The 51,314-nt window shown below is 58.3% G+C and carries 44 protein-coding genes and 2 pseudogenes; 12 read left to right on the top strand and 34 right to left on the bottom strand.

Translation table 11 applies throughout. From position 1 onward, the window contains the following. Together NH344_RS13690 and NH344_RS13685 are read right to left on the bottom strand one after the other, a co-directional pair. A pseudogene (locus NH344_RS13690) lies at positions 1-319 on the bottom strand (DNA recombination/repair protein RecA); the annotation flags it as partial. An 89-nt stretch (positions 320-408) separates the two neighbouring features. Next, positions 409-933, bottom strand: coding sequence for a CinA family protein (locus tag NH344_RS13685; RefSeq protein ID WP_044628864.1), 525 nt, complete (start codon positions 931-933; stop codon positions 409-411). A 121-nt stretch (positions 934-1,054) separates the two neighbouring features. Here NH344_RS13685 and mutS point away from each other — a divergent pair, with 121 nt between their 5' ends. After that, positions 1,055-3,622, top strand: a complete 2,568-nt coding sequence (gene mutS, locus NH344_RS13680) for a DNA mismatch repair protein MutS (protein WP_172415925.1) — start codon at positions 1,055-1,057, stop codon at positions 3,620-3,622. A gap of 182 nt (positions 3,623-3,804) precedes the next feature. After that, positions 3,805-4,128, top strand: a complete 324-nt coding sequence (gene fdxA / locus NH344_RS13675; RefSeq protein WP_044628866.1) for a ferredoxin FdxA — start codon at positions 3,805-3,807, stop codon at positions 4,126-4,128. A 498-nt stretch (positions 4,129-4,626) separates the two neighbouring features. On the opposite strand, the gene eno is transcribed toward fdxA, so the two are convergent. The 12 genes from eno to pilM form a co-directional block, all read right to left on the bottom strand. Then, entirely contained in the window at positions 4,627-5,916 is a 1,290-nt protein-coding gene (gene eno, locus NH344_RS13670; protein WP_172415924.1) for a phosphopyruvate hydratase, read from the bottom strand. A 68-nt stretch (positions 5,917-5,984) separates the two neighbouring features. Then, on the bottom strand, positions 5,985-6,848 hold the full coding sequence (gene kdsA, locus NH344_RS13665) for a 3-deoxy-8-phosphooctulonate synthase (protein ID WP_062372343.1): 864 nt from the start codon (positions 6,846-6,848) through the stop codon (positions 5,985-5,987). Between the two features lie 10 nt (positions 6,849-6,858). Continuing rightward, complete coding sequence (locus NH344_RS13660; RefSeq protein ID WP_044628869.1) at positions 6,859-8,514, bottom strand: CTP synthase; 1,656 nt, start codon at positions 8,512-8,514, stop codon at positions 6,859-6,861. 355 nt (positions 8,515-8,869) lie between these two features. Continuing rightward, entirely contained in the window at positions 8,870-10,288 is a 1,419-nt protein-coding gene (locus NH344_RS13655) for an FAD-dependent oxidoreductase (RefSeq protein WP_253028016.1), read from the bottom strand. Between the two features lie 32 nt (positions 10,289-10,320). Next, complete coding sequence (gene gltB, locus NH344_RS13650; protein WP_253028015.1) at positions 10,321-14,763, bottom strand: glutamate synthase large subunit; 4,443 nt, start codon at positions 14,761-14,763, stop codon at positions 10,321-10,323. Positions 14,764-15,218: 455 nt separating this feature from the next. Then, positions 15,219-16,322, bottom strand: a complete 1,104-nt coding sequence (gene aroB, locus NH344_RS13645) for a 3-dehydroquinate synthase (RefSeq protein ID WP_054641412.1) — start codon at positions 16,320-16,322, stop codon at positions 15,219-15,221. Then, entirely contained in the window at positions 16,319-16,885 is a 567-nt protein-coding gene (aroK, locus tag NH344_RS13640; RefSeq protein WP_062372331.1) for a shikimate kinase AroK, read from the bottom strand. Before aroK ends, aroB begins: the two co-directional genes overlap by 4 nt. Beyond that, the gene (pilQ, locus tag NH344_RS13635) at positions 16,885-18,930 is read right to left on the bottom strand and encodes a type IV pilus secretin family protein (RefSeq protein ID WP_089675483.1); all 2,046 of its coding nucleotides are present in this window, start codon (positions 18,928-18,930) and stop codon (positions 16,885-16,887) included. Before pilQ ends, aroK begins: the two co-directional genes overlap by 1 nt. A 60-nt stretch (positions 18,931-18,990) precedes the next feature. Further along, positions 18,991-19,509, bottom strand: coding sequence for a pilus assembly protein PilP (locus tag NH344_RS13630; protein ID WP_089675482.1), 519 nt, complete (start codon positions 19,507-19,509; stop codon positions 18,991-18,993). Next, positions 19,506-20,153 (bottom strand): type 4a pilus biogenesis protein PilO, encoded by a 648-nt coding sequence (locus tag NH344_RS13625; protein ID WP_089675481.1) that lies wholly within the window; start codon positions 20,151-20,153, stop codon positions 19,506-19,508. The genes NH344_RS13630 and NH344_RS13625 overlap by 4 nt, the downstream gene beginning before the upstream one ends. Further along, complete coding sequence (locus NH344_RS13620) at positions 20,150-20,719, bottom strand: PilN domain-containing protein (protein ID WP_253028014.1); 570 nt, start codon at positions 20,717-20,719, stop codon at positions 20,150-20,152. The genes NH344_RS13625 and NH344_RS13620 overlap by 4 nt, the downstream gene beginning before the upstream one ends. Then, complete coding sequence (pilM, locus tag NH344_RS13615) at positions 20,716-21,777, bottom strand: type IV pilus assembly protein PilM (protein ID WP_044628878.1); 1,062 nt, start codon at positions 21,775-21,777, stop codon at positions 20,716-20,718. The genes NH344_RS13620 and pilM overlap by 4 nt, the downstream gene beginning before the upstream one ends. A gap of 193 nt (positions 21,778-21,970) precedes the next feature. On the opposite strand from pilM, the gene NH344_RS13610 reads away from it, so the two are divergent. Further along, positions 21,971-24,499, top strand: coding sequence for a penicillin-binding protein 1A (locus NH344_RS13610; protein WP_044628879.1), 2,529 nt, complete (start codon positions 21,971-21,973; stop codon positions 24,497-24,499). Between the two features lie 81 nt (positions 24,500-24,580). On the opposite strand, the gene NH344_RS13605 is transcribed toward NH344_RS13610, so the two are convergent. The 4 genes from NH344_RS13605 to lhgO all read right to left on the bottom strand — a co-directional run bounded on the left by NH344_RS13605 (position 24,581) and on the right by lhgO (position 29,495). Then, positions 24,581-26,593, bottom strand: a complete 2,013-nt coding sequence (locus NH344_RS13605) for a TRAP transporter permease (protein WP_044628880.1) — start codon at positions 26,591-26,593, stop codon at positions 24,581-24,583. 104 nt (positions 26,594-26,697) lie between these two features. Then, positions 26,698-27,192: a DUF1850 domain-containing protein gene (locus NH344_RS13600; RefSeq protein ID WP_044628881.1), complete on the bottom strand. Its 495-nt coding sequence runs from the start codon at positions 27,190-27,192 to the stop codon at positions 26,698-26,700. Positions 27,193-27,210: 18 nt separating this feature from the next. Continuing rightward, positions 27,211-28,170 (bottom strand): TAXI family TRAP transporter solute-binding subunit, encoded by a 960-nt coding sequence (locus tag NH344_RS13595; RefSeq protein ID WP_044628882.1) that lies wholly within the window; start codon positions 28,168-28,170, stop codon positions 27,211-27,213. A 131-nt stretch (positions 28,171-28,301) separates the two neighbouring features. After that, positions 28,302-29,495 (bottom strand): L-2-hydroxyglutarate oxidase, encoded by a 1,194-nt coding sequence (gene lhgO / locus NH344_RS13590; RefSeq protein ID WP_253028013.1) that lies wholly within the window; start codon positions 29,493-29,495, stop codon positions 28,302-28,304. 111 nt (positions 29,496-29,606) lie between these two features. Here lhgO and csiR point away from each other — a divergent pair, with 111 nt between their 5' ends. From csiR to gabT, 4 genes are all read left to right on the top strand, one after another. Then, positions 29,607-30,296 carry a DNA-binding transcriptional regulator CsiR gene (gene csiR, locus NH344_RS13585; protein ID WP_044628884.1) on the top strand — a complete coding sequence of 230 codons (690 nt, stop codon included), beginning with the start codon at positions 29,607-29,609 and terminating at the stop codon, positions 30,294-30,296. Between the two features lie 99 nt (positions 30,297-30,395). After that, complete coding sequence (locus NH344_RS13580) at positions 30,396-31,574, top strand: acyl-CoA dehydrogenase (RefSeq protein ID WP_230834496.1); 1,179 nt, start codon at positions 30,396-30,398, stop codon at positions 31,572-31,574. 27 nt (positions 31,575-31,601) lie between these two features. Beyond that, a complete protein-coding gene (locus tag NH344_RS13575) occupies positions 31,602-32,816 on the top strand; it encodes a CaiB/BaiF CoA-transferase family protein (protein ID WP_230834495.1) in 1,215 nt (404 codons plus the stop codon). A gap of 263 nt (positions 32,817-33,079) precedes the next feature. Next, positions 33,080-34,354 carry a 4-aminobutyrate--2-oxoglutarate transaminase gene (gene gabT, locus NH344_RS13570; protein ID WP_253028012.1) on the top strand — a complete coding sequence of 425 codons (1,275 nt, stop codon included), beginning with the start codon at positions 33,080-33,082 and terminating at the stop codon, positions 34,352-34,354. Positions 34,355-34,417: 63 nt separating this feature from the next. Here the strand turns inward: gabT and NH344_RS13565 are convergent, their stop codons facing one another. Next, entirely contained in the window at positions 34,418-35,065 is a 648-nt protein-coding gene (locus NH344_RS13565; protein WP_058578267.1) for a hypothetical protein, read from the bottom strand. A gap of 80 nt (positions 35,066-35,145) precedes the next feature. Next, positions 35,146-36,576 (bottom strand): cytochrome c oxidase accessory protein CcoG, encoded by a 1,431-nt coding sequence (gene ccoG, locus NH344_RS13560; RefSeq protein WP_044628890.1) that lies wholly within the window; start codon positions 36,574-36,576, stop codon positions 35,146-35,148. A 206-nt stretch (positions 36,577-36,782) separates the two neighbouring features. On the opposite strand from ccoG, the gene mapR reads away from it, so the two are divergent. Continuing rightward, complete coding sequence (gene mapR / locus NH344_RS13555) at positions 36,783-38,192, top strand: GntR family transcriptional regulator MpaR (RefSeq protein ID WP_044628891.1); 1,410 nt, start codon at positions 36,783-36,785, stop codon at positions 38,190-38,192. 35 nt (positions 38,193-38,227) lie between these two features. On the opposite strand, the gene NH344_RS13550 is transcribed toward mapR, so the two are convergent. The 5 genes from NH344_RS13550 to NH344_RS13530 all read right to left on the bottom strand — a co-directional run bounded on the left by NH344_RS13550 (position 38,228) and on the right by NH344_RS13530 (position 43,129). Next, positions 38,228-38,476 carry a YkoF family thiamine/hydroxymethylpyrimidine-binding protein gene (locus NH344_RS13550; protein ID WP_008958845.1) on the bottom strand — a complete coding sequence of 83 codons (249 nt, stop codon included), beginning with the start codon at positions 38,474-38,476 and terminating at the stop codon, positions 38,228-38,230. Positions 38,477-38,495: 19 nt separating this feature from the next. Then, complete coding sequence (locus NH344_RS13545) at positions 38,496-39,308, bottom strand: alpha/beta hydrolase (protein WP_044628892.1); 813 nt, start codon at positions 39,306-39,308, stop codon at positions 38,496-38,498. A 104-nt stretch (positions 39,309-39,412) separates the two neighbouring features. Then, entirely contained in the window at positions 39,413-40,459 is a 1,047-nt protein-coding gene (gene dinB, locus NH344_RS13540; RefSeq protein WP_044628893.1) for a DNA polymerase IV, read from the bottom strand. 183 nt (positions 40,460-40,642) lie between these two features. Further along, a complete protein-coding gene (locus NH344_RS13535) occupies positions 40,643-42,121 on the bottom strand; it encodes a protein adenylyltransferase SelO (protein WP_044628894.1) in 1,479 nt (492 codons plus the stop codon). A gap of 141 nt (positions 42,122-42,262) precedes the next feature. Beyond that, positions 42,263-43,129, bottom strand: a complete 867-nt coding sequence (locus NH344_RS13530) for an NAD-dependent protein deacetylase (RefSeq protein WP_044628895.1) — start codon at positions 43,127-43,129, stop codon at positions 42,263-42,265. A 96-nt stretch (positions 43,130-43,225) separates the two neighbouring features. Between NH344_RS13530 and NH344_RS13525 the strand changes: the two genes are divergently transcribed. Next, a complete protein-coding gene (locus NH344_RS13525) occupies positions 43,226-44,398 on the top strand; it encodes a UbiH/UbiF/VisC/COQ6 family ubiquinone biosynthesis hydroxylase (RefSeq protein WP_058578263.1) in 1,173 nt (390 codons plus the stop codon). 5 nt (positions 44,399-44,403) lie between these two features. Continuing rightward, entirely contained in the window at positions 44,404-44,841 is a 438-nt protein-coding gene (locus NH344_RS13520; protein WP_230834494.1) for a hypothetical protein, read from the top strand. 32 nt (positions 44,842-44,873) lie between these two features. Here the strand turns inward: NH344_RS13520 and NH344_RS13515 are convergent, their stop codons facing one another. The 8 genes from NH344_RS13515 to ftrA form a co-directional block, all read right to left on the bottom strand. Then, positions 44,874-45,143 carry a CopG family transcriptional regulator gene (locus NH344_RS13515; RefSeq protein WP_137094295.1) on the bottom strand — a complete coding sequence of 90 codons (270 nt, stop codon included), beginning with the start codon at positions 45,141-45,143 and terminating at the stop codon, positions 44,874-44,876. Beyond that, entirely contained in the window at positions 45,133-45,396 is a 264-nt protein-coding gene (locus tag NH344_RS13510) for a BrnT family toxin (protein ID WP_058578261.1), read from the bottom strand. The genes NH344_RS13515 and NH344_RS13510 overlap by 11 nt, the downstream gene beginning before the upstream one ends. A gap of 75 nt (positions 45,397-45,471) precedes the next feature. Then, positions 45,472-46,173, bottom strand: a complete 702-nt coding sequence (locus NH344_RS13505) for an aspartate/glutamate racemase family protein (protein ID WP_137094293.1) — start codon at positions 46,171-46,173, stop codon at positions 45,472-45,474. An 89-nt stretch (positions 46,174-46,262) separates the two neighbouring features. Beyond that, complete coding sequence (locus NH344_RS13500) at positions 46,263-46,751, bottom strand: hypothetical protein (protein WP_213262741.1); 489 nt, start codon at positions 46,749-46,751, stop codon at positions 46,263-46,265. 150 nt (positions 46,752-46,901) lie between these two features. Next, positions 46,902-47,555 (bottom strand): DsbA family oxidoreductase, encoded by a 654-nt coding sequence (locus NH344_RS13495; protein ID WP_213262742.1) that lies wholly within the window; start codon positions 47,553-47,555, stop codon positions 46,902-46,904. 144 nt (positions 47,556-47,699) lie between these two features. After that, a complete protein-coding gene (locus NH344_RS18370) occupies positions 47,700-48,041 on the bottom strand; it encodes a zinc ribbon domain-containing protein (protein ID WP_353956116.1) in 342 nt (113 codons plus the stop codon). Next, positions 48,007-48,978 carry a ribonuclease Z gene (locus NH344_RS13490; RefSeq protein WP_044628901.1) on the bottom strand — a complete coding sequence of 324 codons (972 nt, stop codon included), beginning with the start codon at positions 48,976-48,978 and terminating at the stop codon, positions 48,007-48,009. The genes NH344_RS18370 and NH344_RS13490 overlap by 35 nt, the downstream gene beginning before the upstream one ends. Positions 48,979-49,058: 80 nt before the next feature. Then, positions 49,059-50,081 (bottom strand): transcriptional regulator FtrA, encoded by a 1,023-nt coding sequence (ftrA, locus tag NH344_RS13485; RefSeq protein ID WP_082051421.1) that lies wholly within the window; start codon positions 50,079-50,081, stop codon positions 49,059-49,061. On the opposite strand from ftrA, the gene NH344_RS13480 reads away from it, so the two are divergent. Then, entirely contained in the window at positions 50,066-50,557 is a 492-nt protein-coding gene (locus tag NH344_RS13480; protein WP_230844934.1) for a rhodanese-like domain-containing protein, read from the top strand. The genes ftrA and NH344_RS13480 overlap by 16 nt on opposite strands. Further along, positions 50,554-51,042 carry a GNAT family N-acetyltransferase gene (locus NH344_RS13475; protein WP_044628902.1) on the top strand — a complete coding sequence of 163 codons (489 nt, stop codon included), beginning with the start codon at positions 50,554-50,556 and terminating at the stop codon, positions 51,040-51,042. Before NH344_RS13480 ends, NH344_RS13475 begins: the two co-directional genes overlap by 4 nt. Positions 51,043-51,144: 102 nt before the next feature. Here NH344_RS13475 and NH344_RS13470 read toward each other — a convergent pair. After that, positions 51,145-51,314 (bottom strand): annotated as a pseudogene (locus tag NH344_RS13470) (IS256 family transposase); the annotation flags it as partial.

Genomic DNA, 51,314 nt, shown 5'->3' with positions numbered 1-51,314 from the left:
TCTCAGCGTAGCTGGGGTCGAGCGCGTGCTCGGCATCAACGAAGGCACACACTTTGCCCTGCTTTTGCGCTTGGGCAATGACCGAAAGCGTCAGGGTAGTTTTACCCGATGACTCTGGGCCAAAGATTTCGACGACACGACCAAACGGTAAACCACCAATGCCGAGTGCAATATCCAGCCCCAGCGAACCGGTGGAGACAGACGGCATCACGACGCGTGGCGCATCGCCAAGGCGCATAACGGTCCCTTTACCAAACTGGCGATCAATCTGGCTGAGTGCAGCATTAAGCGCTTTTGTGCGGTTGTCTTCCTGAGCCATGCGGAAATTCCTCATAACAAGCTGTATAATTAGCCAGTAGTATGCCAAAGATTAGCGGCTAAACAAATCCTCAGCGGCAACTTTAACGATTATTTCTTCTGCGCCTGAGCGCTCAGCCTCGACACTAAACCCGCCAGCGCTTCGCGCACCGCCTGCTCCCGCACCGCTTGGCGGTCGCCGGGGAAGTGGAAGCACTCTGCCTGCTGCTGTCCAGCACTGCCCCAGGCAATCCATACGGTACCTACCGGTTTTTCGTCGCTGCCGCCCTCCGGGCCGGCCACACCGCTCACCGCAACGGCTAAATCAGCCCCGCTTTCACGGCAGGCTCCCGCCACCATCGCCTTCACCACGGCCTCGCTAACGGCTCCATGGGCTTCAAGCGTGGCAGGCTCCACACCCAGCAGGCGGGTTTTCGCGGCGTTTGAGTAGGTCACATAGCCCGCTGTAAAGTACGCCGAACTGCCTGCCGCCGAGGTAATCGCACTGGCAATGCCTCCTCCGGTGCAAGACTCTGCGGCGGTCACTTCAACGCCAAGCTGAAGGCAAAGCCGCCCCAGCCGCTGGGCAAGCAGCGATAAATCGAGGTTCTTGAGGCTAGAAACGCTGGGGGGCATGGTGACTCCTTCATGTAAGACCTTAGGGTAGCGTAGAATACTGCGTTTAGCTTTCTCAATGAAATTGCTCAACGAACATGCCGCAGGCCAACCGCTTGCGCCACGCTCAATCAGGACGCCCATGTCACAGGCCAGCCCCGCCCATACGCCAATGATGGCGCAATACCTTAACATCAAGCGCGAGCACCCCGAGGTACTGCTGTTTTACCGCATGGGGGATTTTTACGAGCTGTTTTTCGATGACGCTAAACGCGCCGCTGCGCTGCTGGATATCACCCTGACCCAGCGCGGCCAGTCGGGGGGTAAACCCATCCCCATGGCCGGGGTGCCCTACCATAGCGCGGAAGGTTATTTAGCCCGCTTAGTAGCAGGCGGTGAGTCGGTGGCGATTTGCGAGCAAATCGGCGACCCAGCCACTAGTAAAGGCCCGGTGGAGCGTCAGGTGGTGCGCATCGTCACCCCCGGCACACTGCACGATGAAGCCCTGCTAGATGCTCGGCGAGATAACGTTCTGGTGGCCGTTGCCCCCGGAAAAGCGGGCTGGGGATTGGCATGGCTGGAGCTCTCCAGCGGTCGTTTTAACGTACTGGAAGTCGAGAGCGAAGCGGAAATGCTCGCCGAGTTGACCCGCCTCTCCCCTGCGGAGCTGCTGGTGCCGGAGAGCCTGACCCTGCCCGATGCGTGGTCGCAAAAGCGCAGCCTACGCCGCCAGGGGGAGTGGCTATTCGATCTGGAAAGCGCCACCCGCAGCCTGTGCGACCAATTTGAAGTTAGCGACCTGCGTGGCTTTGGCTGCGCGCATCTCTCCACGGCGCTGATCGCGGCCGGTGTCTTGATCGACTACGCGCGCGATACCCAGCGCTCGCGCCTGCCCCACGTGACCGCCATCAGCGTAGAGAACCGCGACGATGCCGTGGTGATCGACGCCGCCAGCCGCCGCAATCTGGAAATCGACATCAACCTCGGCGGCACCGACGATAACACCCTGGCCAGCGTGCTTGATACCTGCACCACGGCCATGGGTTCGCGGCTTTTAAAGCGCTGGCTGAATCGCCCGCTACGCCAGCGGGAGATCGTCGAGGGCCGCCAAGCCGGCGTGGCCCTACTCTCTATCGATGCCAACTATATGAGCCTGCGGGATACGCTGAGCGACGTGGGGGACGTGGAACGCATACTCGCCCGCGTCGCTCTTTACAGCGCACGCCCACGCGATCTCGCGCGACTGAGAGATGCGCTCGCCACGCTGCCCACGCTGGAAGCGCTGCTGACCGATATCGACAGCGGCAGCGCCCTGGATAGCCTCAAGCCGCATATCCGCCCCTACCCCGAGCTGGCCGATACGCTAGCGCGAGCGCTGGTCGACAACCCGCCTGTAGTGATTCGGGATGGCGGCGTGATTGCCGATGGCTTCGATGCCGAGCTAGATGAGCATCGCGGCATGGCCGAAAACGCAGGCGACTATCTCGTTCAGTTAGAACTGAGAGAGCGCGAACGCACGGGACTTGCCAACCTAAAAGTTGGCTATAACCGCGTACACGGCTACTTTATTGAGCTACCCCGCGCCCAGGCGCAGCATGCGCCAGCCGACTATATCCGTCGTCAAACGCTGAAAAACGCCGAGCGCTTTATTATCCCAGAGCTGAAGGAGTTTGAGGACAAAGCGCTTTCCGCCAAGTCGCGGGCGCTGACGCGGGAAAAATGGCTCTACGATCAGTTGCTAGCCGAGCTCAACGCCCAACTGCACGAGCTACAAAACACCTCACGCGCGCTGGCTGAGCTGGATGTACTGTGTGCTTTTGCCGAGCGTGCCGACGCGCTCAACTGGGTGCGCCCTCAATTGGTGGAGGCCACGGGCATCACCATTACCGCCGGGCGCCACCCGGTCGTGGAGCAGGTCAGCGACAAACCGTTCGTGCCCAACGACGTGCTGCTCACCCCAGAGCAGCACATGCTGATCATCACCGGCCCCAACATGGGCGGTAAATCGACCTACATGCGCCAAACCGCCCTGATCGCCCTGCTGGCCCATAGCGGCAGCTTCGTACCCGCCGATGCCGCCGAGATCGGCCCGGTTGACCGCATCTTTACCCGGATCGGATCGTCAGATGATCTAGCGGGAGGGCGCTCTACCTTCATGGTAGAAATGACCGAAACCGCCAATATTTTGCACAATGCCACCGAACACAGCCTGGTGTTAATGGATGAGATTGGCCGTGGCACTAGCACCTTCGATGGGCTTTCCTTGGCCTGGGCAAGCGCCGAGCATCTCGCTAACGCTCGGGCGCTCACGCTGTTTGCCACGCACTATTTTGAAATGACGGCACTGCCTGAGCAGGCGGAGGGCATCGCCAATATTCATTTGACGGCAACGGAGCACGGCGATGGTATCGTGTTCATGCACCGTATCGAGGCAGGCCCCGCCAGCCAGAGTTATGGCTTACAGGTCGCCCAACTCGCCGGGGTCCCGGCTCCGGTAATTCGTCGCGCTCGGGAAAAGCTGATGACGCTCGAACAGCGGGATGTCGACGAGCAGCAGCGGCCCTCAGCGAGCCCTGCGATACCGCAGCAAAACGACCTGTTCGCCAGCGCCCCGCACCCGGTGGTAGAAGCGCTCGGTAAGGCGGATATCGACGACTTGTCGCCTCGCGAAGCGCTGACCTTGTTGTATCAGTGGCGAGAGTTGCTATAGACAATGGATATAATGAGCGTCAGTAATCGCATCAACAGATGAGCGCGAGCGCTTGCCGCCGGGTATGGGCACCACTAGAATGTCGCCCATACCTTTTTACCTTATAAAAAACCGCAGATTTATAACCATTCACGATTGACCACGACCGGGAGGCTTCTCGGTCTCGCAAGAGGGATAGCAAGATGACGTTTGTCGTTACCGAGAACTGCATCCAATGCAAATACACCGACTGTGTGGAAGTTTGCCCAGTCGACTGTTTCTACGAAGGCCCCAATTTCCTAGTTATTCACCCGGACGAGTGCATCGACTGCGCGCTGTGTGAGCCAGAGTGCCCTGCTGAGGCAATATTCTCGGAGGATGAGCTGCCAGATGGCCAAGAGCAGTTTATCGAGATCAACGCGGAGTTGGCCGAAGTGTGGCCCAATATTGCCGAGAAGAAAGACCCTCTGCCCGATGCAGAAGAGTGGGATGGCAAAACGGGTAAGCTGGAAAAACTCGAGCGTTAAGCGCAGAGTGTTAGCACATCCCAAAAAAACCAGCGTTTACGCTGGTTTTTTTGTAGTCGGATGGAAGGCGTCCATGATTGCGTGAATGGCCTACACAAAAAAAGGCGGCCCGTAGGCCGCCCGCTCCAAGCACTTCCTCTGACCACTCCCTGTGTCAACCTCCTCAGGTGACTTCCTTGCCAAGGCTCACATCACTGTGTCACCCAGCGCACCTGCATACATCCCGTTGCATCCTGCCTGAAGCATCCTTGCCTCCCCTTGTCCTGAATGCATTGTGGCAGAACAGCGCAACTTCTCAAGCGGACCCAATACGCAAAAGGCGAGCCCAAGGGACCCGCCTTTCTTTCATAAAACCCAACTAAGACAATCACTTAAAGTTGAATTAGTGAAAAATCTCGCTTTTTCTTACAAGGTTTCGAGCGAATTTCGTCGGCATTTGTAAGAGATCTCTTACAAATTTTTGAGAGATCTCTTACACGCGAACGCTATGTTTTTGACCTACTGGCCTTTGATGGCTTTCAAACCGGGGTAGCTCACATCCCCTAGCTCGGCTTCGATCACCAGCAGGCGGTTGTACTTCGCGACACGGTCAGAACGACACAGCGATCCGGTCTTGATTTGTCCCGCACAGGTGCCTACGGCCAGATCAGCAATGGTAGTGTCTTCGGTTTCACCACTACGGTGGGAGATGACCGCCGTAAAGCCCGCATCTTGGGCCATTTTAATCGCGTCGAGGGTTTCGGAGAGCGAGCCAATCTGGTTGAACTTGATCAGAATCGAGTTACCGATCTGCTCGTCAATGCCACGCTTAAGGATTTTGGTATTGGTGACGAATAGGTCGTCCCCCACCAGCTGCACCTTGTCGCCCAGCTTGTCGGTCAAGGCTTTCCAACCGGCCCAGTCGGACTCGTCCATGCCGTCTTCGATAGACACGATCGGGTAGTCGGCACACAGGCCCGCTAGGTAGTCCGCAAAGCCTTCGGCGTCGTAGCTCTTGCCTTCGCCAGAGAGGTTGTACTGGCCATCCTTGTAGAACTCGGAAGAGGCGCAGTCCAGTGCCAGCGTGACGTCGCTGCCCAGGGCATAACCGGCATCGGCCACCGCCTGCTTGATGACGGCCAGTGCCTCGGCGTTGGATGTCAGGTTGGGCGCAAAGCCACCCTCATCCCCTACCGAGGTAGACAGCCCCTTGGCAGACAGCACTTTCTTCAGCGCGTGGAAAATTTCCGCGCCCATGCGCAGGCCTTCACGGAAGTTGGGGGCGCCCACCGGCTGCACCATGAACTCCTGAATATCCACGTTATTGTCGGCGTGCTCACCGCCGTTGAGGATGTTCATCATCGGTACCGGCATGCTGTACTGGCCTGGCTGACCGTAAAGCTCGGCGATATGGGCATACAGTGGCACGCCTTTGGCATTGGCCGCCGCCTTGGCTGCCGCGAGCGACACCGCCAGAATCGCATTGGCTCCCAGAGTCGCCTTGTTATCCGTGCCATCCAACTCCAGCATGGCATTGTCCAAACCGCGCTGGTCCCGCGCATCCATTCCCAACAACGCATCACGAATCTTGCCATTCACGGCCTCGACGGCTTTTAAAACGCCTTTACCGAGGTAGCGCGCCTTGTCGCCATCACGCAGTTCGAGTGCTTCGCGGGAACCCGTGGAGGCACCGCTGGGGGCACAGGCAACGCCTACGGCACCGCTTTCCAAACGTACGGTGGCTTGAACGGTCGGGTTACCGCGCGAATCGAGCACTTCCAGCGCACTGATTTCAACAATTTTGGTCATGACAGTGTCCTTTGGTTGTCGGTCTAATCGATGAGAGGTCCAATGTATACCACGGATATCCGCCGCGATTAACGGATGGTCAAGGGGGCGAAGCCTTTGACCAGCGCGTCCAGCTGTGACAGTTGGGTCAGAAACGGTTCGAGCTGGTCCAGTGGCAGTGCGCAGGGGCCATCGCACTTGGCGTTATCGGGGTCTGGATGAGCTTCCAAAAACAGCCCGGCCAAGCCCACTGCCACACCCGCGCGAGCAAGCTCGGCAACCTGGGCACGGCGGCCATCGGCGCTGTCCGCCCGGCCACCTGGACGCTGCAGAGCATGGGTGACATCGAAGAACACCGGGTAACCGGTCTGCTTCATGTCGCCAAAGCCCAGCATGTCCACCACCAGGTTGTTGTAGCCAAAGCTGGTGCCGCGCTCGCAGAGCATCAGGCGGTCATTGCCCGCTTCCTGAAACTTGTTAAGGATATGGCGCATTTCGTGCGGGGCCAAAAACTGCGGCTTTTTGATATTGATGGCAGCGCCCGTTTTCGCCATTGCCACCACTAGATCGGTCTGGCGCGCCAAAAAGGCCGGCAGCTGGATGATATCGGCGACTTCAGCAGCAGGCGCTGCCTGCCAGGGCTCGTGCACATCGGTAATGATGGGCACGTTATAGCGCGCCTTGATATCGGCCAGGATTTGCAGGCCTTTTTCCAGCCCAGGCCCCCGGTAGGAGTGGATCGAGCTGCGATTCGCTTTGTCGAAACTGGCCTTGAACACATAAGGCATACCCAGCTTTTGCGTCACATTCACGTAGGCCTGCGCCACTTCATCGGCCAGCTCCGCCGACTCCAGCACGTTCATGCCGCCAAGCAGCATGAGTGGCAAAGAATTGCCGGCGGTTAAGCCGGCAACGTTGATGTGATGCTCTGGGAATTGGGACTGAGAAGACATGCTTCCCCCTTTATTCCTGAGGTGCGGCGTGGGCACGGGTGCGTGCCGTTTTGTGTTCTAGTGCGGCATTGACGAAGCCCGAGAAGAGCGGATGACCGTCGCGAGGCGTCGAGGTGAACTCCGGGTGGAACTGACACGCCACGTACCAAGGGTGATCCGCCAGCTCGACGACTTCGACCAGCGACTGATCGACGCTCTTGCCCGAAATCACCAGGCCCGCAGCTTCCAGCTCATCAATGAACTGGTTGTTGACTTCGAAGCGGTGGCGATGACGCTCAACGATTTCGTCGGCACCGTACGCTTCGCGGGCTTTGCTGCCAGCGGCCAGATGGCACACTTGGCCGCCCAAACGCATGGTGCCGCCCAGGTCGGAGGCCGCGTCGCGCAGCTCGATCTTGCCTTCGGCATTGATCCACTCGGTGATCAACCCCACCACCGGGTGCTTGGTATCGTGGGTAAACTCGGTGGAGTTGGCGTCTTTCCAGCCAGCCACGTTGCGGGCGAACTCGATCACCGCTACCTGCATGCCTAGACAGATACCCAGGTAAGGGATGTTGTTTTCACGGGCAAACTGGGCGGTCAGAATCTTGCCTTCCACACCGCGCTCGCCAAAACCGCCGGGCACCAGAATGGCGTCTTTACCTGCCAGACGCTCGGTGCCGTGACGCTCGATGTCTTCAGAGTCGATGTAGTCGACGTTGACCTTGATGCGGCCCTGAATACCCGCGTGGATCAGCGCTTCGTTCAGCGACTTATACGCATCCAGCAGCTCCATGTACTTGCCGACCATGGCGATGCTGACCGACTTCAGCGGGTTCAGCTTGGCATCGAGTACCTTGACCCACTCCGACAGATCCGCAGGCTCAGCTTCTAAGCGCAGCTTGTCGCAGACGATATCGTCCAGGCCGTGCTCGTGAAGCATTAGCGGAATGCGGTAGATAGTGTCGGCGTCTTGCAGCGGCACTACCGCACGCTCTTCCACATTGGTGAACAGCGCAATCTTGCGGCGCTCGCTCTCCTCAAGCTCCACTTCGCTGCGGCAAATCAAAATATCCGGCTGGATGCCGATGGAGCGCAGCTCTTTTACGCTGTGCTGCGTCGGTTTGGTTTTGGTTTCGCCAGCGGTCTTGATGTACGGCACCAGGGTGAGGTGCATGTAAATGGCGCGGCTTGCGCCCAGCTCGCTGCGAATCTGACGAATGGACTCCAGGAACGGCAGTGATTCGATATCGCCAACCGTCCCGCCGATCTCCACCAGCGCCACGTCGAAGCCTTCGCCTCCAGCGTAGACGCGCTGCTTGATCTCATCAGTGATGTGCGGAATGACCTGCACAGTGCCACCCAGGTAGTCACCCCGGCGCTCTTTGCGTAGCACATGTTCGTACACGCGGCCGGTGGTGAAGTTGTTGCCCTGGGTCATTTTGGTGCGAATAAAGCGCTCATAGTGACCTAAGTCCAAGTCCGTCTCGGCGCCATCCTCGGTGACGAACACCTCGCCGTGCTGGAAGGGACTCATGGTGCCCGGGTCCACGTTGATGTACGGGTCGAGCTTGAGCATGGTGACCTTAAGGCCGCGGGCCTCGAGAATCGCCGCCAGCGAGGCCGACGCGATGCCCTTGCCAAGAGAGGACACAACGCCGCCGGTCACGAAGATATATCGTGTCATGGAAAACCTGTCGAAACGTGATCAAAAGGCGTAACAGAAAGCCACACCAGGATGGGACGACAGAATAGCAGAGTACGCCTTAAGGCTCAATTTGAAGTGAAACAGCGCCAGCTCTCGGTCGCGAGCTAAAGCTGCCTCCCACCCTAGCTATTGGCTACACATAACTAGCTACTGACTGTACATAAACAGTGGGAGGCCAATTGATCGGGCTAAAGGATGCCGATGCGCAGTTGCCCCAGAAGTAGGTCTGCGCGAGGGCGCTGTAAACCCATCCCTGGGCGCTACTTTTGTCATCCATGACAAAAGACCCTCGCTACGACCTACCCCTGGTGCTGTTCGGCATGGCATACACACTTTACACGCCTAGGTAATCCAGAATGCCCTCGGCCGCCTGACGCCCTTCATATATAGCGGTGACCACGAGATCGGAGCCACGCACCATATCGCCACCGGCAAAAATTTTCTCATTGCTAGTTTGGAAGGCGTACTGACCATGCTCAGGCGCTTTGACTAGGTCCCATTCGTTGACATCGATATTGGCGCTATCGAACCACGGTGCCGGGCTTGCCTGGAAACCAAAGGCCACCACGACCGCATCGGCCGCAATGATCTCTTCAGACCCCGGCACCACTTCAGGACGACGACGGCCGTTCTCATCCGGCTCGCCCAGGCGCGTGCGGACTACCTTCACACCCTCGACCTTATCTTCGCCCACTACCGCTACCGGCTGGCGGTTGAACAAGAACTCGACGCCCTCTTCCCGTGCGTTAGCCACTTCACGGCGCGAGCCCGGCATGTTCTCTTCATCGCGGCGGTAGGCACAGGTCACGCTGGCGGCGCGCTGACGAATCGAGGTGCGGTTACAGTCCATCGCGGTATCACCACCGCCCAGCACCACCACGCGCTTGCCTTCCATGGAGATAAAGTCGTTCGGGTCTTTCTCGAAGCCCAAGCGGCGGTTTACGTTGGCAATCAGGAAGTCCAGCGCCTTGTATACGCCAGGTAGATCTTCACCGGGGAAGCCACCCTGCATGTACTTGTAAGTACCCATGCCCAGGAACACCGCGTCGTACTCCTGCAGCAGCGTCTCGAACTCGATGTCGGTGCCGATTTCGGTATTCAGACGGAACTCGACGCCCATCTCCTCGAATACCGCACGGCGGCGTTCCATGACGTTCTTTTCCAGCTTGAATTCAGGGATACCGAAGGTCAGCAGGCCGCCAATTTCGGGGTACTTATCGAACACCACTGGCTTGACGCCGTTGCGCGCCAGAATGTCGGCACAGCCCAAGCCCGCAGGGCCTGCACCGACAATCGCGACTTTCTTATCGGTCCACACCACTTTGGACATATCAGGGCGCCAGCCCATGGCAAAGGCGGTATCGGTGATGTATTTCTCCACCGAGCCGATCGTCACCGCGCCAAAGCCATCGTTCAGGGTGCAATCGCCTTCACACAGGCGGTCTTGCGGGCACACGCGGCCACACACTTCCGGCAGCGAGTTGGTTTTGTGGGACAGCTCGGCGGCTTCAATAATGTTGCCTTCCACCACCAGCTGCAGCCAGTTGGGAATGTAGTTGTGTACCGGGCACTTCCACTCGCAGTAGGGGTTGCCGCAGTGCAAGCAGCGGTGCGCCTGGCTCGCCGCATCGGTGGGCTTGAACGGCTCGTAAATTTCCGCGAACTCTTTGGCCCGGGTGTGCGCAGGTTTTTTCTGTGGGTCTTTACGACCCACGTCGACAAACTGAAAATCGTTATTTAAACGGTTGGCCATGATCTCTCTCCTCGAAGCGTAGGCGCTGACGGTTATTGCGGCTGACGCCGAGACTGATCCAGCAGACTACCCAGGCTGGCCGCTTTTGGCTTCACCAGCCAGAAGTGGCGCGCGTAGTCGCTGAAGTCTTCCAGAATCGCCGCACCGCGTGCGGAACCCGTCGCGGCCACGTAGGCCTCGATCATCTCCCGCAGGTGGCGACGGTAGGCTTCCATCGCTTCGGTGTTGACCCGGTGAATCTCGACCAGCTCGTGGTTGTACTTATCCACGAAGCTACGATCTTCATCCAACACGTAGGCAAAACCACCGGTCATGCCCGCACCGAAGTTAACGCCGGTCTCACCCAGCACGCAGACCAAACCACCGGTCATGTACTCACAGCAGTGGTCACCCGCGCCTTCGATCACCGCCGTGGCGCCGGAGTTACGTACCGCAAAACGCTCGCCAGCGGTACCGGCAGCAAACAGCGTGCCACCCGTAGCCCCATAGAGGCAGGTGTTGCCGATAATGGCCGTTTTGTGGCTCTCGAACTGGCTGACCTTGGGCGGCACGATGACGATGCTGCCACCGTTCATGCCTTTACCGACGTAGTCGTTGGCATCGCCTTCCAGATAGAGGTTCAGGCCACGGGCGTTCCACACGCCGAAGCTTTGGCCCGCCACACCGATAAAGCGCGCCGTCACCGGTGCGGCTTCGAGCCCCTCTTCACCGTAACGCTTGGCAATGGCACCGGAGGTGAGCGCACCGACACTGCGGTCGCAGTTGGTGATGGTAAAATCGAACGTGCCGCCAGACTGAGACTCAATGGCCTCTTTCAGCGCCGCCAAGACTTCCTGGTTCTTGGCACCCGGGTCGTGAGGCACGTTGCGGCTCACTTCGCAGAACTGAGGCGCATCCGCAGGCACGAAGTCGTTCGCCAACAGCGGCATTAAATCCAGCTTGCGCTGTGATGCCGTATTGCCTTCCAGCACTTCCAGCAGGTCCGTGCGGCCAATCAGGTCGGTGAGCTTGCGAACGCCCAGCATGGCCATCAGCTCGCGTACTTCTTCGGCAATAAAGCGGAAGTAGTTCTTCACCATATCCACGGTGCCGCGGAAGTGCTCGCCGCGCAGGAAGTCGTCCTGGGTCGCTACACCGGTGGCACAATTGTTCAGGTGGCAAATACGCAGGTATTTACAGCCCAGCGCCACCATCGGCGCGGTGCCAAAGCCGAAGCTTTCGGCCCCCAGAATGGCCGCTTTGACGACATCAAGGCCAGTTTTCAGGCCGCCATCGGTTTGTAGGCGGATTTTGTCCCGCAGGCCGTTGATGCGAAGTGCCTGATGCACCTCCGGCAGGCCCAGCTCCCAAGGGGAACCGGCGTGCTTGATGGAGGTGAGCGGGCTAGCCGCGGTGCCGCCATCGTAGCCAGACACGGTGATCAAGTCCGCATAGGCTTTGGCGACGCCAGTGGCAATGGTGCCGATCCCTGGCTCGGAGACGAGTTTCACCGAGACCTGCGCGTCTGGGTTGACCTGCTTGAGGTCAAAGATCAGCTGCGCCAAGTCTTCGATGGAGTAAATATCGTGGTGCGGCGGCGGCGAAATCAACGTGACGCCGGGCACCGAGTAGCGCAAGCGGGCAATCAGCTGATTGACCTTGCCGCCTGGCAGCTGGCCGCCTTCACCGGGCTTCGCGCCCTGAGCCACCTTGATCTGCAGCACTTCGGCATTGACCAGGTAAGCTGGCGTAACACCGAAACGACCTGAGGCGATCTGTTTGATCTTCGAGCTGCGAATGGTGCCGTAACGGGCTGGGTCTTCGCCACCTTCACCGGAGTTGGAGCGACCACCCGCCTCATTCATGGCCTGTGCCAGCGCTTCGTGCGCCTCGGGAGAGAGCGCACCCAGCGACATACCGGCGCTATCAAAGCGCGGAATCAGCGCCTCAATGGGCTCGACCTCTTCCAGCGGCACCGGCGACTCGGAAGGCTTGAGCGTCAGCAGGTCACGAATGGTGGCCACCGGGCGCTCGTTCACCAGCTGGGCAAACTTTTTCCACTTGGCGTAGCTGCCTTCTTGCACGGCGGCTTGCAGCGATTTCACTACGTCCGGGTTGTAGGCGTGGTACTCGTGGTCATGCACGTACTTGAGCATGCCGCCTTGAGAGATCCCTTTGCGGGGAATCCACGCATCCTTGGCCAGCAGCTCCTGCTGCAGCTGCAGCTCGGCAAAGCCGGTGCCCTGGATACGCGAAGCCATGCCCACGAAGCAGGTCTCCATGACCTCATCCGACAGGCCCACGGCTTCGAACAGCATGGAGCCACGGTAGGAGGCCAGCGTCGAGATACCCATCTTCGAAAGAATCTTGAAGAGCCCCTTCTGCAGGCCTTTGCGGTAGTTCTCACGGGCATCCGCCGGATTGCCGGTCAGCTCGCCGGTGCGGTGCATATCCGCCATGACCTGATACGCCAGCCACGGGTAGACCGCCGTGGCGCCCACCCCGAACAGTACCGCCATCTGATGGGCATCGCGGGCGTAGCCAGTCTCGACCACGATGTTGGCATTGGGGCGCAGCGCCAGGCGGCCCAGGTGGGAGTGCACCGCACCCACGGCCAGCGCTGCCTGAATAGGCAGTTGGCCCTTGGGCAGTTCGGCATCGCTCAGCACCAGAATTACCTTGCCCGCCTTGACCTGCGCTTCGGCTTCCTGGCACAGCGCCACGATGGCTTGCTGGAGGCTGGTGCTTTCCGGGTCGTAGCCCAGCGGCAGCAAATGGCTGGCAAATGCCGGGTCGTCCTGACTCACCAGCGCAGTGAACTTGCGTGGCGACAGCACCGGCGTGGTCAAAATCAAGCGATGGGCGTGTTCCGGTGTGGCCTTGAAGACATTCAGCTCCGCGCCACAGCAGGTTTCCAGCGACATCACGATCGCTTCGCGCAGCGGGTCGATCGGCGGGTTGGTGACCTGAGCAAACTTCTGCCGGAAGTAGTCGGTGAGCAGGCGCGGGCGGCTCGACAGCACCGCCATCGGCGTATCATCGCCCATGGAGCCCACCGCCTCCTGGCCGCTTTCTGCCAGCGGACGCAGCACCTGGTCACGCTCTTCAAAGGTCACCTGAAACATCTTCTGCTGCACGTTCAGGGCGTCGGTATCCATGGTCTGGAATCGCGCCAGCTCGGTCAGCGCCGACTCCAGGTAGCTGGCTTCCTGCTTCAGCCAACGCTTGTAGGGGTAGGCGGACTTCAGGCGGTCATCGATGTCCTGGGTGTGCAGCACTTCGCCGGTGTGGGTATCCACGGCCAGCATCTGACCGGGGCCGACGCGGCCTTTTGCCACCACGTCTTCCGGCTGATAGCCGTAGGTGCCGATTTCCGACGCCAGCGTGATGTAGCCATTCTTGGTGATCACCCAGCGCGCCGGGCGCAGCCCGTTACGGTCCAGCATACACACGGCCTGACGGCCGTCGGTCATGACCACGCCAGCGGGGCCATCCCAGGGCTCCATGTGCATGGAGTTGTACTCGTAGAACGCCCGCAGCTCGGCATCCATGGTCTCCACGTTCTGCCAGGCAGGTGGCACCATCATGCGCACGGCGCGGTGTAGTTCCATACCGCCGGTCAGCAGCACTTCCAGCATGTTATCCATACTGGAGGAGTCGGAGCCGGTGGTGTTGACGATTTCGTCTAGTTTAGCGATATCCGGCAGACGCTCGTTGACGAAGTTCGCCTTACGCGAGTTCGCCCAGCCGCGGTTGGCTTCGATGGTGTTGATCTCGCCGTTGTGCGCCAGCAGGCGGAACGGCTGTGCCAACGGCCAGCGCGGTGCGGTGTTGGTCGAGAAGCGCTGATGGAAGACGCAGATGGCGGTTTCCAAGCGTGGGTCGTTCAGGTCTTTATAGAAGGCCGGCAAATCTTCCGGCATGACCAGGCCTTTATAGGAGACCACTTCGCTGGAGAGCGATGCCACGTAAAAGTCTTCGTCGCTGCGCAGCGCCTGCTCGGCGTAGCGGCGACCCATGAAAAGATCGACATCGAAATTGTCGCTGCTGCCGGGGGCAACGAACAGCTGCTCGATACGCGGCAGGCAGTCCAGCGCCATGGGGCCGCAGACACTCGAGTCCGTGGGCACTACGCGCCAGCCCAGCACGTCCAAACCGCGTGCGCTTAACTCAGCCACCAGCGTCTCTTTGGCTTTGGCGGCACGCGCATCGTCGTTGGGTAAAAACACCGACCCCACTGCGAAGCGCTCGCCCAGCTCTACATCGAGCGACTCTTTAGCAGCAGCACGCATGAACTGTGCGGGCATCTTTAGCAGCAGGCCACAACCGTCGCCGGTTTTACCATCTGCCGCGATGCCGCCACGGTGGGTCATGCAAGTCAGTGATTCGATAGCCGTTTTCAGCAAGTCGTGGCTGGCCTGCCCTTCCATGTGGGCAATAAGGCCAAAGCCGCAGTTATCGCGAAACTCGCCTGGCTGGTGAAGACCTCTATTCATGGGCGTGCCTCTAGTCAGCGTATTTTGTAAGCAGCGTTTTTATGGTATAATCACGGGTTTTTCTTTTTTTATGGCTCTTGTTACCCGCCCAAAATAGGGTGTTGTCCGCATTCGCTGCTGCGAGAAAAAGGTCGCTCAGCATAGCGATTTGCCACCGCGTAGCGCAATCGCTCGACACTCGCCAATCGTCAAAAACCCTCGCCAAATCCCGTAGTTGCACTACCGCTCAATAAAAAAATAGTTATACTTCAACGGCTTGCAGGCCAAAGAAACGGTATTTCAACGATCAATACAGAGCACTAGACTTTAGTCTAATTTTTACTAAAAACCCCATGCCGATAGCGCATAAGGCATACGGATATCACTAGTCAGCAGCCACTTCGGCGCTTTCTAGACAAACAAAACCCGCCTGTTTCGAGGCGGGTTTTGAGCGGGTGTGCTTACGGGTGATTCCCCTAGCCGCGCGGATAATCATCGAGTAGCTGTCTCAGTGTCTCGATAGGCGTGGCATCGCTAACGCAGGCATCGCCCAAGTCGTTCAGTAGCACCAGACGCAGACGCGCGTCCACGTTCTTTTTATCCAGCCGCATTCGTGTCAAGAAGTCATCCGACGACATGCCCGTTGGCGCGACCAGCGGAAGACCCGCGCTTTCAATCACCTTTTTCGTGCGCTCAAGCGCATCAGCGCTGATCCACCCAAGCTGATGGGAGAGCGTCGCTGCCATGGCCATACCTGCCCCCACCGCTTCACCGTGAAGCCAATTGCCATAGCCTTGATGCGCCTCAATGGCGTGGCCAAACGTGTGGCCAAGGTTCAGCAGCGCACGAACGCCCTGCTCGGTTTCATCTTCCGCCACAATATTGGCTTTGATTTGACAGCTTTTGGCAATGGCCTCTGCAACGATCTCAGGTTCAACGCGGCGCAGCGCCGTCATGTTTTGTTCTAGCCACGCTAAGAAAGCAGCGTCACGAATAAAGCCGTACTTCACCACTTCCGCAAGCCCTGCAGAAAGCTCTCGGGCAGGCAGCGTGGTCAGCGTGGCAATATCCACCACTACCGCTTTTGGCTGCCAAAACGCGCCAATCATGTTCTTACCCAGCGGATGATTAACACCGGTTTTGCCGCCCACCGAGGAGTCCACCTGGGAAAGCAGCGTGGTGGGCACTTGAATAAAGGCCACGCCGCGCTGATAGGAAGCAGCGGCATAGCCCACCATATCGCCAATCACACCGCCGCCAAGGGCAATGAGTGTGCAGCGGCGGTTAAAGCCGGCTTCCAGCAGCGCATCCCAAATGCGTCCTACCTGTTCGATGGTTTTGTACTGCTCGCCATCTGGCAGCACCACGGCACGCACGTCTAAATGCTCGGGTAAGCTAGAACGCAGCGTGTCTAAGTAGTGCGGCGCCACGGTTTCATTGGTAACGATCATGACTTGGCTACCGGCCAGATAGGGCACAAAACTGTCGGAGCGATTTAATAGCCCAACGCCAATATGGATGGGGTAGCTGCGCTCCCCCAGTTCAACGGTTAGCGTACGGTCATGGGCTAGCTCTGTCATTGAGATACCTTTTTATGTGGGGCGCTGGCGGTTTCTAACGGATCAATCAAGCGATGCACGCGGCGTAAAATTTCATTCACCACGGCACGGGGGCTACGGCGATCCGTACGTACCGTAATGTCGGAAGTAGCACGGTAGAGCGGATCACGGGCGGCGAACATATCGTTGAGCACCTGTTCGCGATTCGCGCACTGCAGCAACGGGCGGTTGCGATCTTTGGCGGTGCGTTTTAGCTGCTGCTCGACAGTGGTCATCAAGTACACCACTGTACCGCGATCGCGCAGCGCTCGGCGGTTCTCTTCCCGCAGCACCGCGCCACCGCCGGTGGCGACCACGACATCCGTGAGCTGGGTGAGCTCGTCAATCATCTGAATTTCACGCTGACGAAAGCCTTGCTCACCCTCCACGTCAAAAATCCAGGGTATATCGGCACCGCAGCGGTCTTGTATGGCGTGATCGCTATCGTAAAACGGGCGCGATAGTTCTCCCGCCAATAAGCGGCCTATCGTGCTTTTACCAGCCCCCATGGGGCCTATTAAGAAAAGATTGGGTAAATCCTGCATCAGCGAACCGCCAAACCATCATCAAGTAATCGTGGAGTGATAAAGACTAATAACTCTACCTTTTCATTGCTCTCTTCGGTATAGCGAAACAGCCTGCCCAGTATAGGAAGATCGCCCAGCAGCGGTGTTTTCGCTATTTGGCTCAGCTGTTCAGTGGTCAAAATACCGCCTAACACCACCGTCTGGCCATTATCGACCAGCACCTGGGTCTCGATTTGGTTGGTATCAATGGGCGGCTCGCCGCCGAACTCGCTCTCACGGAAGCTGTCGTTCTTGATTACCAAATCCATAATGATGCGGTTATCTGGGGTAATTTGCGGCGTGACCTCCAGCGACAGCTCCGCCTCCTTGAACTCGGTATCGGGGTTGCCCTGGGCATCGACACTCTGGAATGCCCGCTCCTCCCCTTGGCGGATCGTTGCGGTGCGCTGGTTGGCGGTAATCACCCGAGGCTGCGAAATGGTCTGGCTTTTGCCTTCGCTTTCAAGGGCGCGCAACTCAAGGTCGAGCAGAATATCCCCTGAGAGATAGCCAAAGCTGAAGCCCGTATCAGCCGCTGCCGTTGAGCCTAAGTCCACCGCCAGGCCACCTTGGGCACGGTTGAGGCCGCCAGGATTGATGTTGCGCGGCACGAACTGCCCGGCTTCGTTTTCCAGGAAGCCTCGGGTGCTGGAGACGCCCCAGTTCACCCCCAACTCTCGGGAAGCGCTATCACGGGCAATCACGATGCGCGCTTCGATCTGTACCTGACGCACCGCCACATCCAGCCGGACCAGCGTCCGCATAATATCGCGCACCTGTTCGGCCGTGTCTTGAATGAGCAGTGTGTTGGTACGCTGGTCAACGCTAACGCGGCCACGCTCAGTGAGCAGCCCAAAACCGTCACCACCACGCAACAGCTGTGCTAAATCTTCGGCCCGTGCGTACTTTATCTCGATGAACTCAGTCACCAACGGCGCCAAGATTTGCTGCTGGCTACGGGCCTCAATCTCTTGACGCTCAATCTCGGCCAGCTCACTGGCCGGCGCTACTACAATCACATTGCCCTGTTCACGGCTAGAGAGCCCTTGGCTTTGCAAAATCAGCGCCAGCGCCTGGTCCCAGGGCACATCGTTGAGGTTGAGCGTTACTCGCCCAGTAACACTATCACTGGCGACTAGGTTCAAGCCGGTAAACTCAGCCAGCGTCGCCAGCACGGCTCGCACCTCAATATCTTGGAAATTGAGGCTCAGACGGTCGCCGGTGAAGCTTTCTCCCTGCTGCGCGCGGTCCTGCTGAGAGGCTTGGCTCACCGGCTGTACTTCCACGGTGAGTGTTCGCCCGCTTTGCGATGAAATCATCGCGTAGGGGCCGTTCGTTTGCAGCTCAAGCAGGGTTTCCCGCTGGCCAGTGCGGGGGGTTATGCGAGTAATGGGGGTAGCAAAGTCGGTCACATCGTAAATTTGATTCAAGGAATCAGGAATATCTACGTCGCGAAGCTCAGCAATAACGCGGCCCTCACTCCCTTCCCGCACTTGCGTCACTACCCCTTCACGATCAAAAGAGACCAGCAAACGCCCTGCCCCATCAGCCCCCCGCTGGAAGTCGATATCCGTTACTTGCGGCCCTAGGGCAGTTTCCAGCTCGCTACTCATACCTGCGGGCGAGTTGTCATTCGCAGCGCTAATACTTTCAGGGCTTAGGGTGATGCGCAGCTGATCCCCTTCTATGCGAGAGGTGTAGTCCAGCGGCTCGCTCAGGTCGACCACTAGCCGTGTACGGCCATTGCCCTCCAACGCGGTAATACGCTCCACACCTGCGCTGTCTACGTTAATACGCCGCTGAGGCAAGCTGCTTTGGGTATCGGCTAGATCTAGCGCTAGACGCGGCGGAGTATTCAGCCGATAGCCGCGAAGCTCGGCAACGCCGCCGCTAAATTGCAATACCAGCTCCACCTCACCGCCACTGATTGAACGCACATCAAGGTCCGTTAGCACTGAACCCAGGGCAAAGGTGGGCATCAGGGCTAACAATGGCAGCGTAATTAGACGAAGCATGACGACCATAGCGTGTTATCCGATAACAAGTAAAAATACATAGGGCGCACCGTGCGATATGTGCTTAGCCTACTCATTCAGGGTGAGCGATGCCTGACGCTCCTGCCAACCCTGCAACTGATTAAAAATACGTTCGGTTATGCGTACTTCTTGCGGGCCAATCGCGGTGATATGCCCGTAGTTAGTGCCTAAATAGTTGCCTTCACGCACACTATAAACGCTGCCATCAGGGGCGCTAATCAACGCCACCTGCTTCCCGCCCATGCGCAATGTGCCAACTAAACGCAGCGCCTCCAGCTGAAACTCCTCTAGCGGCTCGGGGGTGCGCTGCTGATCCGGGGCGAGTGCACTCTCCATCACTGCTACCGTGCCGTTGGCACGAATGCTTTCTGGTGCTAAGAAGGGGCTTCGCACCTCGCGGTAACGGTAATCTACCGGCTGATACTCAGGAATCGTCGGTATAATCACCGGTGGCTGCCCTGCCGGTGTACGACGAATCTCTTCCATCACGGTATCTAACTGGCTCAGGTTGGCATCGCCACAGCCCGCTAACAGAACCACCGCTCCAATGCTAAGTAGACGCTTCATGGGGCGGGCTCCTTCCCTTCCACTGCTTCTATATAGCTATAGGTGCGTGCCAGCAGCGACATGCGCAGCGAGTCACCACTCTGCCCGGCAGGGGCTAGGGTTAAATCGTGCTGGGTCACAATACGCGCAAGCTGGCTAATATCGGCCACGAATTGCGCCAGCTCGTGATAGCCGCCACGCACCTGAATATCCAAAGGGTGCTCCACATAATGGGCGTTACGCACGATGGGCCGAAGACGAATCGTTTCGATACTTAGGTTATTGTTCACCGCCGCATCGCTAATACTATCCAGCAGTGAAGGAATCTCGGCACTGGTGGGCAGCATGGCACGCATAGTGGCCATTTGCTCCTCTAAGACCATTAGTTGGTCGCGTACCTCGGGCAAAAATGCCGCCTCAGAGACTTTACTGCGGTACTCACTCAGCAGGCGCATCTCTTGACGCTGCGCCGCTTCTAGCTCGGCGCGCTTTTCGCCCACCAGCCACCAACTTAATGCGCCAACGGCAATGACAAAGGCCAGCACCCCACATAGCGCTTTTAATAGCGCAGGCCACTCTCCCGCCTCTTTTACATCCAGCCCCTGCCAATCTACATCTTGCAGCTGCCGCCACTCACTCCGCCAGCGTTCACGCCCCCAGATCATGGCGCTTCCTCCTCAGCGGCGGCTTCTTCTACGACAGACTGTACCACGTCAAACTGGAACACTCGGCTGGTACCATCATCGCCACTGGCTACCTCAGAGAATTGTGGCACCCCTAACCCTGGCATGCTGGCGATTTGGCGCAGTTGATCCGATACCTGCCGCTCGCTGCCCGCCATGGCAGAAAAGCTAACCTGTTCACCACTGCGGGAAAGGCGCTGATACACCACGCCATCCACCACGCTGGCAGCAATATTATTGAACAACTGTACAATGCCTATCCGCTCGGCTTGCAGGGTTTGAAACAGCGTTAATTGCTCACCCAACCGGGCTGCGGTTGCTTGATAGCGCTGCACATCGGCGATTTCGTTATTCAAGCGCTCAATGTGGTTCGTGATATACGCATTGCGCTGCTGCTGAGCTGATAACTGCTGCTGATAAATTTGCAAGACACCCAGCCCTAAACCAATACCCGCTAAGAACATCATCACGACTACCCCATAAAATCGGCGTGTACGCTTTTCACGGCGTGCTTCCCGCCAGGGCAGCAAATTGATCTTGATGCTCATAACCCAACCCTCATCGCCAAACCACCAGCGGTGAGCATGGCCGGTGCATCATTGGTTAGGCCTTCAATATTAAGGCGTTTATTCACACGCATACGCTGGAACGGGTTGGCAATCGTCACCGACATACCGCTATCTTCTGAAATACGTTCGGCAAGGCCGGGAATAACGCTTGAACCTCCCGCTAATACAATGTGTTGCACCTCATGCTGGCGAGCAGCGGTGTAATAAAGCTGCAGCGAGCGACCTACTTGCTGTACCACGGTTTCCAAAAACGGATTCAGCACTTTCTCGTGATAGTCATCCGGTAGGCCGCCGTACTTTTTGGCAAAGCCGGCCTCTTCGTTACTCAAAGAGTAATGGTCGCGAATCGCGTCGGTGAGCTGGCGACCGCCAAACACCGTGTCCCGGCTGTAGACGATGTGACCTCCACGCACCACGTGGAAGGCGTTCATGTTCGCACCAATATCCACTAGCCCTACGCAGGCGTTGGGATCGCTGTCGACGTTGAGCTGACGACGCAGCTCGGCCAGCGAGCGCTCCATGGCGAAGGTTTCCACATCCACCGCCGCAGGCTCAAGACCTGCGCGCTCTAAGGTTTCTGTGAGTTGTGAGACACCCTGCTGGCGGCACGCCACCAAAATAACCTGCTGCTGCTCTTCATCAAAGGGCGCGGGGCCTAGGCAATGGAAATCGAACGCTACCTCGCTGAACGGAAACGGAATATGCCGGTCAGACTCAGCAATGATGCGCTCCTCTATTTCATCTTCGCTAAGCGAAATGGGAAACTGGAGCGTTTTGGTAATCGCGGCGCTGGCCGGAACGGCCACGGCGGCTTTGCGCGTCGAGGGTTTGGCATGCTCAACGGCGCGACTAAGCACATTGGCGACATCGTTCATGTCACGAATACGGCGCTCGACTACCGCGCCTTCGCGAAGCGGGCGCACGGCGTAGCTCTCAACTTGATAGTTGTCGTTGCACTGTTTAAGTTCAAGTAGCTTGACGGTGGCCGAGGTAATATCGACACCAATCAACCCTTTACTGGGTTTTAGTAAGCGCATGCTGACTCCGGCTCCGCCTGCCTATCGTGCGAGTTTCGAGGTTACATGATTTTTAGTTAAGGCACACGCCAATGCCTCTACGCCATATCAACACTGGTGGCCGCTGCCTCCCCTTCCTATAATGGCAGCCACTTGCGCGCCATGGCGTTAATACTGCCCTGGCTACTCCTCTTTTCACGGGTGCCCACTGTTCATGACGTTTTTACGAACTCTTGTGTTGTCACTATTTTCGCTGGTTGTTACGCTCTCAGGCGCGGTCATACTGGCGGTGATTGGTGCCGCTATCTACTTCTCGCCGGGACTGCCCGACGTTCGCCAACTGCAGGATTTTGAACTGCACACACCGCTGCGTATTTTCACCAACGACGGCAAGCTGATTGGCGAATTCGGCGAAGAGCGCCGCATGGCGATCGACTTCGACGAGATCCCCCAGGATATGATTAATGCGCTGATTGCGGCAGAAGATGCCAGCTATTTTGACCATGCCGGCGTCGACCCTCGCGGTCTAGCACGGGCGGCGGTGGAGCTAGTACAGAGCGGTGGTACCATTCAGTCGGGCGGCTCGACCATTACCATGCAGGTCGCGCGTAACTACATGCTGACCCTGGACCAGACCTTCACACGTAAAATCCGCGAGATTCTGCTAGCCCTGCAGATGGAGCAGATCCTCGATAAAGAGGAGATTTTCGAGCTTTACGTCAACAAAATCTTCCTGGGTAACCGCGCCTACGGCATTGCTGCCGCCGCCGAGACTTACTATGACAAGCCGCTTGCCGAGCTGAGCCTGGCCGAAACCGCCATGATTGCTGGGCTACCCAAAGCGCCTTCTGCCTTTAACCCACTGGCGAACTCTGAGCGCTCGCTGATCCGTCGTAATTGGATTCTGTTCCGTATGCGCGAGCTTGGTTATATCGATAACGATATCTACCAAAATGCCGTGCAAGAGCCGGTCACCGCTCGCCGTCATTACACCCAAGCCGAAGTGGACGCGGCCTATGTGGCAGAGATGGCTCGCCAGTATGCCATTGAGCGCTTTGGCGATGACGCCTACACCGGCGGCTACCGTATTTACACTACGATTGATAGCGAGCTGCAGCCGTTTGCCCGCCAAGCACTGGCCAACGGCTTGATCGAGTACGACCTACGCCACGGCTGGCGCGGCGCCGAGCAAGAGGACATTGCCCCCAGCTTGGTCGAAGCCCAAGAGCAGACCACTACCCAGGGTTTGGAAGAGGAGCTATCTGAGTCGCCTGAAATTCGCCAGACCGCTCGTCAGGCCGCCCAACGTAGCCAAACAGAAGTCGAAGGCGTCGATGGCGACGTGAGCAACTGGCTTCAAGTACTGGAGCGCACGCCCAACTATGGCCTGCTGCGTCCCGCCATCGTGGTTGAAAGCAGTGGCCGCGAAATGCAGGTACTCACCCGTGGTGGTGAACTGCACACCATCGCCTGGAGCGGCTTGAGCTGGGCGCGCCCCTACCTCAGCCCGCGCAGCCGAGGTGCCGAACCCAGCAGCGCCAGCCAGATTGCCGAGCGTGGCGACCTGATTCGTGTCATTGAGAATGACGACGGCTCCCTGCGTCTCTCTCAACGCCCGGATGCCGAAGGCTCGCTGGTGGCGCAAGATCCGCGCACCGGTGCCATTCTGGCGCTGCAGGGCGGCTTCGACTTCAACGCGAGTAAGTTCAACCGCGCCGTGCAAGCCCAGCGTCAGTCCGGCTCGATCTTCAAGCCGTTCATTTATCTCGCCGCCCTACAAGATGGCGAAATGAACGCAGCGAGCGTGGTCAACGACGCGCCGGTGGTATTGGATGATGGCAGCGATTCACTATGGCGCCCAGTCAACTCAAGCCGCGATTTTCAAGGCCCGATGCGCCTGCGCCCTGCGCTTGCTCGCTCGCGCAATCTCGTCACGATTCGGGTTCTGCAAACCATGGGGCTGGACCATACAATCAACTACCTAGAAGGTTTTGGATTTGCCCCTAGCCGTCTACCGCGCGGTTTATCCCTTGCCTTGGGTAGTGCCAGCTTGACCCCCATGGAGATGACCAACGCCTATTCGGTGATTGCAAACGGAGGCTTCCAAGTCGCACCCTGGTTTATCGAGCGGGTGACCCGCGATGACGATAACGAAGTGATTGATGAAGCAACTCCACAAGTTGCTTGCCCAAGCTGTGCTGATGGCCAGGAGACCGTTGAAATCGACGGTAAAGAGTATCCGGTTGCGCCACGAGTGGCCGACGCGGCAGCAGTATATATTCTGCGTGACATGCTGCGCGACGTCATTACCTCCGGTACAGGCCGAGGTGCGCTGAGCCTGAACCGTGAGGATATCGTCGGTAAAACCGGTACGACCAATAGCCAGCGAGACGCCTGGTTTGCCGGTTTCAACAGCAATCTCGTCACCACGGTGTGGGTCGGTAAAGACAGCAACGACACCATTGCCGAGTATGGCGCGAATGCCGCGCTACCCATTTGGATCGACTTCATGGGCAATGCGCTCGAAGGAACCCCCTCTGCACTGCCAGAGCGTCCCGACACCATCGTCACCGCACGGGTGGACCAGGAGACAGGCCGTCGTTTACACGATGACCAACCGGGCGGCATGACCGAGCTGTTCCACAGAGACCATCTACCGGATTTCCAGCCTCGGCGCATTAGCCAAGAGCTCGAGGAAGCCAGCGGCTCGCAAGGATCTGGCACGGCAGAGTCGATTTTCTAAATACGAACCGACGCTAAAACGTAAAAGCCCGGGAACGAATGTTCCCGGGCTTTTTTGGTGCTACTTTTCTTCTGGGCAAAATCAACCGGCCACCGGCGTTGCCTCCCGTTTGCTCGCCTGCCAGTTAGCGGCGATGGCTACGACCATGACCGTGACTCCGGCCACCTCCGTCCACAAGCTTGGATAGAACACACCGACGATGGCACCACCAATGGCCAAACGAGGCAGCCAAGACATACGCGTGAACAGGTAGCCTTCTAGCGAGGCCGCGAACGCACATAGCGCCAGTAGCGCGATGACTGCATTCCATACCACCACGAGTACCGGCCCGCCAATGATGATCTCCGGATTGAAGACCATAAACAGCGGAATCAGGTAGAGGCCTTTGGCAAACTTCCACGCTTGGAAGCCCGTCTCCATAGGTTTACTGCCCGCAATCGCCGCCCCAGCAAAGCCTGCCAAGGCGATGGGCGGCGTGACGTTGGAGTCCTGGGAGTACCAAAAAACCACCAAGTGAGCGATCAACAGCGGCACACCGAACTCGGCGGTCAGCGCCGGGCCCACCAGCACGATCAGAACGATGTAGCTGGCAGTGACCGGTAACCCCATCCCCAAAATTAGGCTCGCCAACAACACCAACAGCAGAGCCAGCACCAGGTTGCCACCGGAGAACGCCAGCATCATGGAGGAGAACTTCAGACCCAGACCAGTCAAACCGACCACGCCAACGATGATACCGGCGACAGCGCAAGCCATGGAGACCGCCACGGCATTGCGCGCGCCCAACTCCAACCCCTGGACCAGCTTCACGAGCCCTGCCCACACGACCGCTTTCGTGCGCTCGACCGTGACCGGCTGCCCCTGTTTGGGTGCCACGAAGAAGTACCATAACGCATAACGCAAGACAGCCACCGCCACCATGGTGATGACTGCGTAATACCCCACGCGCATGGGCGACATGCTCATGGCCAGTAGCCACACCAGCACCGCCAGCGGTAGCAGGAAGTGCCAGCCATCTTTCATGACTTGGCGCATTTGGGGCAGCTCGCTCTTGGCCATGCCCTGCATGCCTTGTTTCAAGGCAATGATGTGGACGAACAGATAGACCGTGGCAAAGTACATGATCGCCGGCAGAATGCTGATTTTGACGATCTCTAAGTAAGGCGTATTGGTATATTCGGCAATCAAGAAGGCGCCTGCGCCCATCAGCGGCGGCATGATTTGCCCGCCGGTGGAAGCGGCGGCTTCGATGCCCCCCGCCTGCTTCGGCTGGTAGCCCAGTTTCTTCATCAGCGGAATGGTGAACGCGCCGGTGGTGACCACGTTGGCAATGGCGCTGCCCGAAATCGACCCCATACCCGCCGAGGCCAGAACGGCCGCTTTGGCCGGACCGCCGCGCTGGCGTCCAGTAGCGGCGTAAGCCATATCGATGAAAAACTTACCGGCACCCGTGCTTTCCAGAAAAGCACCGAAGAGCACAAAAATGAAGATATAGGTAGCGGCAACTCCCAGCGGCAGGCCGAAGATGCCTTCTTGGCCCAGATAAAGCTGGCCCGCTACGCGGTCAAGGCTATAGCCACGGTGCTCCATGATGCCGGGCATCCACTCGCCCAGCCAGGGAAGCTCCCCACGGGGGCCGGCAAACGCATAAACGATAGCGATTAAGCCAATCACCGTCATACCAAAACCCACCGCGCGGCGGCTGGCCTCGAGTACAGTGACCGTGGCAATACAGGCAACCAAAATATCGGTCTGGTTCCAGAACCCGGCGCGACTGAAGATGGCATCCAAGTTGAACACCAAGTAGCCACCCGTGATCAGCGCACCGGCAAAGAAGACCAGGTCGATTCCCCAGCCCACGATGCCGCGCTTACGGTTTGGCCCAAAGGCCGGAAACATCAAAAATGCCAATAGCATGATCAGCGCTAGGTGAATGCTGCGCTGATAAAATAGGCCCAGCGGCTGAATACCCGCCGAGTAGAGTTGGAATAACGACAGTCCCACCGCCACGATGGTGATACACCATAAAACGAAGCGGGGTTGAATCGCATTGCCGCCCGGCATCACAGTCGGCGGTGGCGTGGATTCGTTCATGAAGTCCTCGGAAGCATAAGCTAACTTAGGGGGTTAACACCCACTTAATTTTTATGAAAAGCGACATCGATCGGCGCACTTATGAGGTGTTTGACTAACGACAATCAACGCGATGACAAGGCTATCGTGACGCGTTGGCCAGCCGCTCGCTCACTCAGGCTCACGGTGGGATGCTCGCCATCCGGCCACATGACGCGGTGATTGACGGCCGTCGAGCCAACCCGTAGCACGTAGCGATTATTCGTCACCGGCTCGTTAATCGCATTGATCCAGTACCCGCCCTCACCGTCGGATACCTGCTCACCACGCCCGTAAATATGCCCAAGCCCTGCGGCAAAATCCGGCTGGTGGCTACGCTCTAGCTGCATGATGCCACCCGCGTTGCGGTAACAGTCCAACACCGTAAAGTGCTCGACAGAGTGCTGCCACTGGATGCACCAGCGGCTGCCCTGCGGCGCGGCTGCATCTACGAGCGTGTCGCCCTGCTCGGTCACGACCCGCAGATGCCAAGACGCAGTCGCCGAAGCGGGGGAGGCCCCCGCTTCGGCGAACAAACCACTCATCAGTAAGAGCGCCATCAGTCGTCGTTGCCACTGCATGGCACGGCTCCTAATGGGTTATGGACGCAGACGGTCCGGGATCTCAGCGCCAACTTCTTCGAAGTAGCGAAGCGCGCCCGGATGCAGCGGTACCGGCGTAGAGTTCATGGTGAACTCGATGGTGGTGTCGTTAGCCGCTGGGTGAACAGCAATCAGCTCATCGGTGTTTTCGAACAGCAGCTGAGTCAACTGGTAGGCCAGCTCTTCATCCATATCGGCGTTGACGACCAGCACGTTAGGGATGCCGATGGTCTGTACCGCCTCGTCCATGCCGTCGTACATGCCTGCGGCCAGTTCATAAGGCGCAAACACCGCTTCCACTTCCTGAGCGTTGGCAATCTCTTCATCGGACAGGCCGATCAGGCGAATATCGCGGGTGGCAGCAAGGTTGAGAATCGAGCTAGTGGGCGGGCCAACGCTCCAGAAACCGGCATCGATATCGCCATCACGAATCGCGTCAGCGGTTTCGTTGAAGTTCAGGCGCTGAGGAGTGAAATCTTCATAGTTGACGCCGTTGGCTTCTAGCAGAGCACGGGCGTTCAGCTCGGTGCCGCTACCCGGTGCGCCTACAGAGACACGCTTACCGGCTAGGTCCGCAATGCTCTGAATGTCAGACTCTGCCAGGGTGACCAACTGCACAGCATTGGGATACACAGACGCGAGCGCGCGGGTGTTCTCGATCTGGCGGCCATCGAAATCGCCGGTACCGGTATACGCCTGATAAGCAGTATCTGCCAGCACTAGTGCTAGGTCGGCATCGCCGCGCATGATCAGCCCCATGTTCTCGACGGAAGCGCCGGTCACTTCGGCGGTCGCCTGAGCGCCATCGATATGGTTGTTGATCATTTCGGCAAAGCCACCACCGATCGGGTAGTAAACGCCGCCGGTACCGCCGGTCGCGATGGAGAGCTGCTGAGCGCTGGCGGGCAGAGCAGCCGCCATCATGGTCGCTGCAACGGTATATTTTAGTTTTTTCATTGGAATTGCCTCCGTCCTGCTTGGACTTATTGATTATGGTTGACGTAAAGGAGGTAAGGAGCCAGTTTCTCGCCGCCGTCAGCGGCGCCGAGAACGGTATTTAAACGTTAGCACGGCAGTCGCGTTAGATACTAATCCAACAACGTTTTCACCTGCTCCACGATATGCGCACCAATGGGTAGCGCCGAGGTCGCCGCAGGCGATGGCGCATTGCCCACGTTGACCGTGCGCGGAGTATTTACGAACAGGAAGTCATCCACCAGCCGACCATCGTTGGAGACCGCCTGAGCGCGTACGCCCGCCGGGTAAGGGGTCAAATCCTCCAGGGTCAGGCTCGGGCAGTACTTGCGTACCAGCTCCAGATAGCCGCGCTTGTAGAGCGAGTTTTTCATCTCCACCAGCCCAGGCTTGAGATGCTTGCCCAGCACTTTCAGGATGCCTGGGTGGCTGAACATCTGCCCCATATCGCGTAACGACATGTCCTGCTTGCGATACCCTTCGCGCTTGAGCGCCAGCACCGCATTGGGCCCAACGGTGACCGTCCCGTCGATCATGCGGGTCAGGTGAACACCCAAAAAAGGCATGGCAGGGTCGGGAATCGGGTAGATCAGGTGGTTGACGATGCGGTTGTGGCGCTCGGGAAGCAGGTAGTATTCGCCACGGAAGGGGCAAATCGTAAATCCAGGATCTTTGCCCAGCATGCGGATGACGCGGTCCGCCATTAAGCCCGAACAAGAGACCAAATAGCGGCCGGTAAACGTTTCCTGCTGAGTGGTCACCACGACCTCATCAGCCCGCTCCTCAAGGCCGGTGACGCAGTGGTCAAAGCGGATCTCACCGCCAAGGCGCGTGAACTCTGCCGCCATGGCGCGGGTGACTTCAGCGTAATTCACAATACCGCTAGAGGGCACGAAAATACCCGCTACGCCGGTGATATTGGGCTCGCGCTCCTTGAGTGCCTCGGCCTCTAGCCATTCACGCTCCAGACCGTTGGCCGCCGTGCGCTCCCAGAGCGCTTCCATACGCTGCTTTTCCAGCGGGTTGGTGGCCACCAGCAGCTTGCCGCAAATGTCGTAGCGCACGCCGTGCTGGTCGCAGAATTCACGGGTGGCGCGATTGCCTTCCAGGCAAAACTTCGCTTTCAGGCTTCCCGGCGTGTAATACACCCCGGCATGAATCACGCCGCTGTTATGGCCGGTTTGATGCTGAGCGGGGCCTGCTTCCTTTTCCAACACCAGCAAGCGTTTGTCCGGGTAGGCCTGTTGCAGCTGCATGGCGGTGGAAAAGCCCAGTATGCCGCCGCCGACAATGATGAAATCCCACATGAATGTCGTTACCTGTGCCAAATTTTCAAAATTTATTGATAATAGCCGTTATTCTACGTTGACCGCCACACCCCTACATTGGTCTAAGCCACACTGATCCAAGGAGTCCCTATGGAGCACGATGCACCGCGCCAGAACCTAGCGATTAGCGCTTACCACGCGCTCAAGCAGGACATCATTCGTGGCCGCTATGCCCCCGAAGAGAAGCTCTTGATGAGCCGTTTGAAAGAGTATTACGGCGTGAGCACCGGGCCGCTGCGTGAAGCGCTGTCACAGCTGGTCGCCGACCGGCTGGTCGTGGCCATCAGCCAACGGGGCTACCGGGTGGCCGCCATGTCGCTGGCCGAACTGAACGATATCTACGACGCTCGCGCTCAGTTGGAAGGGCTGATTTTGCGCCTCGCCATCGAACGTGGCGACGACGACTGGGAAGCCAACGTGCTGGCCACGGCACACCGGCTAGCCAAAGTCACCGGCGTCAGCTCCCCCGACGAGCTGCTGGATGGTTGGGATTTGCGCCACAAGGCGTTCCATACCGCCATTGCCAGCGGCTGCAACTCCCCCCACCTGCTGCAGATGCGCGACACCCTGTTTGATCAGGTAGAGCGCTATCGCCACCTGTGGCTGCAAGAGACCGTCATGTCGCCCCAGGCGCTGGACATCAAGCGCCAGGAGCACGCTGCGCTGGTCGACGTCATTCTCGCCCGCAATGCCGAGCAGGCCGCTAACCTGATGCGCGACCACCTGATGACCCCGGTGCCTATCATCACACGGGTACTGCAATCCCGCGGCATCGATTGAATGCCAGGTGATTAAATTCTGCGTTTTAAAAAAATGTAGAAATTTTTAAATAACGGCGATACATTGAGCTCAACACGATCATCTTTCGGAGTTCACGCCATGACACGCTTCAACTGGGACGACCCGCTTCTGCTGGAAAGCCAGCTCACCGACGAAGAGCGCCAGATCCGCGATGCGGCCCACGACTACTGCCAGGAAAACCTGCAGCCACGTGTGCTGAGCGCCTTCCGCGAAGAGCGTTTCGACCGCGAGATCATGAACGAGATGGGCGAGCTGGGTCTGCTAGGTGCCACGGTTTCCCCGGAATACGGCGGCGCGGGCGTCAACCACGTGGCTTATGGCCTGATCGCCCGTGAAGTGGAGCGTGTCGATTCTGGCTACCGCTCGGCCATGAGCGTGCAGTCATCGCTGGTAATGTACCCCATCGAAGCGTATGGCTCCGAAGAGCAGAAACACAAATACCTGCCCAAGCTTGCCAGCGGCGAGATGGTGGGCTGCTTCGGCCTGACCGAACCCGACCATGGCTCCGATCCGGGCTCCATGATCACCCGTGCGGAAAAAGTCGATGGTGGCTACCGCCTGACCGGCGCGAAAATGTGGATCACCAACAGCCCGATTGCCGATATCGCGGTGGTCTGGGCCAAGTCCGCTGCCCACGATAACCAGATCAAAGGCTTCATCGTCGAGCGTGGTACCGAAGGCTTCTCCACCCCGAAAATCGAAGGCAAAGTATCGCTGCGTGCCTCTATCACCGGCGAGATCGTGCTGGACAACGCTTTCGTTCCCGAAGAGAACCTGCTGCCTAACGTGAGCGGCCTGAAAGGCCCCTTCGGCTGTTTGAATAAAGCCCGCTACGGCATCGCTTGGGGCGTGATGGGCACCGCTGAGTTCTGCTGGCACGCCGCCCGCCAATACACTCTGGACCGCAAGCAGTTTGGCCGCCCGCTCGCCGCCAACCAGCTCATCCAGAAGAAGCTGGCCGACATGCAGACCGAAATCACCCTGGGCTTACAAGCCGCCCTGCAGGTGGGCCGCCTGATGGACAGCGGCAACTGGGCGCCGGAAATGATCTCGCTGATCAAACGCAACAACTGTGGCAAAGCGCTGGATATCGCCCGCGTTTCCCGCGACATGCACGGCGGTAACGGCGTGTCTGACGAGTATGGCGTCATTCGTCACATGGTGAACCTGGAGTCCGTGAATACCTACGAAGGTACCCACGATGTGCACGCCCTGATTCTGGGCCGCGCGCAAACCGGCATTCAGTCGTTCTTCTAACGTCGTCATCACTCAGCGAGGCACCCCATGAGCACAGTCGCAAAGCCCCTGGCAGGCATCAAGGTACTCGACATCTCTCGGGTACTGGCAGGCCCCTGGTGCGGGCAGATGCTGGCCGACATGGGTGCCGAGGTGATCAAGATTGAGCGCCCCCAAAGCGGTGATGACACGCGCCATTGGGGGCCTCCGTGGCTCTCCGGCAGCGCTGAATCGGCCTACTACCTATGCGCCAATCGCGGTAAGCGTTCGGTGACGGTGGATATGGCCAAGCCCGAAGGCCAAGCGCTGATCAAGCAGTTGGCGGCTCAATCGGACGTGGTGCTGGAAAACTTCAAGGTCGGCGGGCTGAAAAAATACGGCCTGGACTACGCGAGCCTGAAAGCACTCAATCCTGGCCTGGTCTACTGCTCTATCACCGGCTTTGGCCAGGAGAGCCCCTACGCCCACCGGGCGGGCTACGACTTCATGATCCAAGCCATGGGCGGCCTCATGAGCCTGACCGGTAAACCGGACAGTGAATCAGGGGGCGGCCCGGTCAAGGTGGGGGTCGCCATTACCGATATTTTTACCGGCTTGTATGCGGCCAACGCGGTGCTGGCGGCCCTCTACCAACGCCGCGACAGTGGCGAAGGCTGCCATATCGATCTGGCACTCATGGATGTGCAGGTGGGCGTGTTGGCCAATCAGGCGTTGAACTATCTGACCTCCGGTCAGGTGCCTCAGCGGTTAGGCAACGCCCATCCTAATATCGTGCCCTACCAAGCCTTTGCCACGGCCGATGGACATATGATCGTGGCGGTCGGTAATGACGAGCAGTTCAGACGCTTCTGCCAGGTAATCGACCAGCCGCAGCTCGCTCAAGACGAGCGCTTTGCCACCAACGGCAGCCGTGTTCAGCATCGCGACACCTTGATACCGCTTCTGGAATTGGCACTTGGCGCACAACCTACCGATACTTGGCTTTCGGCCTTCGAGGCCGTGGGCGTGCCCTGCGGGCCGATCAATACCCTGGATCGCGTGTTCGACGACCCCCATGTCAAAGCACGCGGATTGAAACAAACGTTGCCCCATACCCAAGCAGGTGAGGTCAACCTTGTAGCCAACCCGATCCGCATCAACGGCGAATCCATCAGTGCCACCACCGCGCCCCCTACGCTTGGCGAGCACACCGACAGCGTGCTGAATGCCATCGGCATCACCGATGAACAGCGCCTAGTGCTTCGCCAAGCGGGCATTATTTAATCAGACGCTATTGGCGGCAAACGAGCCTACCGCCCCGCTTCTCAAAACGCCCTACACTCAGCATCAGCTAACCGTGACGCTTTCAGCAGGCATCGCATGTACATTGAAGCCTCGAGTACTCAAATGCTTGATCGCGCGGATAAAGCGATGTATCAGGCGAAGCAGGCAGGGCGCAATCGAATTGTCATCGCATCGTCATCAGTGTGATCAACGCTATTGCGCACTATGCTAGAGCTACACCCTATCCTTTAAGGAGCTGAGTCATGAGCAATGCCGAGCTAAACGAACTAAAGCAGAAATACGTCGCGGCGGGCGCTGCAAGCCCCGCTACCGCTTTTGCGGACCGCGCCGAAAACGCTGAGATCTGGGACGCTGACGGCAACCGCTTTATCGACTTCGCAGGCGGTATCGGCGTCTTGAACGTGGGGCATCGTCACCCCAAAGTCGTGGCCGCTGTGAAAGCCCAGTTGGATAAGGTGATGCACACCTGCCAAACGGTTATGCCCTATGAAGGCTACGTCAAGGTCGCCGAAAAGCTCAGCCATCTCGTTCCCGTGCGCGGTCACGCCAAGGTGATGCTGGCCAACTCTGGTGCCGAGGCGCTGGAAAACGCGGTGAAGATCGCTCGCGCCGCTACCGGTCGCTCTAATGTCATCTGTTTCGATGGCGGCTACCATGGCCGTACCTTCTACACCATGGCCATGAACGGCAAGGTCGCGCCCTACCAGACCGATTTCGGCCCGATGCCCGGCACCGTATTCCGCGCGCCCTACCCGGTGCCCTACCACGGCGTCAGCGAAGACGAGGCCATTCGCGGCCTGAAGATGACGTTGAAAACCGACGCCAACCCTAAAGACACTGCCGCGATCATTCTTGAGCCGGTGCTGGGTGAAGGCGGCTTCTACCCCGCTCCGACCAGCTTCCTGAAGAAGATTCGCGAGATTTGCGATGAACACGGCATGCTGATGATCATCGACGAAGTGCAGTCAGGCTTTGGCCGCACCGGCAAGATGTTCGCCATCGAGCACAGCGGCGTCGAGCCGGACATGATGACCATGGCCAAGAGCATGGCCGACGGCATGCCGATCTCTGCCATCGTGGGCACCGACAAAGTGATGGACGCCTCTGGCCCGAACTCCCTGGGCGGCACCTACACCGGTAGCCCCACCGCCTGCGCAGCCGCGCTGGCGGTGATGGAAGTCTTCGAAGAGGAAAATATCCTTGAGAAGAGCCAGGCGCTGGGCGACAAACTGGCGGCGCGCTTCAACGAGTGGCAAGGCAAGTTCGATTGCATCGACCACGTGCGGAACATGGGCGCCATGGCAGCATTTGAGCTGGTCAACAACAAAACCGACCGCACCCCGAACCCGGAGCTGGCGGCGGCGCTGTGCAAAAAAGCCCGTGAAGAGGGTCTGATCCTGCTCTCCTGCGGCATGTACGGCAACACCATCCGCTTCCTGATGCCCGTCACCATCGAAGACGACGTGCTGAACGAAGGTCTGGATATCATCGAGTCCTGCCTGGAGTCGCTGATCTGAGTATGTAGCACTACCCACAACGCCGCCCATGAGGCGGCGTTGTCGTTTTGACATGGCTTATTTTTAGTTGAACAGGGGCGTTAGCTGATTCAACTGTCTCGCCTGATAAAGATCATGAAGATAGGTATCGAGCTTGAAGATCAGGATATTCAAGACCACCACACCCCATATCGCCGATAGGATCATCACCGGTTGATTGACCCACGCCAATGCCGATACGTCCACAGAGTAGTGAATGGTATACACACTCATCGCCGCCAGTAGCTGAACCAACCCACAGTTTGCGATCACCGCCAGGATGAACGCATTCCTGACGTTGATGGACGGCAAGCGCGTCTTGAACAACCGCAGATGACGCACGCGAACACCGCCCTCTCCTGCCTGATGCGACGAAGGACGAGTGAGTTTTCTCTGGCAGCGCAGAAGCGGCAGCCCATAGGCCTCTCGCCCCTCCTGAGAGAACGCAATGCGAAGGGCGGCTATGTTAAACCCACGTCCAAAGATGCGCGTTGCTGCCTCTTCAAAGCGTGACGCACCGGCCTCATCCAACGACGTTTCCTGAGCAGCTGTAAGCGTATCCAGTTGCCTACTTTTATTACCCGAAAGCTTCGCACCGTTAGGCGTATTGATATTAAAGTGCATTTGGTAAATCTGGTACCAAGCGACTGTTACGCCCACGAATATCATCAAGAAAATCAGCACGGTTATCATTTATCTATCCTCATTCTTACTTATCCTCACACCTACTTATCCTCACACCCACTTATTCTCACACCTACTTAGCCTCCCTCTTACTGACGGGTCGATCCCAAAAACCGCGTTTCGATGTTAGAGGAGATCGAAGGCTCATCTAACGCAGCGATGTGCAGCACCACCGGGTGGCTCGGCTGGGTCAACGCTGACGCGTCAGCATTGAGCGCCACGCGTAACTGCCTCGTTTCATTAGCGGCCAAGACGAATGTGTCAGCTCCTTGTAAACGCAGGCCGGGCAAACCGGTGGCAGATAGCGCATATTGGTGCTCCTTCGTATCTTGATTGCGCAGCGTCACGGTGTAGTAGTTAATAATGCGCCCCTCGGCCGTGCTTTCAAATAGCGTCTGACGATCTCGGGCGACCTCTACATCCATAGGCACCCGGGCGTTCAAGAAACCGATCAACAAAACCACCATAGAAAACAGTGCCGCCATATAAGCCAACAGCTGAGGTCGCCAAAACCGCGTAGGTTTGCCCTCTAGCGCGCGCTCGGTGGTGTAGCGAATCAGGCCCAGCGGCTTATCGATACGCGCCATCACGCTATCGCAGGCATCGATACACGCCGCGCAGCCAATACACTCATACTGCAGGCCATCACGAATATCGATCCCCGTGGGGCACACCTGAACGCACAGTTCGCAATCAATACAGTCCCCAGCAGCCGCTTCCGCGACCTCTTTGCGATGACCACGGCGGGGCTCACCACGGGCGGAATCGTAAGAAACAATCAGCGTATGGCTATCAAACATGGCCGACTGAAAGCGTGCATAGGGGCACATGTGCAGACACACCTGATGGCGCAACCAGCCAGCGTTCAGATAGGTAAACAGAGTAAAAAAACCGATCCAAAAAAGCGCCCAAGGGTGCGCCTCTAGGCTGAATAGATCCCTTACGAGCCCACCCACCGGCGTAAAATATCCCACGAAGGTGACGCCCGTTACCAACGCAATCAGTAGCCAAGCGGTATGTTTAGCGCCTTTTCGCCATAACGACCCCAGCGTGTTAGATGCGTTGTCGCGACGTATCCGACGGTGCCTTGGTCCTTCCAGGCGGTGCTCAAACCAAATAAACAGAAACGTCCATACGCTTTGTGGGCAACTATAACCACACCACACTCGCCCCGCTGCCACCGTGATCAAAAACAGACCAAAGGCGCACAGCACCAGAATCCAGGTCAGCAGGATAAAGTCCTGAGGGTAAAACGTCGCTGCAAAGAGGTGAAACTCCTGGGCAGAGAGGTCAAACCACACCATGGGGCGGTCACCCCACTGAAGCCATGGCAAGCCCATATAGAGCGCTATCAGCAGCCAGTTGGAATAACGCCTTATGCGCTGAAAAAAGCCCTGTATCTCTCGCACATAGATATGCCCAGACGTGGATGGCGAGCGACCCGTAGTTTTCGCCTGAGGCGAATGGTGTTCAACGGCTGCATCGCTGGTTAGGTCTTGCAGTGGAATGCGTTGCGTCATACCGATATCCAGAAAAGGGGGAGTGGCGATCTATACGGTCGAGGGGCATCACCGAATGAACCGCTACTATGCTCTCCCAGCCAACCACTAAAACAGATGCAGTTTTAGAGAAAAAAGCCGTATCAGTTTTGATATGCTTTTGATTGAGAGTATCGATTCTGTTGATCCCACTAAGCACCCGCGCCAAGCACCAGCGAGTTTATGCCATGAAACGCTATGAACAGTTTGCCGACGAAATAGCCACACTGATTCGCCAAGGCGTACTGGGACCAGGCGAGCGCATTCCGTCAGTGCGCCAAGCGAGCCGCCATCACGGCATTAGCCCGTCGACAGTGTTTCAGGCGTACTACTTACTGGAAAACCAGGGGCTTATCAGCGCTCGAGCGCGCTCGGGCTACTTTGTTCGTGAACACGCACGGCGCTTGGTCAACGAACCCCGCGTCACGCTACAACCCACCGACCCAGCGGAGGTGCAGGTCAGCGAGCTGGTGTTCTCGGTGCTGGACTCACTGCAGGATGACCAAACGGTGCCCTTTGGCTCGGCTTTCCCTAGCCCTGAGCTGTTTCCACTCTCTCGCTTAAGTATCAGCATGACACGTGGCTTGCGGGCGCTTTCGCCCCAACAGGTGGTGGCTGATATGACCACCGGGCATACCGACCTGTGTCGGCAGATTGCTCTGCGCTACATGCTGAGTGGCATTCAGCTGCCGATGGACGAACTGGTGATTACCAATGGTGCAATGGAGGCGCTCAATCTAGCCCTACAGTGCGTGACTCAGCCAGGGGACTTGGTCGCGATTGAGTCACCTGCTTTTTATGCCAGCCTACAAGTGTTGGAGCGGCTCAAACTACGTGCGGTGGAAATTCCGGTTCACCCTCGGGAAGGGGTTGACCTAGACGTGCTGGCAGAGCGATTAGCGACGCTGCCCATCAAAGCCTGCTGGTTTATGAGCCACCTGCAGAACCCCATCGGCGCCAGCCTAAGCAACGAGCGCAAACAGGTGCTTTACCAGTTATTAAAGCAGCACCAAGTGCCCATGCTAGAGGATGACGTGTATGCCGAGCTCTATTTTGGCAGCACGCCGCCCGCCCCCGTTAAGGCCTTTGATGATGAGGGCTTAGTGATTCACTGCAGCTCTTTCTCGAAGTGCTTGGCACCCGGCTATCGGGTGGGCTGGGTAGCGGGCGGCCGTTATGCCCAAGAGATCTCGCGGCTAAAACTAATGACCACCATTTCCCCCTCTATCCCCGCCCAGGCCGCCATTGCTGACTATTTACAACACGGTGGCTACGACCGCCATTTGCGCAAGCTTCGCCATGCCTTAGAAGCCCAACAAACCAGTATGCTGGCGGCGGCAGATCGCTACTTCCCTGCGCATACGCGCATCACCCGACCTGTGGGCGGTTATTTCCTTTGGGTGGAGTTTCCCGAACACGTGGATTCGCTGCAGCTATTTCGCACAGCGCTCGACCATGGCGTTAGCCTCGCACCAGGCCCCATTTTCTCCGCGACCCAACAGTTTCGCCACTGCATTCGCTTAAGCTATGGCCACCCCTGGACCCAGCGCAGCGAACGGGGGATGGAAACGCTGGGCACGTTATTGAGCCTTTTTTAGCGCTATGAAGAACATCACGCGCGCGATGGCGTTATTTACCGAGGCCGCCGGTCACCTTCTAAAAAGTTAGCGGTAAACACGGCTTTGCCGTGGGTCTCGAACGACCATTTCATCACGTCGCTCAGTGCCGCCATCACCTCATCGAACTCGCCAAATACCTGGGTGCTCATTCGGTTGGGGTGAACTTCCAGCCCGGTGGCCTCTAAACGTTTGACCACCTCTTTGACGACTGGCTTGAAATCATCGGCCAGCGGGTAGTAGCTCAGCTGTACAGAAAGGTACATATCGCCTCCTTAATCGCTTCTATGGCTGTACCGTTTGAAACTGCTGCCACGCGGCCAGTATCGCCGTGCGTGTCTCTTCCGGGTGTTCCATCGGGAACATGTGCGTGCCGGGCACCATACTCACCGGCAGCCCGCGACGAGCGATGCGCTTGAGCCGTGAAGGCGTCATCAAGTGCGACTGCTGCCCCGCCACCAATTGAATGGGCACACCCACGCGCTGCGGCAGGTTGGAGAGGTGATCCGGTAAGTGGCGGAAAATCTCCAGCTCGATGTTGGGGTCGAAGGTCAGCTCGGCGCTACCGTCGTCCAGTAGTCGCGTGCCTGCTTCAATGTAGTCGTTGAGTGCCTCGGGGGTAAAGCGACGAAACAGCCCTCGCCGCCGCAGCGAGGTCGCCATGGCCTCACGGCTGGGCCACACCGTGCGCCGCCCCTTGGTTTTACCCGCAGGGGTGATACGGTCCATGAACCCAAAGCGCTTGGCCGCTTTCATGGCCCAGGCGTCTGGCCCCAGCATCAGCGGCGGGTCGAGCATGATTACACCGCGAAAACGCTCCGGCTGCTTATCCGCAGCCATGGCCATCAGCGTGCCGCCCAGCGAATGCCCCACGCCCAGCAACGGCTCGTCAGTATCGGGGAGGTAGCTAAGCAGCTCCTCTACCAAGTTGCCCCAGTTGTGATTCACCGGGTAGTCCGGGTGGTGGCCTAGCCGATCTAGCGGGTGTAAATCGAACGATTCTGCCAGCGGGTCTAACAGGCTGCGGTAGCTCAAACCGGGAAAGCCGTTGGCATGGGCAAACACTAAGCGGGGGCGTTGGGTGGCATCGGCAGGCATGGCAGGCTCGCAGTTAGGCTAACGGGAAGAAGCGCTATCTATCATACGTCTGTTTTAACGCGAGCCCGAGTACCCGTCAATCCACCCAAGGGTTAACAGGCTAATTAAAACAGCGAGAGCTGCTGGGCAGCGGTCGCTTCCGCCAAGCGGTAGCCCACCCCCAGCAGGCGCACGGGGCGCTCGCCCCTTGCCCATCCCACGTTCAGCAAGGTTTCGAACTGTTCCAAGTTGGGTGCGGGGTCGGCGTGTTCGACGGTGGTTTGGGTGAAGTCGTTGAATTTGACCTTCACCATTACGCCGCGCACGGCGGGGGCCGGGTCTAGGCGAGCGTAGCGGCGCTCTAAATCGCCAATCAGCTCGGGGAGCTGACGACGGCAGGCTTCCAAGGTGGGTAAATCTTGAGAGTAGGTTTGCTCGGTGCTGATCGACTTGCGTTCGCGGTGAGTTTTAACAGGGCGCTCATCGCGCCCGTGGCTGAGCTCATGCAGGCGATGTCCAAAGCGGCCAAAGCGCTCCACCAGCTCGGTCAGTGGCCGGGCGCGCAGATCTGCGCCGGTCTGAATACCCAGCTCCGCCAGCTTTTCAGCGGTGCGCGGCCCTACCCCGTGGATTTTTTTCACCGGCAGTTGCTGCACGAAGGCGTCGATATCGTCTGGCGTGATGACAAACAGCCCATCGGGCTTGCGCCAGTCGCTGGCGATCTTGGCGAGAAACTTGTTGGGTGCCACACCCGCCGAGACGGTAATGCCCACTTCCTGCTTCACCCGATGGCGAATGGCTTCGGCCATACGGGTGGCGCTGCCGTGGTGGAGCGTGACCTCCGAGACATCCAGAAAGGCTTCGTCCAGCGAGAGCGGCTCGATCAGTTCGGTCACATCTCGGTAGATGGCAAACACCTGGCGTGCCACGGCCTTGTACTTCGCCATGTCGCCACGAATCACCGTGAGATGGGGGCAACGTTTGAGCGCCTGAGCCATGGGCATCGCGGAGTGAATGCCGAACTTGCGCGCCGGGTAGTTACAGGTGGCGACCACACCGCGCTGCTCCACACTGCCGCCAATGGCAATAGGGATATCGGTTAACGCGGGGTTGTCGCGCATCTCGACCGCCGCATAGAAGCAGTCACAGTCGCAGTGAATGATTTTGCGCACAGGCCGACCTTGCCTCCGCCATTAACTGTAAAAAAGCACAGTTTATCACAGGGTGTGCTGCAGCGCTGATGAGCAGCAAAACCCTAGGCGGGGGCGCTGTGAATCCCTCCCTGGACGCTACTTTCGCCATCCCTGGCGAAGGACCCCCGCTACGGGTTTTCCGCCCATATTCGCTGATCTAAATCAAGTACCACAAAAGGTGCGTAGCACCTGCTCGCTTTCCGTGGCCGGGGCGGCTAAGCGGCGCGCTTCTTCGGATTCATCGAAGGGCTGCGTGACCGCCGCGAGCAGCGTGTGGAAAGGCGCGAAATCGCCTTCTGTTGCCGCTTCAATCACCTCTTGAATGCGGTGGTTGCGGGGAATCACCACAGGGTTGGCGCGGCGCATGGCCTCCAGGCGCTCACGCTGCTGGCTCGCTTGCTGGGCGTTTTCCCACTCGGCCAGCCAAGCAGCAAGGCCATCGGGCTGAGTGGTCAGCGCTAGCAGCGCCTCTTTTTGGGAATGGGCTGACGAGTTCTTTCTCAGCGCTTGCGCATAGCGCGTCAGCGCATCAAAGGTGGCGGTCATATCCATGCGGCCCTGATGCATCTGGATTTCCAGCGCTTCCATGAGCGGCGCGGCGCGATCGCTTTCTGGAGCGAGGCCTAGCTTATTAGCGTGCAGGCGGCGCTGCTCGGCGCTAAAGCGGGAGGTAAAGCCGCGTAGCACCTCGGTGGCCTGCTCTACCACGGTGTCACCCTCTGCGCGCATCAGCGGCAGCAGGGTTTCGGCAAAGCGGGCCAGGTTCCACTGGGCAATACCCGGCTGGTTGTCAAAGGCGTAGCGCCCGCCCTGGTCAATGGAGCTATACACCTTCTGCGGGTCGAACTGCTCCATAAACGCGCAGGGGCCGTAATCGATGGTTTCACCGGCAATGCTGCAGTTATCGGTGTTCATCACTCCGTGAATAAAGCCCAAGCTCATCCAACGCGCCACTAGCGCCGCTTGGCGGGCGGTAACGGCTTCTAACAGCGCCAGGTACGGGTCCTCAGCGTTGGCCGCCTCTGGGTAGTGGCGGGTAATCACATGATTGGCCAGCGCTTTGAGCGCGCTTTCATCGCGGCGAACGGCGGCAAACTGGAACGTGCCCACGCGAATATGGCTGCTGGCCACACGGGTAAGCACAGCCCCCGGCTCGGCCATTTGGCGCACCACGCGCTCACCGGTGGCAACGGCAGCCAAGGCGCGAGTGGTGGGTACGCCCACGGCGGCCATAAATTCACTCACCAGATATTCCCGCAGCACCGGGCCAAGGGGCGAACGACCATCGCCACCCCGAGAAAACGGCGTGCGGCCGCTGCCTTTTAGCTGCACGTCCTGCCGCTGGCCCTGCTGATCCACCACTTCCCCCAGCAGCAGCGCCCGGCCATCGCCCAACTGAGGCACGAAATTACCGAACTGATGCCCGGCATAGCCCAGCGCTCTAGGCTCGGCCCCTGGCGGTAGCTGGTTACCGCTGAACCATTGGGCCAGCGTGGCATCGTCGGGCCGCGTTTGCATGCCTAGCTGCGCGGCCAGGTCATCGTTAAACGCGATCAGGCTGGGCTGCGCCACGGGCGTAGGCTGGCAAGCCACCCATAAAGGCTCTGGCAGCGTGGCAAACTGGTGTTCAAAGGTCAGCACGGGCAACTCCGCTTTTCAGTTTATCGTCTAGGAATACCCTAGCAGTTTACTCAAGTAATTGGCGATAGCCTGTCGCAGAGAGCCTCTTAACCAATTTGAAATTGCTCGCTTCGATAGTAACCCGCCGGTATCCAAAACACGTTAGCCCTTTTTCAGACGCCCAACCGCATATTCCAGCACCGGCGTTAGCGGCGCGCGCCACTGGTGGGTCAAGAACCCATCGGCACGGGTCACGCCCAGCGAGAGCGATGCCACGGGCAGGCCCATGGCGTGGGCATCCCGGCAGAAGCGGTAGCCGGAATAGACCATCAACGACGTGCCCACTGCCAGCACCGCGTCGGCTTGCTGCAGCGCCGCCTGGGCCGCCAACCGCCGCGCAGGGGGCACCACATCGCCGTAATAGACCACCTGCGGTTTGAGAATGCCCTTGCAGCGCGGGCAATCCAATACGTTAAAGGTGGAAAAGTCGGTTTCCAGATCCGCATCGCCATCCGGCGCGTGGCGGGCATCCAGCGCGGCAAAGGCTGGGTTCATACGCGCCATTTCACTGTGCATGGCGTGGCGCATCATTTGATAGCCACAGGCCATACAGGCCACCACATCGGCCCTGCCGTGCAGATCAATCACCTTTTTTGAGCCTGCCCGCTGGTGCAAACGGTCAACGTTTTGCGTGACGAGAAGCTCCACATGGCCCATGGCCTCGAGCTTCGCCAACGCACGATGCGCGCCGCTCACCTGGGCTTCACGCATGGCCTTGAAGCCTACCAGCGCTCGCGCCCAGTAGCGCTGGCGAACGGCGAAGGAACTCATGAAATCGCCGTGCTGCACCGGCGGCGGGCGCTTCCACTGGCCATCGGCATCGCGGTAATCGGGGATTCCGCTGTCGGTGCTGACGCCCGCCCCGGTAATCACCCAGAGTTTGGGGTAGCGCCTGATAAAGGCGGCCAGTGCTTCCCCGGCTACCTCGCTGCTCTCTCGTTTTTCGACACTTTCCACGGCCTGCGTCAATGGATCACCCTAGGCAATACTGCGACAAGTCAACGATACTGTAGGACAATATAAGCACATGCAATGTGCCCTCGATAGCGGATTAAGGAGCCTCTCATGCAGTGGGATCACGAGATTGTCATTGTTGGCGGCGGCATGGTGGGCGCGGCCCTGGCGGCCAGGCTGGGCCAGGCGGGCATGTCGGTTGGCCTGGTAGAGCGCGCCAGCGCCCCCACGCCCCCCAGCGGCGATTACGACCTGCGTATTTCATCACTCAACGCCCGCTCGCTGGCGTTCGTGAAAGCCAGCGGTGCGGTCCTGCCGGGAGAGCGCTGCTGCCCGTTCCGGCACATCGATGTCTCCAACCTGGATGGCAGCGGTCACTCGCTGTTCTCGGCCCACGACAGCGGCATGAACGATTTCGGTATTTTCATCGAAAACCGCGCCCTGCAGTACGCCCTTTGGCAGCGCCTGGAGCAGCTTCCCAGCGTCACTTGCTACACCCAGTGTGCCCCGGTGAGTACGCTGGCCGCCAGCACCCATCGGCTGCTGGAGCTGGACAACGGCAAGACCCTCAGCGCCCGGTTGATGGTGGCCGCAGATGGCGCACGTTCAACCCTGCGTGAGCTGGCAGGCATCTCCACCAGCAGCTACGACTACCACCAGCGGGCGATGATCATCAACGTCGAGACCGAGCTGCCCCAGCAGGATGTCAGCTGGCAGTACTTTACCCCCACAGGCCCGCTGGCCATGCTGCCGCTGCCCGGCCACCGCGCCTCGTTGGTGTGGTACGACAGCGATGAGGCCACCAAGGCCCGTGAACAGCTTTCCAACGACGCCCTGCAACACGCCATAGAAACCACCTTCCCCAAACGGCTGGGCAAATTGACCCGGGTGGTGGCACGGGCCAGTTTCCCCATCAAGCGCCAGCACGCCAAACGCTACATCGGCAAACGGCTCGCGCTGATCGGCGACGCCGCCCACGTGGTGCACCCGCTGGCAGGTCAAGGCTTGAACATCGGCCTGCACGACGCCGACACCCTGGCCGAGCTGATCATCAAAGGCCGTGACCCTGGCGACCACATCAGCCTGCACCGTTTCGAGTGCCACCGGCGTTTGGCCAACCAGGCGATGATTGCCGCCACCGACAGCTTCCACCACCTCTTCACCGGGGCCAAGCCGCTCCGCCAACTGGGTGATCTCAGCCTGCATTTGGCCGAGCGAGTGCCGTTTGCTAAACGTATGATGATGCAGCAGGCCAATGGGTTGAGTCCGTTCAAGGTGGGCTGAAGCTGGTGACGCTCAATGCCAACCACTGGCAGTGGGCCAACGAAGCGTTCAACCGCGACTGGGCCGACGACGCGCGCGACCCTGCCCAGGACATCACCGCCCGCTATGCCATCGAACAAACCCTGGATGACATCGCCGCCGCCCGTGCGGCGCTTTCCGATGCCAACCACCTGCTCTACCTGGTGCGCGCCAACCAGACCTTCATGGCTGGCTACGGCGACTCGCTGGAAGCGGGGCTGGCCGCCATCGAAGCTCCCACATTGATGCTGTATAGCGAGAACGACTTGGTCTTCGCCCCCGAGGGCGTACGCCGCACCGCCGAGCTGATCGAAGCCGACGGCACTGAGGTGACGCTAGAAACGCTGGAAGGCAACCGAGGCCATCTGGATGGCGTGGTAGCCATCGAGCAAGCCAGCGATACGCTGCGGGCGTTTTTGGAGTAAGCGGTGGAGCGCTGGCCTCCAAGAGGCCAGCGCTAGTGAGGTCCCCCTACTGAGTTATGGCCATGAGGTTTATGAGCCGCTTCAGCTTGCAGACGCTCCACTAACCAAACCTTGATAATCGACTGGCGGGTAACACCCATTCTCGCAGCCTCACGGTCTAGTGACTCCACTACCCATGCAGGAAAATCTACGTTAATCCGCTTTTGCTCCTGATTCACCCGTCGAGCAGTGGAAAAGTCTAGATCATCGAGAACATCATATTGATTTTCATCGAATTTTTTATCGAACTCTTTAGCTTTCATAGATGTCTACCTCCTTCTTGCGGGAGCGTCTAACAGAAATCAGCCGAATACGCTCTTCTCGGTAGGTGACGACTGCCGACCAATGTTTTTCACTGATCATACCGATTAGCAAAAACCTTGGTTCGCCCTCGGATTTTGCGCGAATTTCTAGCAGATATGGATCCTTCCACAGCGCTTGTGCCGCTTCAAAATCAATACCGTGCTTTGTCAGGTTGGCCTGACTTTTGTTGACGTCAAACTCGAACTCGTTCATGAGTATAAATTATTCCTTTTTTACTCACTCAACAAGATTCTAAAGCCGAAAGCAACGCCGTTACTGCAGCAGGCTTTATACAAAACCATGCCCCAGCGCCCACTGCACCGCCTGCTCTGCATGAATCTCGGTCGTATCGAAGAGCGGCACGGGAGTGTCGGCCTGCTGAACCAGCAGGCCGATTTCGGTGCAGCCCAGAATCACCCCCTGCGCGCCGCGCTCGGCAAGCGCCTCGATGATCGCCAGGTAGTCGGCTTTGGCCTCTGCTTTCACCACGCCCAGGCACAGCTCCTGGTAGATCACCGTGTGCACGCGCTCGCGCTTTGGTTCGGTAGGCACCACTACTTCGATACCGTGGCGCTGCAAACGCTCGATATAAAACGCCTGCTCCATGGTGAACCGCGTGCCCAGCAAGCCTACGCAGGCAATCCCCTGGCGTTGCAGCACCTGGGCTGTGGCGCCGGCGATATGCAGTAGCGGAATGGATACCGCCGCTTCCAGCGGCTCAGCCACCTTGTGCATGGTGTTAGTACACAGCACCAGAAAATCAGCCCCGGCCGCCTCGACTGCTTTACCCGCTGCCCCCAGTATCTCGGCGGTGGCCTGCCAGTCGCCCTGATGCTGCAGCGCCTCGATGTCGGCAAAATCCACGCTGTACAGCACCACTTTGGCAGAGTGCAGCCCGCCCAGCGCCGTGCGCACATGCTGGTTGACGAGGCGGTAGTAGGTTTGGGTGGACTCCCAGCTCATGCCGCCGATCAAGCCGATGGTTTTCATGGATGCACTTCCACCTTCTGGTCACAAGAAAGAGAGTGTATTGCGAAGGCAGCAGACAAGGCTTCGGACTCTATCAGAGGCTCAAATGCTTACCGCCATCCGGCACTTCGCAGTTTTAACAGTAGCGCCCATAATCGGCTGCCCCCCGCTGAGCTTAAAAGCAAAACGGCTCCCACGACTACGGAGGTCCCCCCACGCCCTAATAAGTAAGCGCTAGCGTTTGGCCGCTGTTGCGCGAGAAACTCCCCCAACAGCACCGTGCCAGCAGCGATAAAATAAATACCCATGAGCGCTGTCCCCACCGCCATGCAGGCTCGGGGGCTTACCAATACACCTGACCCTTGCGGCACCAGCCATCGGCTCAATGCCTCACGCCACAGAATAAGGCTCAGCCCGATCAAACTATTGCTAAAAAAATGCACAAACTGAGCCATCAATACGCTTGAAGAAATGTCCTCTTGGCCAGCCAGAGCGATCGACAGGGAAACGGCGGCATCTGGTAGTGGATGTAGCGCCATCCATAACCCCAATAGTGCCAACAAACTGGCCATCAACGGGCGTACTTGCATCCTTTGCATTATGACTCCCTTACTCGTTGCATTGTTGGTTGTGAAAGCTCAATCTGGCTACTCCAGATCTCCGGTAAGCACGACTGTCAGCCAGCGGCGCAGACCTTCGTCGCCCACCGGATCCCGATACCACATACTTCAGGCAGCGCTTTTCACACATTAGCCGCTGGCGTTTTCCTCGGCCACCTGACGCAGCGCATCGACCAGCACATCGGCGGGTTGGGCGCCGGAAATCAGGTAGCGGCCATCGAGAATGAAGCCCGGCACGGCACTGACGCCCATGTCCATAAAGCGCTGCTCGGCTTCACGTACTTCCTCCGCGTACTGGTCAGAGCGGGCAATGTCTTCGGCGGTGTCGCCATCCAGCCCCACCTCGATAGCTTTTTCGCGAAGCACCAAGGGGTCGGCGGGGTTTTTCGCCTCGCCGAAGTAGGCCTCGAACAGCGCCAGTTGAAGCGCCGTTTCCTGATGCTGCGTGCCTGCCCAGGCCAGCACACGGTGCGCGGCGAAGGTGTTGTTCGCTCGGCGCTCCAGCGCGCCACGGAAATTCAGGCCCAGCGCTTCGGCGGCGGCCATGATCTCGCGCTGGGACTGTTCCATGGTGGCCGCGTCCTTGCCGTACTTGCGGCATAGATGCTCCAGAATCGGCTCGCCCTCGGGCGGCATGTCCCGATTCAGTTCGAAAGGCTGCCAGACCAGCTCGACCTCTATTTCGCCAGCGAGCACCTCCAACGCCTGTTCCAGGCGCCGATAGCCAATCGCACACCACGGGCAGGCCACATCGGATACCAGATCGATTCTTACCTTTTGCATGGGGTGTCTCCTTTGGGTTCATTCATCATGGGTAACATCCGGCAGTTATGGCCATGCCACTGCCTCAATCCGCCCACTCCAGGTCTCCGGTAAACACGACCCTTTGTATCCTCCCCGGCTGAAGGCCGGAGATTCCTACGGCGCTCAGTGGAGGCATTGAGCCGCTCCTGAGTCGCTTCGGTGGGTTCCTGCTGCTGGCGGCATTACTGCACCGCTCACTTCACAGGCGAACCGGGCGTGCCCCGCCCTTAACACATTGATCGCCCCAACCACGTCGGCGTTTTCCTCGAAACCGCATTCAACGCACAAGAATTGCGCCTGCGTTTTCCGGTTATCCGCCGAGACATGGCCGCAGCACGGACAGCTCAGCGACTTAAGTCGTACTCTTCGAGGGGCACTATGCCGAGACCGCACCGCCAAGTCCAACGCCAAACTCACTTGCAAGCAACGATTAACCAGGTGGCTCCTGGGTTTGCTCGGTGACATGGCCCGCTTTATCCAGGTGGTACTCGCTAAAGTCCTGCGCCAGGAAGAGCGCGCCTGAGTAAACGCTTTGCGCCTCGCGTTGGATATCCTCGATGGAAGGCACGGTATGGGAAATGAGCGGGTAGCGGGGGCTAAAATGGGTGAGCACCAAATTGGGCAGCGTGACCTGCTCGGCAAACGCCGCCACCTGCTTGCCGTAGCTATGCCCTACCTCACCGGCTTTCTCGGCCATCGCTTCGGTGTAGGTGGCTTCGTGCACCAGCACCTGCGCCCCAGCGCAGGCTTGCGCCAACAGCTCGGGCCGGTCGTTGTCCCCGGCAATCACCACTTTTCTGGGGGCGTGTTTGAACAGCAGGTAATCCTGGCTGCGCAGTGGCTTGCCTTCGAACGTTATATCAACGCCCTGCTTCAACTGCCCCCACAACGGCCCTCTGGGGATGCCTTGCCGATCCAATTTATCCACATCCAGGGCGGCCTCCACGTTGCGCTCGGTGAACGTATAGGCGTAGCACGGCACGCGATGGGAAAGCGCACACGTTTCCACCGCCATATTCTCGAATTCGATGCTGGGCAGGTCATCGGCGCAGATGAATTCCAGCGCGAAGGGCAGGCAAAGCTGTGTGACCTCACAGGTCGCTTCCAGCCAGGTTTGGATACCCTTGGGTGCCACAAGGGTCAGCGGCGCCGTGCGCCCACCCATGGCCGCACTGGCCAGAATGCCCGGCAGCCCGTAGCAGTGGTCGCCGTGCACATGGGTAATCAAAATGGCCTTCAGCGAATGAAACGACAGCCTGGTGTGCAACACCTGATGCTGAGTGCCCTCCCCGCAATCGACCAGATACCAGCCCTTGCCTTTGCTCTCGCGCAGGGCGATGCCGGAGACGTTTCTTGTTTTGGTGGGTACACCGGCGGAGGTGCCTAGGAAGAGTAGATTCATATCTTTTACTTGCTCTCACTTTAAGACCAAGGCGGCAAACTACCAGTCAGCTAAATTTAAAGGCCACCTTAGCTTTGAAATTACTGATCTAACGCACTCTGAAACATTTCCCGATAAGCTGTAGGAGTCGTTAATAGTTGTTGACGAAAGTGATGCCGCAAATTCGCAGTCGATCCAAACCCAGAAGCTCTGGCTATCTGCTCGATAGTCATCGTGGAGCTTTCAAGAAGACATCGAGCCTTTTCCAGACGCTCTGTAAGAAGCCATTTCGCAGGAGTGGTACCTGTCGCAGCCTCGAAGCGCCGTAGAAAGGTTCGAGAACTCATTCCGACAATGCTAGCCATACTTGCGACAGTGTAATTACCATCAAGCTTCTCTCGTATATGGTCAAGGAGTGGCCCGATCCGAGAACTTTCATATAAAGAAGGCACTGCGCGCTCAATGAACTGAGCCTGTCCGCCATCTCTGTGCGGAGGGACGACCAAACGCCTAGCGACCATATTGGCTGCCTGCATACCATGATCACGACGTACTAAGTGCAGGCAGAGATCAATGCCAGCGGCACTACCAGCCGACGTCATTACATCTCCTTCATCGATATAAAGAACATCTGGCTCGACTGTAATTTCAGGGTAACGCTGACTTAAAGTATCTGTGTAGCGCCAGTGCGTCGTAGCTCGCCGACCGTTGAGCAGTCCCGCTTCAGCCAAGACAAAAACTCCCGAACATATCGAGAGCACCCGAGCACCGTTAGCATGTGCCTTGCATATCGCCTTGATTAGAGTCGCTGGAACAGGCTCCGTAGCACCACGCCAGCCGGGTATAATAATAGTGCCAGCCTGCTCAATGGCTTCTACTCCAGCATCGACGACAACACGCATTCCACCTATTGCTCGCATCTCGCCTGGGTCAATACCGGCTATTTCAAATCGGTACCAGTTTTCCCCCATCTCAGGCCGTGGCAAGCCGAATACTTCTACTGCCACACCAAGCTCAAACGTACATAGACCGTCGTAAGCGATGACGACGACAAGAGGGTTGGCAAGCTTTCGTGCATGATCTGATTTTGGCATGATTTTGAGCATACATGGCAAAACTGCCATCTACCAGGCTCAACACAACTCTCATAGGCTATTGGTTAACCCAACTGGTGGAGAAAACTATGAGCTTCGTAGCCGATATACCAGCCGCATCTTCAGAAGTGGCAATAGAACATTTTTTGAGGCGGCTATCTGTTGAAACAGACTGCGCAGACGTGGCAATAGCACTTAAGAGTTCAGAGCAAGACTTCGTGCTTCTACATGTCGTTGGGGCACCCCAAGACTACGAGCGCCGCCACATTCCAGGTGCCATCCACTTTCCGCACCGAAAGATTACAGCCGAAAGCATGACTGACTGGCCGCAAGACACGCTGTTCGTCACCTACTGTGCGGGCCCGCATTGCAACGGTGCCGACCAAGCAGCACTCAAGCTGGCACGGCTAGGTAGACCAGTGAAGGTAATGATTGGTGGCATAACAGGGTGGGAAGATGAAGGCCTTCCCTTCGCATCTGGGAAAGAGCCAGGTTTTATCCGATGAGTCTCGCACCCGGCGCCCCTCAAGTTACAGTCCGTCCATTTGAGCGTTGCGATGTCAAAGATGTTCTGAGCTTGATGCGAGAACTTGCAGTATATGAGCGGTACATCGATCAATTCCAGGTAGCAGAGTCCGACATTATCGAAAACGGGCTCAGTGACTCCCCTCGCTTTGGGGTGTTCGTAGCCGAAATGAACGGCGATATCGTTGGTATCGCCGTCCACTATGAAGTCCCTTGGACTTACGATCTCAAGCCAGTACTAGTTCTTAAAGAGTTGTTTGTTTCGAAGCATGCACGCGCCCTAGGCGCTGGGAGAGCACTTCTAGCTCAGATAGAGAAACACGCCTTGGAAATTTATGCTTCGCGTATTGCTTGGACGGTACTAAAAGATAACGAGGCAGCCAAACAGTTTTATATGAAGGCCGGAGGCCAGAAAGATGATGTGTGGGAGCTTTGGGAATTGAAACATTCAATAAAAGCAGAGTGATCTTAAGCTTGGAGAGTGTTAACGGAATGTCGCAAGCGATGAAGCTCCTTTGATGATGAGGGTGGAAATCAGGAGTTATTGTCAAATTCTGTGTATGGCCGGTCAGGCGGCAGTCCTGTCTGACTGATCGGTCAAGGGTTCGCCGTCCTTGAACTGGACGTTGTTCACGACCAGCTCCAGCTTGTTGAACCCCTTGATCCGCTTCCAGCGCTTCTGGGCGCTCTGAAGCAGCTTGAAGACCATCGCCAGGGTCGTCGCTCTGGAGCCGCAGT

Source organism: Halomonas sp. Ps84H-12 (assembly GCF_024124725.1).
In the GTDB taxonomy this organism is placed as follows: domain Bacteria; phylum Pseudomonadota; class Gammaproteobacteria; order Pseudomonadales; family Halomonadaceae; genus Vreelandella; species Vreelandella aquamarina.
Note: the sequence above shows the minus strand (reverse complement) of the source record. Positions and strands in the feature narration are given on the sequence as shown.

Excerpts from the sequence above, each read along its gene's own strand:
- NH344_RS13505 (WP_137094293.1), bottom strand. The coding sequence starts at position 46,173 with ATGAAAACCATCGGCTTGATCGGCGGCATGAGCTGGGAGTCCACCCAA.
- ftrA (WP_082051421.1), bottom strand. The coding sequence starts at position 50,081 with ATGGCAGTTTTGCCATGTATGCTCAAAATCATGCCAAAATCAGATCAT.
- NH344_RS13515 (WP_137094295.1), bottom strand. The coding sequence starts at position 45,143 with ATGAAAGCTAAAGAGTTCGATAAAAAATTCGATGAAAATCAATATGAT.
- fdxA (WP_044628866.1), top strand. The coding sequence starts at position 3,805 with ATGACGTTTGTCGTTACCGAGAACTGCATCCAATGCAAATACACCGAC.
- NH344_RS13620 (WP_253028014.1), bottom strand. The coding sequence starts at position 20,719 with ATGAGCATCAAGATCAATTTGCTGCCCTGGCGGGAAGCACGCCGTGAA.
- NH344_RS13510 (WP_058578261.1), bottom strand. The coding sequence starts at position 45,396 with ATGAACGAGTTCGAGTTTGACGTCAACAAAAGTCAGGCCAACCTGACA.
- NH344_RS18370 (WP_353956116.1), bottom strand. The coding sequence starts at position 48,041 with ATGTCACCGAGCAAACCCAGGAGCCACCTGGTTAATCGTTGCTTGCAA.
- NH344_RS13595 (WP_044628882.1), bottom strand. The coding sequence starts at position 28,170 with ATGAAAAAACTAAAATATACCGTTGCAGCGACCATGATGGCGGCTGCT.
- NH344_RS13605 (WP_044628880.1), bottom strand. The coding sequence starts at position 26,593 with ATGAACGAATCCACGCCACCGCCGACTGTGATGCCGGGCGGCAATGCG.
- NH344_RS13630 (WP_089675482.1), bottom strand. The coding sequence starts at position 19,509 with ATGAAGCGTCTACTTAGCATTGGAGCGGTGGTTCTGTTAGCGGGCTGT.
- NH344_RS13480 (WP_230844934.1), top strand. The coding sequence starts at position 50,066 with ATGGCAAAACTGCCATCTACCAGGCTCAACACAACTCTCATAGGCTAT.
- NH344_RS13625 (WP_089675481.1), bottom strand. The coding sequence starts at position 20,153 with ATGATCTGGGGGCGTGAACGCTGGCGGAGTGAGTGGCGGCAGCTGCAA.
- NH344_RS13550 (WP_008958845.1), bottom strand. The coding sequence starts at position 38,476 with ATGTACCTTTCTGTACAGCTGAGCTACTACCCGCTGGCCGATGATTTC.
- ccoG (WP_044628890.1), bottom strand. The coding sequence starts at position 36,576 with ATGACGCAACGCATTCCACTGCAAGACCTAACCAGCGATGCAGCCGTT.
- aroK (WP_062372331.1), bottom strand. The coding sequence starts at position 16,885 with ATGCAGGATTTACCCAATCTTTTCTTAATAGGCCCCATGGGGGCTGGT.
- NH344_RS13545 (WP_044628892.1), bottom strand. The coding sequence starts at position 39,308 with ATGCCTGCCGATGCCACCCAACGCCCCCGCTTAGTGTTTGCCCATGCC.
- NH344_RS13655 (WP_253028016.1), bottom strand. The coding sequence starts at position 10,288 with ATGGCCAACCGTTTAAATAACGATTTTCAGTTTGTCGACGTGGGTCGT.
- NH344_RS13580 (WP_230834496.1), top strand. The coding sequence starts at position 30,396 with ATGACACGCTTCAACTGGGACGACCCGCTTCTGCTGGAAAGCCAGCTC.
- gabT (WP_253028012.1), top strand. The coding sequence starts at position 33,080 with ATGAGCAATGCCGAGCTAAACGAACTAAAGCAGAAATACGTCGCGGCG.
- eno (WP_172415924.1), bottom strand. The coding sequence starts at position 5,916 with ATGACCAAAATTGTTGAAATCAGTGCGCTGGAAGTGCTCGATTCGCGC.
- NH344_RS13500 (WP_213262741.1), bottom strand. The coding sequence starts at position 46,751 with ATGCAAAGGATGCAAGTACGCCCGTTGATGGCCAGTTTGTTGGCACTA.
- NH344_RS13600 (WP_044628881.1), bottom strand. The coding sequence starts at position 27,192 with ATGCAGTGGCAACGACGACTGATGGCGCTCTTACTGATGAGTGGTTTG.
- lhgO (WP_253028013.1), bottom strand. The coding sequence starts at position 29,495 with ATGTGGGATTTCATCATTGTCGGCGGCGGCATACTGGGCTTTTCCACC.
- mapR (WP_044628891.1), top strand. The coding sequence starts at position 36,783 with ATGAAACGCTATGAACAGTTTGCCGACGAAATAGCCACACTGATTCGC.
- aroB (WP_054641412.1), bottom strand. The coding sequence starts at position 16,322 with ATGACAGAGCTAGCCCATGACCGTACGCTAACCGTTGAACTGGGGGAG.
- NH344_RS13610 (WP_044628879.1), top strand. The coding sequence starts at position 21,971 with ATGACGTTTTTACGAACTCTTGTGTTGTCACTATTTTCGCTGGTTGTT.
- NH344_RS13685 (WP_044628864.1), bottom strand. The coding sequence starts at position 933 with ATGCCCCCCAGCGTTTCTAGCCTCAAGAACCTCGATTTATCGCTGCTT.
- kdsA (WP_062372343.1), bottom strand. The coding sequence starts at position 6,848 with ATGTCTTCTCAGTCCCAATTCCCAGAGCATCACATCAACGTTGCCGGC.
- gltB (WP_253028015.1), bottom strand. The coding sequence starts at position 14,763 with ATGAATAGAGGTCTTCACCAGCCAGGCGAGTTTCGCGATAACTGCGGC.
- NH344_RS13490 (WP_044628901.1), bottom strand. The coding sequence starts at position 48,978 with ATGAATCTACTCTTCCTAGGCACCTCCGCCGGTGTACCCACCAAAACA.
- pilQ (WP_089675483.1), bottom strand. The coding sequence starts at position 18,930 with ATGGTCGTCATGCTTCGTCTAATTACGCTGCCATTGTTAGCCCTGATG.
- NH344_RS13575 (WP_230834495.1), top strand. The coding sequence starts at position 31,602 with ATGAGCACAGTCGCAAAGCCCCTGGCAGGCATCAAGGTACTCGACATC.
- NH344_RS13475 (WP_044628902.1), top strand. The coding sequence starts at position 50,554 with ATGAGTCTCGCACCCGGCGCCCCTCAAGTTACAGTCCGTCCATTTGAG.
- NH344_RS13495 (WP_213262742.1), bottom strand. The coding sequence starts at position 47,555 with ATGCAAAAGGTAAGAATCGATCTGGTATCCGATGTGGCCTGCCCGTGG.
- pilM (WP_044628878.1), bottom strand. The coding sequence starts at position 21,777 with ATGCGCTTACTAAAACCCAGTAAAGGGTTGATTGGTGTCGATATTACC.
- mutS (WP_172415925.1), top strand. The coding sequence starts at position 1,055 with ATGTCACAGGCCAGCCCCGCCCATACGCCAATGATGGCGCAATACCTT.
- NH344_RS13525 (WP_058578263.1), top strand. The coding sequence starts at position 43,226 with ATGCAGTGGGATCACGAGATTGTCATTGTTGGCGGCGGCATGGTGGGC.
- NH344_RS13565 (WP_058578267.1), bottom strand. The coding sequence starts at position 35,065 with ATGATAACCGTGCTGATTTTCTTGATGATATTCGTGGGCGTAACAGTC.
- NH344_RS13660 (WP_044628869.1), bottom strand. The coding sequence starts at position 8,514 with ATGACACGATATATCTTCGTGACCGGCGGCGTTGTGTCCTCTCTTGGC.
- csiR (WP_044628884.1), top strand. The coding sequence starts at position 29,607 with ATGGAGCACGATGCACCGCGCCAGAACCTAGCGATTAGCGCTTACCAC.